Origin of the sequence: Leucothrix arctica, from assembly GCF_003172895.1 — a bacterium.
In the GTDB taxonomy this organism is placed as follows: domain Bacteria; phylum Pseudomonadota; class Gammaproteobacteria; order Thiotrichales; family Thiotrichaceae; genus Leucothrix; species Leucothrix arctica.
Window position 1 is genome coordinate 1 of the sequence record NZ_QGKL01000007.1, and the last position, 49436, is coordinate 49436.

The 49436-nt window shown below is 44.2% G+C and carries 31 protein-coding genes and 1 pseudogene; 19 read left to right on the forward strand and 13 right to left on the reverse strand.

Annotated features, from left to right (window positions below; genetic code table 11):
• Positions 1-184, reverse strand: a 184-nt coding sequence (locus tag DKT75_RS01425) for a hypothetical protein (RefSeq protein ID WP_146201298.1), incomplete at its 3' end; no start/stop codon positions are given.
• A 935-nt stretch (positions 185-1119) separates the two neighbouring features.
• Between DKT75_RS01425 and DKT75_RS01430 the strand changes: the two genes are divergently transcribed.
• From DKT75_RS01430 to DKT75_RS01445, 4 genes are all read left to right on the forward strand, one after another.
• Entirely contained in the window at positions 1120-1452 is a 333-nt protein-coding gene (locus tag DKT75_RS01430) for a hypothetical protein (protein ID WP_109821661.1), read from the forward strand.
• Positions 1453-1503: 51 nt separating this feature from the next.
• Positions 1504-2790 (forward strand): PepSY-associated TM helix domain-containing protein, encoded by a 1287-nt coding sequence (locus tag DKT75_RS01435; RefSeq protein WP_109821662.1) that lies wholly within the window; start codon positions 1504-1506, stop codon positions 2788-2790.
• Between the two features lie 704 nt (positions 2791-3494).
• Entirely contained in the window at positions 3495-4073 is a 579-nt protein-coding gene (locus DKT75_RS01440) for a hypothetical protein (protein ID WP_109821663.1), read from the forward strand.
• Between the two features lie 83 nt (positions 4074-4156).
• Complete coding sequence (locus DKT75_RS01445; protein ID WP_109821664.1) at positions 4157-4984, forward strand: hypothetical protein; 828 nt, start codon at positions 4157-4159, stop codon at positions 4982-4984.
• A 259-nt stretch (positions 4985-5243) separates the two neighbouring features.
• Here DKT75_RS01445 and DKT75_RS01450 read toward each other — a convergent pair whose 3' ends face one another.
• Genes DKT75_RS01450 through DKT75_RS01465 form a run of 4 tightly spaced genes read right to left on the reverse strand, consistent with a single transcriptional unit; the run spans position 5244 to position 10540 of the window.
• A complete protein-coding gene (locus tag DKT75_RS01450) occupies positions 5244-7520 on the reverse strand; it encodes an iron-containing redox enzyme family protein (RefSeq protein WP_109821665.1) in 2277 nt (758 codons plus the stop codon).
• Positions 7521-7529: 9 nt separating this feature from the next.
• Positions 7530-8810: a hypothetical protein gene (locus tag DKT75_RS01455; protein WP_146201299.1), complete on the reverse strand. Its 1281-nt coding sequence runs from the start codon at positions 8808-8810 to the stop codon at positions 7530-7532.
• A gap of 3 nt (positions 8811-8813) precedes the next feature.
• Complete coding sequence (locus tag DKT75_RS01460; RefSeq protein ID WP_109821667.1) at positions 8814-9302, reverse strand: DUF1579 family protein; 489 nt, start codon at positions 9300-9302, stop codon at positions 8814-8816.
• A 26-nt stretch (positions 9303-9328) separates the two neighbouring features.
• Positions 9329-10540: an aromatic ring-hydroxylating oxygenase subunit alpha gene (locus DKT75_RS01465; RefSeq protein ID WP_109821668.1), complete on the reverse strand. Its 1212-nt coding sequence runs from the start codon at positions 10538-10540 to the stop codon at positions 9329-9331.
• A gap of 334 nt (positions 10541-10874) precedes the next feature.
• Between DKT75_RS01465 and gntD the strand changes: the two genes are divergently transcribed.
• From gntD to DKT75_RS01525, 12 genes are read left to right on the forward strand one after another with little or no spacing between them, the layout of a single operon-like run.
• Positions 10875-11921, forward strand: coding sequence for a guanitoxin biosynthesis L-enduracididine beta-hydroxylase GntD (gene gntD, locus DKT75_RS01470; protein WP_109821669.1), 1047 nt, complete (start codon positions 10875-10877; stop codon positions 11919-11921).
• 9 nt (positions 11922-11930) lie between these two features.
• Complete coding sequence (locus DKT75_RS01475) at positions 11931-13766, forward strand: HAL/PAL/TAL family ammonia-lyase (RefSeq protein WP_146201300.1); 1836 nt, start codon at positions 11931-11933, stop codon at positions 13764-13766.
• A gap of 6 nt (positions 13767-13772) precedes the next feature.
• Positions 13773-21155 (forward strand): type I polyketide synthase, encoded by a 7383-nt coding sequence (locus tag DKT75_RS01480; RefSeq protein ID WP_109821670.1) that lies wholly within the window; start codon positions 13773-13775, stop codon positions 21153-21155.
• Between the two features lies 1 nt (position 21156).
• Positions 21157-28884 (forward strand): type I polyketide synthase, encoded by a 7728-nt coding sequence (locus DKT75_RS01485; RefSeq protein ID WP_109821671.1) that lies wholly within the window; start codon positions 21157-21159, stop codon positions 28882-28884.
• Entirely contained in the window at positions 28884-31007 is a 2124-nt protein-coding gene (locus tag DKT75_RS01490; RefSeq protein WP_109821672.1) for a heavy metal translocating P-type ATPase, read from the forward strand. Before DKT75_RS01485 ends, DKT75_RS01490 begins: the two co-directional genes overlap by 1 nt.
• The gene (locus tag DKT75_RS01495; RefSeq protein ID WP_109821673.1) at positions 30970-31812 is read left to right on the forward strand and encodes an SDR family NAD(P)-dependent oxidoreductase; all 843 of its coding nucleotides are present in this window, start codon (positions 30970-30972) and stop codon (positions 31810-31812) included. Before DKT75_RS01490 ends, DKT75_RS01495 begins: the two co-directional genes overlap by 38 nt.
• Positions 31813-31821: 9 nt before the next feature.
• Positions 31822-32697: a class I SAM-dependent methyltransferase gene (locus DKT75_RS01500; protein WP_109821674.1), complete on the forward strand. Its 876-nt coding sequence runs from the start codon at positions 31822-31824 to the stop codon at positions 32695-32697.
• An 18-nt stretch (positions 32698-32715) separates the two neighbouring features.
• The gene (locus DKT75_RS01505) at positions 32716-33948 is read left to right on the forward strand and encodes a hypothetical protein (RefSeq protein ID WP_109821675.1); all 1233 of its coding nucleotides are present in this window, start codon (positions 32716-32718) and stop codon (positions 33946-33948) included.
• A gap of 38 nt (positions 33949-33986) precedes the next feature.
• Positions 33987-35300, forward strand: coding sequence for a mechanosensitive ion channel family protein (locus tag DKT75_RS01510; RefSeq protein WP_109821676.1), 1314 nt, complete (start codon positions 33987-33989; stop codon positions 35298-35300).
• Positions 35297-36319, forward strand: a complete 1023-nt coding sequence (locus DKT75_RS01515; protein WP_109821677.1) for an OmpA family protein — start codon at positions 35297-35299, stop codon at positions 36317-36319. The genes DKT75_RS01510 and DKT75_RS01515 overlap by 4 nt, the downstream gene beginning before the upstream one ends.
• Positions 36320-36321: 2 nt before the next feature.
• A complete protein-coding gene (locus tag DKT75_RS01520; protein ID WP_109821678.1) occupies positions 36322-37251 on the forward strand; it encodes a hypothetical protein in 930 nt (309 codons plus the stop codon).
• Positions 37252-37269: 18 nt separating this feature from the next.
• Positions 37270-38703 (forward strand): cytochrome-c peroxidase, encoded by a 1434-nt coding sequence (locus DKT75_RS01525; protein WP_158278773.1) that lies wholly within the window; start codon positions 37270-37272, stop codon positions 38701-38703.
• A gap of 111 nt (positions 38704-38814) precedes the next feature.
• Here the strand turns inward: DKT75_RS01525 and DKT75_RS01530 are convergent, their stop codons facing one another.
• Positions 38815-39072 (reverse strand): hypothetical protein, encoded by a 258-nt coding sequence (locus tag DKT75_RS01530; protein ID WP_109821680.1) that lies wholly within the window; start codon positions 39070-39072, stop codon positions 38815-38817.
• A gap of 341 nt (positions 39073-39413) precedes the next feature.
• Positions 39414-40109 (reverse strand): TorF family putative porin, encoded by a 696-nt coding sequence (locus DKT75_RS01535; RefSeq protein WP_146201301.1) that lies wholly within the window; start codon positions 40107-40109, stop codon positions 39414-39416.
• Positions 40110-40452: 343 nt separating this feature from the next.
• Between DKT75_RS01535 and DKT75_RS01540 the strand changes: the two genes are divergently transcribed.
• Complete coding sequence (locus DKT75_RS01540; protein WP_158278774.1) at positions 40453-42474, forward strand: leucine-rich repeat domain-containing protein; 2022 nt, start codon at positions 40453-40455, stop codon at positions 42472-42474.
• 103 nt (positions 42475-42577) lie between these two features.
• Here the strand turns inward: DKT75_RS01540 and DKT75_RS01545 are convergent, their stop codons facing one another.
• From DKT75_RS01545 to DKT75_RS01560, 4 genes are all read right to left on the reverse strand, one after another.
• The gene (locus tag DKT75_RS01545; protein ID WP_109821683.1) at positions 42578-42985 is read right to left on the reverse strand and encodes an ACT domain-containing protein; all 408 of its coding nucleotides are present in this window, start codon (positions 42983-42985) and stop codon (positions 42578-42580) included.
• 17 nt (positions 42986-43002) lie between these two features.
• A complete protein-coding gene (locus tag DKT75_RS01550; protein WP_109821684.1) occupies positions 43003-44103 on the reverse strand; it encodes a homoserine dehydrogenase in 1101 nt (366 codons plus the stop codon).
• 11 nt (positions 44104-44114) lie between these two features.
• A complete protein-coding gene (locus DKT75_RS01555; RefSeq protein ID WP_146201302.1) occupies positions 44115-44615 on the reverse strand; it encodes a hypothetical protein in 501 nt (166 codons plus the stop codon).
• A gap of 94 nt (positions 44616-44709) precedes the next feature.
• A complete protein-coding gene (locus tag DKT75_RS01560; RefSeq protein ID WP_109821686.1) occupies positions 44710-47124 on the reverse strand; it encodes a multicopper oxidase family protein in 2415 nt (804 codons plus the stop codon).
• 258 nt (positions 47125-47382) lie between these two features.
• On the opposite strand from DKT75_RS01560, the gene DKT75_RS01565 reads away from it, so the two are divergent.
• A complete protein-coding gene (locus DKT75_RS01565) occupies positions 47383-48150 on the forward strand; it encodes a thioesterase II family protein (RefSeq protein ID WP_109821687.1) in 768 nt (255 codons plus the stop codon).
• Positions 48147-48884, forward strand: a complete 738-nt coding sequence (locus tag DKT75_RS01570; protein ID WP_109821688.1) for a 4'-phosphopantetheinyl transferase family protein — start codon at positions 48147-48149, stop codon at positions 48882-48884. The genes DKT75_RS01565 and DKT75_RS01570 overlap by 4 nt, the downstream gene beginning before the upstream one ends.
• A 53-nt stretch (positions 48885-48937) precedes the next feature.
• On the opposite strand, the pseudogene DKT75_RS22340 reads toward DKT75_RS01570, so the two are convergent.
• Positions 48938-49069: pseudogene (locus DKT75_RS22340) on the reverse strand (IS4 family transposase); the annotation flags it as partial.
• A 21-nt stretch (positions 49070-49090) separates the two neighbouring features.
• Positions 49091-49436, reverse strand: a 346-nt coding sequence (locus tag DKT75_RS01580; RefSeq protein ID WP_158278775.1) for a hypothetical protein, incomplete at its 5' end; no start/stop codon positions are given.

A 49436-nucleotide genomic window follows, 5' to 3' on the forward strand; every position in this document is an offset into this window, starting at 1 on the left:
TGGCAATTGACACACTAATATTAAAGACAAACACACCAGCAATAATCCCTACTGTTGGTATGACACCGGATAACAACGTTTTACGATGGGTTTTCTGAAGTTGTTTGGCTAGATCTAGAACATCAATTAAGTTGATAAGCTTGTCATTCATTAAAACGATTTTTGCAGTATCTGTGGCGATCATTTCACCATTGCTTAAGGATACTGAAATCTCTGCTTGTTTGAGAGCGTTCGTTTATCTCGCTTTCATGAATTAACTAAATTTAATATAAAAAATACGGCTACTTTAGAAAAACTTTCGTTAGTTACGCTTGATAGTATTAAATATTTAATACTAAAACATTACAGTCAGTTATTAACCCAGCGCTCAAATAGACGATAGGCTATCATTGGGCATGGATAAAATTGATACCCGAAAAAAATCGACAGAATTACAGCAGAATAACCGTAATCAAGCAATCCGTTTACATCTAGATGGTCCGAGCAAAGAAGACTCTGCTTACATAAAGTATTCTAATAAATAAAAAACGATACCATTGACATTATACCTTCAAACAAGGTATCCGACTTACCAGTTCAAACTTGAGCCAAATAAAAGTGCAAATTTATACTTTAGGATAAGAGATACGCAAGTTCCATTAACAATGGGAGTAGCATTACAAATGCTAGTCAGCCACACTGAGAATGGTTACATCAACATATTTTTTCCATGGTTTAGTTATTGGCTGATTATTAATAATAGCTCTTTATAATATTTTATATTACTTTAAAATAAAATATTCTGGTTTCCTTTCTCTTTCTATTTTCATTCTATCGTAATTTTGGAAATACTAGCAGCTGATGACAATTTTCAGCAACCCTACAATAAGGGTGTGCCCTAGATATACGCGATATGGAGTCCGTACCTTAAGTACGTCTAATGCAAATGCAAATGGCCTCAGGAGTTGTAATAACAAAAATATACATTATTAAACTATTCATCAATTAGTTTAATACCTTAGACTCAATAAAAGTCACTAAAGTCCATCAAGCATGAGTCTATTCAGACGAGTACGGCGGTACTGCCAGCTCCTCTTTTTAACGCCATTTTTTCTTATTGCATTAATTCCGCAAGGTATAATGCTGTCCCCTAACCCAAGTCATTTGGGTGACTTACTGATGCTTTGTCCAGTAAGCGGCATTCACCAGCAACAGTTTTTGAAAAGCAATCACTTTTCACACCATCAACAAGTGTCTGCTGAGCAAATTACAAACCAACAGTCTGGTGATCACTCACTAGACACAAGCTGTCCTTATTCTGTTTCGAATAGCAGTTTTATATATGTAGCTAACCAGCAAGCAGCTATTCAAAAAATCCGTGTGCAACCTAAGAGATTCACACATTATCGAAGTCAGTATAGGCTTCGTCTACATCCTACAAAGTTGCCTCGTGGCCCTCCATTAGCTATCTAAAACCACAATTAAAACACGATAACTATTTAGATACTTTTAAAAGGATTCAACATGGCTGACACTACCTCGTCTCCGCTTTACCGTTCTGTTTGGAAATGGCATTTTCTTGCAGCACTTTACGTTCTTCCATTCATGCTTATTTTATCTGTTACAGGGGGAATTTATTTATTCAAACCGCAAATAGAAGAGTTCATCTATAGCGACCTTTTAAACGTTGAAATACAGGCCCAAAAAACCACTTTAGAAACCCAACAAGCTGCTGTACTTGCGGCTGCTCCTGGGTCCCGTATTCGTAGTATTACCACTGAAGAAACGGAAGGACGTAGCACTGTATTTGAAATTCAAGATTCAAACCGTACACGTTCTTATGCATGGGTTGACCCCTATAGTGCCGAAGTTATAAGGGTACAAGATCGCGAATCAACGTTGATGTACCAACTAAAGAAAATTCATAGTGAGTTATTGCTTGGAGAAACAGGGGCCAAGTTTGTTGAGATTGCTGCTCACTGGGCAATTGTCATGTTTATTACCGGATTTTTTTTATGGTGGCCACGCGGCAAAGGCGGCATCATGAAAGCTTTTAGGCTACCAAAAGGCACAGGTCGCCCTTGGTGGAAACAAACACACTTGCTAACAGGTATTTTTGCGAGCTTACTAATCATTCCAATGCTCATTAGCGGATTACCTTGGACTGATGTCTGGGGAAGTGGTTACAGTTATGTGCAATCACAGACTGGGCAAAAATCGCCAAGTTTACGTTTCTCGGGTGGTTCAATTAAGTCGACCGCAACAGAGGGCGAAACAATTGCCTATGAAACGGTTTTAATAGCTGCTTCTGAACAAGGCTTGGTAACACCTTACGAATTGCGCCCACCAAAAAATGCTCAAGGTGCTTATTGGATTCGCTCTGCTAGCAAGAACCGCTGGGATCAAACGGAACTGATTATTGACCAATACTCTGGGAAGGTACTAACTAGTGTTAATTTTGAGGACTACCCTGTCATGGCTAAAGCATCTTCTTTGGGCGTGTCATTTCATCAAGGCGAGTTATATGGGTGGTTGAATCTTGCCCAAAATTCATTAGCTGCTTGTCTTGGAGTCATACTCGCTGTATCAGGCTTTGCTGCTTGGTGGACTCGTCGCCCTGTGGGTTCACTGGGTGTACCTGCAGCGCCTCAGCGTAATATAAAACTCGGTACTGGTATAACTGCTCTGATTGTCTTTCTAGCAATCTTTCTGCCACTGATGGGAGTGTCTTTGGTAGTTGCTATGCTGCTAGATTGGTTGATATTCAAGAGGTTAAATTGGTTTCGGTCTAAGGCTGATGTGATCGCTTAACTGTTATCGGTAGTAATCAATCGGCTTTTGGCACTTGCTAACCCTGAGTGCTTGTACTGCTTGGCAAAACAATGCGCGTAGCGCCATCACTCCCCTGTTTTTATACAAGGAAATAGGGGAAATTTCAAAACTGGTTAAGCACCACACTTAACCAGTCTCTCATATCCTAAAAAATCACTCTGCAGTCTGAAAAACTCTTCATCATGTCCACGGCTTTTTCAGCTTTAGAACAGGCTCTAATAAATGCTTTCGGGTCTTTCTTAAGTAACTTTATATACCCGCCTATATAAGGCGCATGCTCCTCATCAATCTCAGCCACCAATTCTTCAAATGCATAATCCTCTTTATGCTGCGGAACAATTGGGTAAACAACCTAAAATTCCCGTGCATCAAGTGTATTTAGATTTATTACCCACCAGAAACAAAGGCTCTATATTCGCCAATATTGAGCTTAAATGGCTAGTATACGGGCTATTATACGACTTAATTAGCCTGGCTTTTTTTGGATATTAAGAAAGTAGTCAAATAATTTATTTTTAGATACAAAAAATAACAAAGTTCAGATTGTTGATGATTTTAGTACTGTGCTATTTTTTCTTATGGTGTTAATTATTGTTAATGCCATTTTTTTAGATGGATGGAATTTATACATATAAATATCTTGTCCAAGTATATTAATGAATTACATTAGGAGTATGTAAGGAATGAATAAGTACATCAGAAAATCGTTATTGCCGGTTCTAGTTATAGGGCTTGGTTTACACACAAGTGTTAATGCAATAGACGTTGAGGGTGGCGTTACTTCACTTCCTGAGGCAGCCTGCACATTGGAAACGCTTAAAGGTAGCTATACTTGGAGTGAGGCAACTCGCACAGATTATTCTGATTTTGGTTTTTCAGAGTTTGATGCGGGTTGGGTATATGCAGTTAGTGTAGGACGAGAGGTTAATGATGGTAATGGCAACATTACTTCAGGTCATATGACCATTAATAATACCTTTGCAGATGATGCTGATATTCCCGTCGAATTTGGTGGAACGGGCGGCGATTCGATTCTCGAAATTGCTTATACAGGAACAGTAACGGTTAACCCTGACTGCACAGGGACTTATAGCATTACCTTATCAACAGGGGGTGATGGCGGCGGTGGTAATATCTATATTGACCCACTGACGGGTAACTTCAAAATGCTGGATATTCATAACATTGGTATTGCTAACTTTTCCCTCGATGGCTCAGGTGCTGGGTTAAGTAGCCCTTTTCCAAACGTTACTTGGCCATAATATAGCTTCTTTTTATTTACAGAAAGTACCACACTCTTCGAGTGTGGACATTCGCTAAATTCATTCAAAAAAAGGAAATATTCATGTTTATCAGGAACCTAATAGGAGTCACATCGGCTTCCATCTTGCTGGTCGCCTGTCATAGTGATGATCATGTAACTGTAACTGAATCTGTTTCAATCGCAAGTGCAGCCTATCAAGGGTCTAAAGTTGCTGCGACTCAGACAAATGCAACGGCAAGCTACTTTTCAAGATCAGCCTTTGCCGCACGTGATTACTCACTGAGTGCTGCAGGTATCTCTGCATACTTACCTGCACTGGATACTTACGGTAGCGAAACTTGTAGCAATGGCGGTAGTGCGAGCCAAGTAAAAAATATCGATGCAACAAGTTTACTTGGTAGTAAAACGATTACCTTCAATAATTGCATGATTGGTGATGTACTCACAGATGGCAATACTATCATTGAAGTCACTGGCTATGATCAAATGCTGAGTATGCCTACGGCACTCAAAACCACTTACAATGGTTTGTCGCAAACGAAAGATGATAAAACAATCATCCTCACTGGTACTGTTGAAGCCACACAAGACCTTGATACGAAGTCTGTAGAGCTTGTATTGGACACTCATATGCTAGCAGGTACAGGGGAAGAGGTGCTTACAGAAATGACGATAGTCGTGATCGGTAATACCGTTAAGCGCTCGGCTTCTAGTCAGTATACAGGTGATGTTTGTATTGATACGGAAGGCTGCGTGAATTTCACGACACAGGTACCTTTTTTGGTTGAGTACAATGGTTATTTGACCGCGGGTGAAATGACGTCAACTGGCGAAAATAGTAACACGGCAAAGATTGTTGTTGATGAAAGCAACTCTGTCGCTATTAACCTAGTTGCCGAAAGCTCATAAAGCGATGCTAATAAACTATTTTTCTCTCGTATTTGAGAAAAATAGTTTATTACAATGGTTATTCAGTGCGATGAAGCTTTCCTGATCCCACTCTTTTGTTCATCCTGAAAGTTAAAATCACAACTAGGGGCTTCGTGTCGATCTCTTAATCGAGTTTAGTATTTGACAGACTGACTAAGGCTTAATTTTTTTCAACATAGGCCACCCCAGCCTGTTGATTACGGAGAAATTCCCTGAGTCTTATTTTAAGGATTAGGTTTTAGCCGTTTTTTAGCTTTGCCGCTTTTCTATTTTTCATCGTCAGACTGATTAAAGGTCCAATGAACTTAAAACCGGCCTTTGTCTCTAGTGTCGTTTCAAACTTTTTAGCGACACGGGTGAAAGCCAGATAAGCCACCCAAATTCGTTCCCATTCACGCTGCATTACATCATGTCCCTGAGTCGTCAGCACCTGATCTAGATACAAATGCACCGTCTCCATTGCAACGGCTGTATGGCCAGACGCAATATTATCGATAGTCAGGTGTAAGGTGAAGAAATAAGAATCGACCTTCCAATAATTGAGTTCATCAATAATGGTCATATAATCCTTACCTAAGCCACTGAGCTCAATCGCCAGATTGACCCCAATTATTTCTGGCAGCATAGCTTTAGGAAACATCGAAATGGACAGTGTCAGCAAAGGTAGGTCAAATGAAAAGTCTAGCAACTCTGGTTGCATCGAAAATTCACGTGATGCCGTTGGCGGCATATGAATCCCTTCACCTTCCAGTAAGCGGCGATATACATTGGGGTGATTCATTGCAGTGTCGGCATTACCCACTTCATCGGAATAAATTCGAAAGAGCCGTGCGGATATATCCGTGTGTGACATACCTGCTTTAGCGATATTCTGTACCCAAGACCCGTCGACCATCGTAAAGGCGGCATATTGTTGGGTAAACCACACCATGATTTCACGTGGTACCGTTGAAGGGGCAACAAAGCGTTGGTAAGCATTCGTTTCCGACTGGTAAATCTGTTGAATGCGCGACTCAAAGGCATCATGACTGTAAACAAAAAAGCGCTGCAGCGGTGGCAGCTTACGCTTATTCATTGCGGTGCGAGCCTCTTTAAAGTACTGCGCGGCTACCTGTTTGGCTGTCGGCATGACATCTGGATACACATCAGCATTGACGAAGTAATAATACAGATCTCGTTTTTTACTCTTCGCATAAGTGGCTAAATCTGGCGAGACTAACGCCGGCATGGGAGGGGGCAAAACGTCTGGCTTATTGAGCGCCACCGGTGGCATACGCGCTTCATTAGCAATAGCGCCGCCCTCTGACAAGCTATGTACCCATTCCTCCATAATATCCATTTCAGCATCGGTGAATATACGAAACATCGGGCCGCCAAAAGCCACACTACGTGTGATCAGTTGACTTTTTTCAGGAGACTTTTGATTAACATACGGAGAGGCAATCAGCGCGTTTAAAAAGCCTTCGGCATCAAAAGGCTCATCAGCAAACCAGTCATTGATATACCGTTTCCCAAAGCGTTTGTTTCGGTGCATATTGCGCGCATGTGGCGCCTTAGCAATCACCATTTCGAGCATTTTCTGGTGAGGTGTTTTCTTTTGAGGGGTATCGAGTCGAAGATGGACGATAGTCCGTAAGTTATTACTTAAACTGTCATGAGTGACTAGGCCGGACCAAATACGCTGCCAATGTGCTTGACGTACCGTATCATCCAATTGAGCAAGGTATTTCATCACAGTGGATTGAATATGTTGCACTTGCTGATCCAATGATTCTGATTCATGGTATTGCTGGATATATCGCGTATCAACACCCTGTGATTTCAATGCGGGTTCTTGCTGGAGTAGCACACTGTGCTGTCCACTCACTAAATGACCTAATGTATAGCCTATTAGCTCAGGTAAATAAACGCGTGGAAATAAAGATAACGCCAACTCAAACACCGGTTTTTGGAAAGCAGTACCTTGAATATCACGATGAGTTGTAAATAAACGCGTATTGATCTCTGGTAGATAGACACGACCACTTCTCAATAAGTCACGGTACAAATTCCCATAGTGATGACGAGTATTCCCATCACCAATTTTCTGTGTGTAGATGCAAAATAAGCTTGCAATGGTTTCGTCATGACAGTTCGCTGCCAATGAAATATTTTGTAACCAAGCACCGTCTAGTAAGGCCGCAGGTGCTTGCTGACACAGGATATACTGTGACTGATCGGGTGTAAGAGTGTGTTGGAGATGAGTATGATTTTGTTCGCTTATCGTCTCCATACGCGCACTAAACGCTTCAGGTGTGTACTCGAAAGATTCTAACCATTGAGGTAATTGTTCAGAAGTATTAATCGATACTGTTGTTTGTGCCAAATAGCCTTCAACGAGGTGTTTTGCCCGAGGCAATACGCTAACGTACTCATCACTATTAATTAAATAATAGAATAATTCTCGCTCTGGTGTTTCCGCGTAACGTTGTAAGTTTATTGCTACCTGTTTACCTAATGATACTTGGATCGACACAAGAGTTACCTATTCCCGAATTGAGCCCGTTAATTGTGGGGCTATCTTAAATAATTGCTTTAAAAATAAAGAGCCTGGTGCTGGAGACCAGCGTTTTATAGAGAGTGCTGAAGGGGATTTTTGTAGGATCTGATCTAGTTTAACTTGCTGGGTACACACTAATTTACGCATGACTGTTTCTAACTCAAAGCAATGCACCCCAATCTCCTTCAGAGACATCACTGAAGCATTATTTTCTTCGGTTGGTAAAACGGCGATTAATGCTTGCTCAGCCCCCTCTTTTTCTACGACCTCAAGAATGGACTGAGTCATCGATACGTATTCATGTAATGCCGCGCTACCCTCTAGAGACAACTCTGGGTCGGCCTGTAGGTAATCAATCACATCTAACGGCACCTCAGGCATTGCTACTAACATCTGCAGGTAATAGCGAAGCCCCTGCCAATGTAATAACACGGACAAATCCAAACGCGCACACATGACACCGTAGTCAAAAGCACGTTCAATATCATCATTCAAATAAGCAAAACCCTGATCTACAGGTATATCGGAAGCAGGGTTAATCAATGCATTCAAAATCTGTCGAATCATATTGGCAGGGGCTGCACATGCTCTCGATTCGGGGGATAACAGTAATCTCTCGTCTTCTAAAAAGACTAAAAATGCTTCTACATCAAGTTCTGCGTCTTCTAATAGAGGATGAGCTTGGCTGACCATGCGGCTTGTTGCTGCATACATGCCACCAATCACTTTGAATCCCGCTGCAGACTGACGCGGGAGGTTACCGTCTGCTGTCGGATCGTCTTTTCTTCTCAGTAAAAAACTGGGAATTGAAACGCATATCGATGAAATAATGAAAAGATCTCTAGCATTCAAGGTCTTTTTCATGCCTAAGTAACGTTGGCTGTACCAGTGTCTGATCGTCGCTGCATCTAGCAACAAGTCATTCCAACAATGCCCCATTTCTTTGAATGCATCTATATTATAGGGGTGGCCTTTACGGCTACCTGGGCCTCGAAACGGAGTCCATTTATCGTCCAGTGGAGAGGCTAACCATTCCGGTAATACATTCGCTTCGCCTAACTGCCGGCCAACTTCATCAAAACCTGCAAATGACCCTGTCCACGTTCCATACTCCCATTCCATATAAGGCGAACGATGGGGTGCTGGCACTACTTTCCTAACCACTTTAGACAATATGCGTTGTACACGATTGTGTGGTATCGGGCTTCCATCCGGAGCCAACTTATGTAGACTCTGGGTGAGTAAACTTTCGATTTTAGACGTCATTAATTACGCCTTTCGAGTATGTATTGCTCGGTAGACGGCTTCCCAGCTTTCTCCACCGTCATAGGATTCATGCATTTCGTCAGTAAAACGGTCTGGAGTATTTTGGGTTGAGGTTAATCGCAAAAATGCTTTATTCCCAGACTCATCCTCCGGTGCAGTACCGGTTGTTTGATTACTAACGACAATGGTGTCTGTTCCGTCATTGAACCCACCTTCCAAAATATCGGTTAAACCATCGTGATCATCGCTGGCGACCATACGGTACACGTTGCGGTATTTGTCATAAGACCACATGATGAAAAAGCGAACCACTTGGTCTCCTAACATCATTTTCACTTCATCTTCTTGTAGAAATGCACCGTCAAATACCGAATCAATGCGTGTTTCGGTGGGCACAGGACTACTGACCCACTCACCTGATTCATTAGGGCGAAAAGCGTCTATATTCCATTCGCCAACCATAAAATGTAATCGTTCAATACCATCTGTCATGCTGAATTCCTGTGTTGCACGTCTATTTAGCTAGTCTGGTCAAGCGCATCAAGCACTCTGTTTGAAAAGGTATAATGCATGTTGTCCCAAAATGGGGCATAAAACTGCTGCTCAAATGCGGGAGAATGTCGCGCTTTTTGCACCGCTTCGGTGATAACTCCATCCTCCATACCCGCACCTTGAAAGTCAGCCTGTAGAGCCTCACGCTCTTCTGCAACATCATGATCAATCGCTGACTCTTCATCATAAAACTGTGCCCTCAATGTTTGAGTTTTTCCCGCACTGATCGGCAGAACAATAATCATGTGGATGAAGCAAGAAAAAGCGGCAATGTGCACATTAGGGAAGAAAGAACCAATGAACCCTTTCTCAGGCGAGCAATTTGGATCTACCCCTAAGTGGTTCAGTGGTAAGTCATCTAACTCATAGGTCTCAGCAAAATCTTCCTCTAGATAAGACAAAGCCATCAAGTCACCGTCAATATGCTCGACGTATGTTTTTTCACCATTATCATTGACACGAGGTATTTGTGAAGACTCGTGATAAACCTCATGAGTGAAGCCTTCATGTAACACATTAAGCGCCCAGTTTTCATAATGTGTTTTCCAATTTGTCGCTAAATGTTCCTGGTCAATCAGCAAAGTGTCATCCGCTGCTAAACCGATACGCATCTCACCTGTTCGGTACCCCGTTAATATCTTTTTCAGCGGGGAGATATGTGCTTCAAAATCATTTTTCTTTCCTGATAAATCAACAAATAAAATACCTAACTCATTACGACTAGTGACCTCGATTAAATCGCCCTTGCGACCTTTTAAGGCGGATAAATCTGGTTGTTTAAAACCATCCCAAAAGGGAATGGAAACTAGCTTCCCTTTTAAATCATATTGCCAGCCATGATAAGGCGTACTGATCTTATCGACCGTTGCGGCTTCAATAACGGCTAAGCAACCATCATAAGGAACAATGTTGTGAAAGACACGCAACTCATTATCGTCTCCACGAACAATCAATAAAGGCATTCCTAAAAATTCAATCGGCAGGACACTACCAAGTTCTGATAGTTGCTGAGTAAAGCAAACCGCAGACCAGTGCTGACTAAAAATACGCTCACGTTCCAAATCAAAAAAAGACTCATCCGTGAAAGCTTTACGTGGCAACGTCATTGCCTCATCAATCGGTGCGCGAATGAGCGATTGTTGTTTGTCACTAATCCAATGTTGCAGCGCTTCAGTCATACACAAACCTTAATTCATTCAAATGAGTCTCTCGCCACTTTCAGTCACAGCGAGTCTTTTGAGAGATTATCAGTCGCGCTTTGAGCCTCAAAGTGCGTTTAACAATTCTTAACATTAACGACCCTTCTGGGCGGCCTCAATGATCGCTAATTAATGGCGTAAAAAAGACCGTTAATAACGCTCTTGAAGTGTTAAGAAATGTAAAGTTTCATTGCTGAGAAAAACACCTTTCCCTAGACTCCTGACACCTACGGTTTGTACCGTTGTGACAGCATGGACCTTATAAATGACACAAAGTCAACGCTCACTCTTTATTTATATATTGGTGTAAAAAATGATTTCTCGGCTTCAATTAACCACCACAGAAATTCAGCTCATCGAACAGCTGTTGGCAAACGTCTCACGACAATTCACTAGCCCTGAAGATCCTGCATTCTTACATGATGCGGTGGTTATCTCTCATGAACTGCCAATTAGGACTCGCCAGTTTTTAAACACATTTCGCTTAAGTGAACCGAGTGATGCAGTCGTGTGCGTTATTTCTGGATACCCTATTAATCACACAAAAATTGGTCCTACACCGCTAGGTCGTGGTGAAAAGTCGGATACCGATCGCACCCTCCAAGAGCAAATGTTATTAGTGCTATTTGCCTCATTACTGGGTGACCCTGTCGCATGGTCAACGCAGCAAGCGGGACATATTATTCATGACATTTCGCCCGTTAAAGGGCAAGAAAATGACCAAACAGGCTCTAGTAGCGAAACAGAACTACTCTTCCACACGGAAGATGCCTTTCACCCTTACCGAGGTGATTACCTTGGCATGATGTGTCTGCGTAATTATAACCAAGCGTCAACCTCAATTGCCTCCAACCGTGCGCTGTCTATGTTGACAAAAGAGCAAGTTAAGAAACTCGTGCAACCGTGTGTTTTTATTAAACCGGATGCGAGCCAGTTTGAAAAACATGATTTCCCTGACATGGCTGGGTTGAGCACTGAGGTGATTTCAGAATTCATTCGTTATTCGGATGAAAAAATCAAAAAAATGGATGATTTTCCTGAAGCAGTCCCAGTGCTATTTGGAGACCCACGTTCACCTTATATTCGTGTTGATTGCCCTATCTACATGGATACATTGGATGACGAAACAGAGGATGCTATCAAAGCGCTCAGTGATGCGTTTAAGCAAGATCAAGAAGATCTCACGATGTCGGCTGGCGAAATTTGCTTTATTGACAATCTTCGCTCAGTCCATGGTCGTAATCCTTTCACCCCCCGCTATGACGGGAATGATCGTTGGTTAAAGCGCGTCAATATCACACGGGACATCCGTAAATCGCGCGACATGCGAATTACAGATACATCACGCATCATATTCTAAGGATTTACCATGTTGGAACACTCGAAAATGCCCCCAGAAACAGCACGTGACACATCAACGATTCAAGTGGGTGGTGGAAAATTATCGATTAGCGATTTAGTTCGTGTTGCCCGTCACCACGCCCCCCTTGGTGAGCTTGCAGAAGAAGCATTAGCGGACGTGAAAGCCAGTGAAGCCTGGGTGGCCAAAACGGTGCAACAAATTAGCGAAGCGAAGCTAAATGATCAACAACCGACAGCCTATTACGGTATTAACACTGGCTTTGGTGCGTTAGCCGGTCGTTCGGCATTAGACAGTGTTTACTTGACCAAAGTACTTGGCCACAATTTGATATCCAGTCACTCCGTTGGGGTAGGCGACTACTTTGATGAAGAAATTGTTCGAGCCACCTTGTTGATTCGAGCTCAATCTCTGGCACAAGGTTATTCTGGTGTTCGCCCGCTGATTATCAACAAGTTAGTAGCGATGCTAAATGCGCGTATTTACCCCGCGGTTCCAGAGCAAGGCTCTTTAGGTGCGAGTGGTGATTTAGCTCCCCTTGCGCACTTACTCCTCGTTATGTGCTCAGTACCGACGCCTTCCGCAGACGATACTGATTTAAACCTAGACTGTACCGATGGAGAGGCTTTCATGCCCTACTCCGAAGTAAACCATCAGCTGAATGACGCGACTACTGAGCCGCCCTATCTGCACATTACGTATTCTGCCTCTGGCCAGCAAACCTTGTGGCAGCGAGTACCCGGTGCGCTAGCAATGGCAGCAGCAGGCGGAAAAGTTGAGCTACAGACCAAAGAGGCATTAGCCTTATGCAATGGAGCAACAGTCTCTGCTGCAATTGCTGCTTTGGTGGTTAAAGATGCAGAAAATTTACTAGCCAATGCTGAATTAGTGACGGCGATGACACTAGAAGGAATGAGAGGCTTTCGTGACCCGTTCTACCCGCATGTTCACGAAGCACGTGGCCATGAAGCTGCCATCCAAACAGCCGCACAGATACTGCGTTATGTTGAAGGCAGTGAAATCGTTGATGAAGGTGATTTACAAACGAACCCAAGTCGAGTGCCGCCACAAGATCCATACTCTGTACGTTGCGCCCCACAAGTGTTTGGCTCGATTAAAGACACACTTGAAATGGCAAAAAAATGGGTTGAGATGGACTTAAATGCTGCAACGGATAATCCACTCATTTTTCTTGATATGGAAAGGGATTATAAAACGATCTCTGGCGGTAACTTCCACGGTGAGCCAATTGCAATGGCAATGGACTATTTAAGTATTGCATTGACTGAACTAGGCAGTATTTCTGATCGTAGAATGTTTAATCTAATTGATTATCACACGGCCAAAACGTATGAAGACCCTGACAAGCAAATCAACCCACAGCATGGCTTGAGTAGTTTCTTGATTGAAGAACCAAAAGCTACAGAAGGCTTAAATGCTGGCTTGATGATGCTGCAAGCAACCTCAGCAGCATTGGTTTCTGACTGCAAGGTACTGGCTCACCCTGACACGGTGGATTCAATTCCTAGTTCAGCCAATCAAGAAGATCATGTCAGCATGAGTTTGAATGCAGCACGCCATGCGCGTGAAATTGTGAAGAACATTGAAAACGTATTGGCATTAGAGTTTTTGTGTGCAACTCAAGCGATTGCTTTACAGGTCAAGAAAGTGGGTAATGAAAATTTAAGTGTCGGTAAAGGTAGTCAAGCTGCATTTGATTGTATTCGAGAAGCAGGTGTTGAGTTTTTAACGCAAGACCGCGTGTTGTACCCCGACATTCGTAAAGCACTGACGCTCGTTCGCAATGGAACGTTGGTTAGCGCTGCTCGTCAGGCGACGGAGTAAGCCCTCATGTTAACTCAAATGTTACAACGTGCGGCTGAAAAAAGTCCGCAACGCGCAGCCATTGTGCAGGGTGATGTACGCATTAGCTACCCAGAACTGGAATCACTGGCTGCTAAGGCAGCCTTTGGATTACGTGATTATGGTGTTCGTCAAGCTGATTGTGTCGCGGTAGTACTTCCTAATTGTCCTGAGTTTATTATCAGTTTCTTCGCCTGTGCACGGTTAAATGCCGTTATGCTGCCGCTGAACCCTCAATACACCAAAGATGAACTAACACGTTTCATTACCGATGCTCAAGCAAAGGTCATCATTACAGACCCGTTGAGAGCGCCCTTATGCCAGTCGATTATCAATAAATCTGGGTCATCTATTCTGTTAGTCGTGACAGGTAATACAACGCCGGATATTGATCCGATTCTCTTTACGAGCTTGACCTCTTACCCTTACTCAGTAACCGCTGAACAGGCTTTTAGTGGTCGAGCGTTATATTTATATACCTCGGGATCGACCAGTGAATACAAGCGCTTATGTTGTACGCAAGAGAACCTTGGTTTCGAAGCGCACAATTTTGTTGAAACCGTTAGGTTAACCGCTGACGATGCTATCTTATGCACCGTGCCGTTGTACCACTCCTACGGTTTTGGAAATGGCCTTTTGGATGCAGTGTATGCCGCGTCAACATTAGTCCTATTAGAACCCGTGATTGAAAATGGCCACATCATTGAGGTGCCATTTATTAGTCGCTCTAAGCGTGTATTGGAGTTAATCAAAACTGAGAACATCCGTTTTTTCCCCGGAGTGCCTTATCAGTTTGCCGCCTTAGCAGAATTACCTACTGATGTGGATGCAGATTTATCGGGGTTGAAGCTGTGTATTTCATCAGGTGATGTGCTTACTGAGACTACCTATCAACAGTTTTTGAGTCGTTTTAATATTGCTGTTCGCTCACTCTATGGTTCAACAGAAGCGGGCTCCATTTGTATTAATACTGACACTACTGAGCAGTTACAATTCGGTTCATTAGGTGCCGCGCTTAATAATGTTGAAATCACCATTAAAGATACGAACGGTAAGGTCTGCCCTACCGATGTTACTGGCGCCATTTGGGTAAAAAGTCCGGTCATCCCCCCCAGCGGTTATGACAATCGACCTGAACTTAGCCTAGCCACGTTTATTAATGGTGCTTATGACACCGGTGATATGGGTAAAAAAGACGCGCGTGGTCACCTGATTATCACTGGTCGTAAACAGACGTTTATTGATGTTGGCGGTTATAAGGTTGATATCGGCGAGTTAGAAGAAGTGTTATGTCAGCACCCTAATATACGGGAAGCCGCAGCCCTTGGCGTTGAAATACCTAACGCCGGTGAGATGATTAAAGCCGCTATTGTGCTTGAGTCACCTTGCGATGAAGCAGATATATTACGTTTTTGCCGTGATCGTTTAGCCGCTTACAAACTACCTCGCATCATCGAGTTTCGCGATGCCTTGCCGCGTAGTCCATTGGGTAAAATACTGAAAAAAGAACTACTATCCATCAGTGACCAAGAAAGTATCGCGTCGCTGGCTGACGAATTAAGTTATTTGGTTTCACCAACGCCTCAACAGCAGCTTGAGTTAGTCATTGATAAATTACAGGAACAAGTTGCGATTACCTTACAACTGGATGTGTCCGCCATTAGTGTGGGGGATTCGTTTCAACAGTTAGGCTTTGATTCTATTCAAGCGGCTGAATTACAAAGCCGTCTAAATCAACTCACCGGTTTAGCGCTTTCGATTACCCTGCTTTGGAATCACCCGACAATTAGTGAATTAGCCAACGTACTGTTAGGCAAAATATTAGCAACCCAAGCGCAAGACTCCGCATCCTCCGAAAGTGAACCATCCGAGCGTATTCAAACCGAACAGACGACCGACTCATACCAATCAAATGAGCCTATTGCCATTATTGGTATGTCGTGTCGTTTGCCGGGCGGGGCCAACTCTCCTGAAGCTTTTTGGACGCTTATGCAAAACGGCGAACATGGTATCGTCGATATTCCTGAAAGCCGTTGGGATAGCAAAAAACACTGTCACGATAACCCTGAAGCCGCCGGAAAAAGCTATTCTCGCTGGGGTGGATTTATTGATAATGTGACGGACTTTGATCCGGCATTTTTCAATATTTCACCACGCGAAGCGCAACATATGGACCCACGCCAACGTTTGTTATTGGAAACGGCTTGGGAGGCGTTGGAAGATGCGTGTGTGCCTACTAGCAGTGTTGCAGGGAGTCAAAGTAGTGTATTCATTGGTCACATGGCCGGTGACTACCATACGCTTATGTCAGAAAACCCTGAAGTCATTGATTCTTATGTCAGTACAGGGGTGCTGGATAGTCTGTTAGCCAATCGCCTTTCCTATGCCTTGGATTTACAAGGCCCTAGTTTATCCGTTGATACTGCCTGCTCCTCAGCATTAAGTGCCTTGTATTTAGCGTGTCAAAGTTTGCGCAACCAAGAGTCCTCTTTATCACTCGTCGGTGGTATTAATTTAATGCTTACACCGGATCTGCATGTGATGGGTGCTAAAGCGGGAATTTTATCACCCACTGGCCGCTGTAGTACGTTTTCTGACGATGCAAATGGCTTCGTTCGCGGTGAAGGCTGCGGCATGCTGGTGCTCAAGCGTTTATCGGATGCAGTGAGCGATAACGACCCTATTCTTGCGGTAGTTCGAGGTGTCGCTATTAATCAGGATGGCCGCACGAATGGTATTGCTGCTCCCAATGGCCACTCTCAGCAGCGCGTTATTCAGAAGGCGCTTAACAATGCCGGTGTTGCCGCATCAGAGATCACCTATATTGAAGCACACGGCACTGGCACCTTAGTCGGTGACCCGATTGAAGTAGAGGCACTCAATGCGGTTTATGGTCAAGCAAGCCCCAGCGGTGACTGTTATCTAGGCGCTGTTAAAACGAATATTGGACACCTAGAAGGTGCCGCAGGGATCGCGAGTGTGATCAAAATGTTGCTAAGCCTAAGCAAGCAACAGATTCCACCCAATATCAACTTTGACCGTATTAATCCCCACATTAATTTGGAGAAAACACGCTTCCAGCTACCATTGAAAGGTCAGCCATGGAATACGCCTCATCGCTCACGCTATGGCGCAGTGAGCTCCTTTGGTATTGGCGGCACCAATGGTCATGTGATTTTTGAGCAAGCCCCCACTCGTGAGACAGACATAAGCAGTCCACGCTCACAGCAACTGATTACCTTGTCAGCGAAAAATAGTCCTGCACTGAGTCAGTTAGCCGCACGGTATCAACAGCACCTTGAAACAAGGCCTGACACCCGACTTGAAGATATTGCGTATAGCAGCAGTATTGGACGCAGTGCTCTATCCCATCGCATCGGACTCACCGCATCATCAAGCGATGACTTACTCGCACAACTTCGATCCTTTACGACGGATAAGCAGGCGATTGTGACAACTGACAATACGCTGGCTTACCTCTTTACAGGGCAAGGGTCTCAATATTCAGGCATGGGTCGTGAGTTGTATGACAGCCTTCCTTTATTTCGCGACACACTGAATCAATGCGATGCGTTATTGAACCAGAAGCTCGATATATCACTGTTAGATATTATGTATTTTGGTGAAGATGATGCTGAGTTAATTCACCAAACGGCATATACCCAACCGGCCTTATTCGCACTTGAGTATGCACTGGCTAAGGTATGGCAATCGTGGGGAGTAACACCAGATTATGTCATGGGGCATAGTGTGGGTGAGTATGTTGCGGCCTGTATCGCAGGTGTCTTTAGCTTAGAAGACGGCTTAAAGCTGATTTCAGCACGCGGCCAATTGATGCAATCCTTGCCTGACACCGGTGGCATGGTGTCGATAGTCGCCACAGAAGCGCAAGTCAAACCACTGATTGAACCCTACACTGACACGGTTTCTATTGCGGCAATTAACGGCCCTTACAGCCTAGTGATTGCGGGTGACAATAACGCATTGCAAGCGATTATATCGGTGCTGGTTGCTCAAAATATTGAGTACACACCACTGAAAGTTTCACACGCTTTTCATTCACCACTGATGGCACCGATGTTGAATGCTTTTCGTGAGGTTGCTGAAAGCATTCACTATACAAAACCGACCATTCCATTCGTTTCAAATGTCACTGGGCAATTAGAAACTGAACTCATTACCACATCAGAATATTGGGTTCAGCATGTAATGGATGAAGTACGTTTTTCTGATGGAATTAACTGCTTGCAAGCTCAAAATTGCCATGTTTTTCTAGAAATTGGTGCACGTCCAACCCTCATTGGCATGGGCCAATTATGCATTAATGGTGAACAACGCTGGCTTGCTAGCTTGAAGCCTAATAAGAGCGACTGGCAGCAGCTCTGTGAAAGTGTTGGCCAGATTTATCAGCAAGGTATTTCTATTGACTGGGAAAAATTTCATCACGGTAATCACGGTCAAAAAGTTCATCTACCGACGTATCCATTCCAACGCCAGCACTTTTGGATTCAAGCCTCTGCCTCAGCATCACGAAACAATAATGCACTAAGCCCTCTCATTCATAAGATGATGCGCTCACCATTATTGAAGGAAACACTCTTTGAGTCGAGTGTGAGTTTGCAAGGCTTACCGTACTTAAAAGATCACCGTGTCTTTGATGAATACGTTGTTCCAGGGGCGACTTACCTTGCCTGTGTCGCGAGTGCCGCAAGCGTAGCGAAACAGCCAGGTTATCAGCTAACCAACGTCATGTTTCCTGCGGCGATGGTGCTAAAAACTGAGCAACAGCGGGTGGTTCAATTACTATTGACGCCGGATGAAAAACAAAGCAAAAAGCAGCAATATGCACTTCAGCTGATTAGCTTAGATGAGATGGATAGCGAGCAAGACTCTCCACTCACGCACATGATCGGACAACTCAACTGGGCTGAACCAGAGATTCACTCTACGGATCAACTTGATGTGATTCAGGCCCGTTGTCAGACAGTTGTTGATCCTGCTCATTTTTATGAAACCTCCCGCGAACAACAGATTGTCTTTGGTCATGACTTCCAGTGGCTCCAGTCACTGTGGCAGCAGGATAATGAAACACTAGCCTTGTTAGTATTGCCCGATTCACTCGCCGATCTAACGGGGTATAGTTTCCACCCTGCTCTAATGGATGCTTGCTTTCAAACGGCGGCTGCCTGTTTGTTAAGCCGCGAAGAAATGGATACCTGGCTTCCTTTCCTCATCAGAGATGTTCGTGTGCATCACGTTGCCACTGGCACACAATGGTGGTGTCAAGCAGTTGAGAAAGCGGATCACCAATGGGATATCCAACTCTTTGATAACGATGGCCGTTTGCTATTGGAATTAATTGGGTATCAAGAGGCAAAAGTACCTAGTGAGGCATTGTTGGGCCGTCATGCGTGGGAAGATCACTTATACCATGTAGCATGGGAGTCTCAATCATTACCCAGCGAGACAACACGCAGGGATAACCGATACCTTGTGTTTGCCGATAAGCATATTGCACCGAAATTGTTAACTGAGTTAACGCGCAACAACGCTGACGTCACGCTAGTCACGCAAGGTGATGACTTTTCTCAAATCACAGACGCACATTATCAAATAAATCCGCAGCAGCCTGAAGACTTAAATCAGTTATTAGCCGCACAAACGGATAGCTTTGACGTTGTTTATTTATGGCCACTGCTTGAATCAACGCCGACGACTGATGACAGTGTCGCTTTCGATTTAAACACGTCCGCTGCTAGGCAATGTGGCCAGTTACTCCGCTTAACTCAGGCGCTTTCTAAGGTTTCTCAGCAATGTGATGGTTTATGGATAGTGAGCGAGCAAGCACAGATCATTCAACACGATCACAGCTGTTTAAACCTCGTGCAATCGACGCTTTGGGGAATGCACACCGTGCTTAATATGGAGTTGGCTTCACTCTCTCCCGTCATGATTGATCTCGACAACACCATGGATCATGGTGATGCGATGACGGCACTACTGGCACAAGAAATATTAGCGCCGGCAGTGACCCCCCTCCCCAATGAAAGAAGACTTGCTTATCGTGATGGCATGCGCTTTGTTGCTCGTCTAAACGAATTAGCTTATCAGGACACGCCGGAAGACCAAACATTTTCCATTGATGAAAATGCAGGGTACTTAATTAGTGGCGGCAGTGGTGGCTTAGGATTACAAGTCGCTCAGCACTTGATCGATCAAGGTGCTAAGAAGCTATGGTTATTAGCACGCAGTCCCGCCAGCCCCACGGTGCAAGTACAACTCGATGCGCTGTGTGCTACGGGCGCTGACGTGCAACTGGTGATGATGGATATTAGCGACCAGCAAGCACTGAATGAACTCGTTCAATCCATTGAAGCCACTACCCCTTTAAAAGGCATTATTCATGCTGCCGGTGTGTTGGATGACGGGGTATTACAGCAACAAACCGAAGCACGTTTCGAGCATGTTATGCAGCCTAAAATTCAAGGGGCATGGAATTTACATCAAGCGAGTCTATCGCTGACGTTAGATTTCTTTGTGATGTTCTCATCACTGGCATCTGTACTCGGAGGTATAGGCCAAGGCAACTATGCAGCGGCGAATGCTTTCTTGGATTCACTTGCCCATTACCGTCAGCAAAGTGGGTTGCCTGCGTTAAGTATTAATTGGGGGGCATGGTCTGACGTCGGCATGGCAGCAAACATGTCAGAAACCGATATTCAGCGCCTTAAAGACAATGGCGAATCCCTGATTGAGCCAACACAAGGATTAGCGATGTTTTCAGCGTTCGTCCAACAACCACACGTCCAAGTGGGCGTTTTTCCGATTCAATGGACTCGTTATTTGAGCACCCACCCACATTTGGGTGCGTTCACCCAACACATTAGCGTAGAGGTTACTGCAATGCCGGATTCTGCCGACACACAGCAAAAAAATTGGCGGGAGTCACTTGTGGAACTGCCACAAAATGAACAATACCGCCTGCTACAGGACAATATTCGCCAGTCACTGGCTAGCATTCTTAGGCTCGACTCTGCTGAGCAAATTGAAGCACGCCAAGGGCTACGTGATCTCGGTTTAGATTCTATTATGTCGGTTGAAGTCAAAGGGTTATTGGAAGTGAAGTTAGACTGCTCACTCCCTGCCACTTTGCTATTTGATTATCCCACACTAGAAACACTTACCGACTACCTTAGCCAGCAGGTATTGGGCTTTAGCAAACAAGACAACACAAGCACGGAAGCTGCCAGTCTCGAATTTGATGACGACCTTGCCAGCCTTCTATCCAATTTAGATCACATTTCAGATGCCGAAATACAACAACAATTAAGCGGCAACAAACAGAAACAGAAACAGGAAGAGATTGTTTAAAATGAGTACTTTATCCAAGCAGATTTCTCAACTATCGCCATTGAAAATTGCCATGGCAGCACAGCAATTAGCCCCTAAAATGTCTATCGTCAATGCTGAGCCGATTGCAATTGTGGGTATGGGGTGTCGTCTACCAGGTGGTGTTGATTCTCCCGAAAAATACTGGGAACTACTCAAAGAAGGCAAAGACGCTGTCTCAGAAATGAATAGTGATCGTTGGGATTTTGATGCTCACTTTGATAAAGACCCAACAACGCCTGGGAAAATGTCAGTCCGTCATGCAGGATTTATTGATAATGTAGATAAATTTGACGCACAATTTTTTGGTATATCACCACGTGAAGCAGCCGTTTTAGACCCACAACAGCGTTTGCTAATGGAAGTGAGCTGGGAAGCAATCGAGAATGCTGGCATTGTGCCGTCCTCGCTGCACAACAGTGCCACGGGTGTGTATATTGGTATCACAACCAGTGAATATGAAAAACTGTGTTTACAATCCAACATCACTGATAACAATCATATCGCTTACATGGGGACGGGGAATGACACCTGTGCCGCCGCAGGTCGTCTATCCTATTCCTTGGGATTAACTGGCCCCAGTTTATCCGTCAACACGGCGTGTTCTTCGTCTTTGGTTGCTATTCACTTAGCGTGTGACAGCTTACGTCAACGAACAAGTAATATGGCACTGGCGGGAGGGGTTAACCTTACGCTGATCCCTGACATTTATACCGTCTTCTCCAAAGCTGGCATGCTGTCCCCTGACGGTCGCTGTAAAAGCTTCGATGCCTCTGCCAATGGTTATGTACGTGGTGAAGGTTGTGGTGTATTGGTACTGAAACGACTGTCCGATGCCGTCGCTGATGGCGACAATATACTGTCCATTATTCGTGGTTCTGCAGTTAATCAAGACGGTCGAAGCAGTGGTTTAACCGTGCCTAATGGCCCGTCTCAGCAAGCAGTTATCCGTCAAGCGTTAGATAACAGTGGTGTACTGGCTTCACAAGTAGGCTATGTCGAAGCACATGGAACAGGTACTTCATTGGGAGACCCAATTGAAGTTGGGGCACTCGGTGAAGTATTCCGTGAAGGAAGAGAAAATCCGCTATTGATTGGTTCGGCAAAAACCAATATTGGACACCTAGAGTCTGGTGCTGGCGTAGCAGGGATGATTAAAACGGTGCTGTCACTACAGCATGCTGAAATCCCCCCCAATCTGCATTTTAAAAACCCAAGCCCGCATATTGCATGGGATGATCTGCCCATTAAGGTCGTCACCGAAAGAACACCTTGGCCAACCGAACGTCGAATTGCTGGCGTCAGTTCTTTTGGTTATAGCGGTACTAATGCTCATTTTATTCTAGAAGCTGCACCTGAAACGGTTGCACCTAAAACCAATGAAAAAGATCGCAGCACACATGTATTAACACTCAGTACTCGAACGGAAGAAGCATTAAGTGATATAGCCTCAAGCTATGCCCACTATATCGCGGCGAATCCAGAGGCTTCTTTAGCGGATATTTGTGCAAGCGCTAATACTCGACGTACCCAATTTGCTTATAGCCTTGCGGTGTCTGCTAGCACAACAGAAACACTCGCTGAACAATTGACCGCTTTTTCAAACGGCGACAATAGCAATGTCGTCACGGGCTCGTCATTAGACAATAAGCAGGCGAAAGCAGCCTTCTTGTTTACCGGGCAAGGTTCACAATACGTGAACATGGGTCGTGAGTTATTTGACACACAACCGACCTTCCGCAACGTTCTTGAACAGTGCGATGCATTACTTAAGCCCTACCTTGAGCATTCACTATTAGATGTGATGTACAGCGACCGTCCGAATTCAGCCCCAGAAGGCTTAATCAACGACACCGCCTATACACAACCTGCCTTGTTTGCTATTGAGTATGCTTTAGCGACACTATGGCAGTCATGGGGTGTAAAGCCTGAGGTTATGTTAGGTCATAGCGTGGGTGAATATGCTGCTGCTTGTCTAGCGGGTGTATTTAGCCTCGAAGATGCATTGAAGCTTATTGCTATGCGCGGCAAGCTAATGCAAGCCCTACCTCGTGATGGTGGCATGATGGCCATTCGTGCAAGTAGTAAGCAGGTCACCCAAGCAATTGCTAACTATACTGACACAGTGTCCATCGCCGCGATTAATGGCTCGAATAGTATTGTGATTTCTGGTGCTCAAACCGCTTTAGACAACATTGCAGACACCTTTAAATCAGAAAATATTAGTACACGTGCGCTAACGGTTTCACATGCTTTCCATTCGCCATTAATGCAGCCTATGCTGGCTGAGTTTGCAGAGCTTGCAAATAGCATTCACTACGCGAAACCGAGCATTAAAATTGTCTCCACTCTTACGGCTGCACTCGTTTCTGAGGAAATGGCCTCAGCAGATTATTGGGTCAAACATGTTAGCGCTGCAGTTAATTTCAAAGGGGGTATTGAAGTACTAGGTGCTCTCAATTGCACAAGCTTCATTGAAATCGGTGCGCAACCTGTTCTATTAGGTATGGCACAACACTGCATCCAGCCTGAAGGTGCTGTGTGGGCACCTAGCCTACGTAACAATAAAGACGACTGGCAACAAATCACAAGTAGTCTTGCTGAAATCAGTGTGAAGGGTATTAATGTTAACTGGCAAGGCTTTGATAAAGACTACGCCCGTAATACGTTAATCCTGCCAAACTATCCATTCCAGCGTCAACGACATTGGATACCACAAAGCGCTCAGGCAGACAGTCGTAGTAGTGATGCTTTGCGGCCAATGGTTGATCGGATGGTGCATTCCTCTTTGATCAAAGAGACTATTTTAGAAACGTCATTTAGTCTTGAAGCATTACCATTCCTCAAAGATCACACGGTATTTGAAGAGTATGTGGTGCCAGGCGCTTCTCATTTATCAGTCATCCTAAGTGGTGCTGATCTTCTGGGAATGCCTTCGTGTCAGTTGGAAGATGTCATTTTCCCTGGTCCTTTGGTTTTACCAGAAGATCAACCTAGATTGGTACAGGCCGTACTGTCACCAGAAGATGACGCTACAATGTCATTTCAGTTGATTAGCACCAGCCCAACTGCACCCGAGCAAGAAGCGCAAACACATGCTACTGGTCGTTTGGCAAATGCTGATAGTGCACATGACACCGTGTCACTAAGCAGTCTACAAAGCCGTTGTCAGGAAGTATTATCACCAGAGTCTCTTTACCAGACTGCAGCCGACCAATTTATTGAATTTGGCCCAAGCTTCCGCTGGATTACTCAATTATCAAAAGGTGATGGCGAAGCACTAGCACAGTTCACTTTACCCGAAAGCATTGGAAGCCTAGACGGTTACCCGATACACCCTGGACTATTAGATGCTTGCTTACAAACCGCAGGTGTAACATTAGACGAAAGTGCTTCAACAGAGACTCTATTACCCTTTACCTTAAAGACACTTAATATTGGGCCAATGCCTACTGACAACAGCTGGTGGTGTCATGTGGTTCAAGTCGGTGCAACGACATGGGATATTCAATTATTCAATGATGAAGGCGAAGTACTGCTCAGTATTGATGGCTTTGAAATGCGTAAAGCTCCTCGTGACGCGATGTTGCAACGCCAATTAGCTGACTGGTTATACGATATTGACTGGCAAGCCAAAGCAACAACACCTGAAACTTTACCGGAGCAAGCGGGTCGTTGGTTAATCTTTGCAGATAGCAATGGACTGGGTGAGCAATTAGCCGCTGAATTACATGAACAAAATCAGGCAACTATTTTGGTCTACTCAGGTAATCATTACAGTACGACCGAGCGACCTGAATCTATTAATGAAACTCAAGTAATCACGATTAATGCCCAAGAGTCTGCCGACTATGAGCGAATGATTGATGAGGCGTTTAAGCAATCAGGTACGGCGTGTTTAGGTAGCATTTATTTGTGGAGTACAGAGAGACATGAGTCGGTTGAAACACTACTTTCTGATGCACAATCAACCACGGTAAGTGCAACCTACGCAGTACAAGCGATCATCCGTAGCCAATTAAACGCACCGCTTTACTTGGTGACTCAAGGCTCACAAGCCGTAAATAACGAAACAGGATACCAACTTGCATCAGCTTCAATCTGGGGCTTCGGTCGCTCCCTAGCAATTGAGCAACCGAGCCTAACGTGTACTTGTATTGATTTAGACCAAGCGGAACAGAACGTAGCGGCGCTACTTACTGAGCTCTCTAGTACTGATCAGGAAGATCAAGTCGCTTGGCGTGCAGGTACTCGATACGTTGCACGTTTGGCTAAACTAACCGACCATACCCAGCAGCTGTTAACAACTCCAGAAGGTCCGTTCCGTGTTCAGCTAGATGATTATGGTTCAGCAGATGAGTTACGCTTAGTACCAATCACTCGACGCGTGCCTGAAGCAGCCGAAGTAGAAATTGAAGTGGCTGCTACTGCACTGAATTTTCGTGATGTATTGAATTCACTGGGCATGTTGAAGGACTACTATGCCGAGGTACTTGGCATTGAACGCGCACAAGATGTACCACTTGGTTTTGAGTGTGCGGGTACTGTGATTGCCGTAGGTCCAGACGTCACTGGCTTAAAAATCGGTGATCAGGTTATTGCCAATACCGAAGGTAGTTTTGCAAGCTATGTTACGGTTGACTCAGCATTGGTTGCACGTAAACCAGCTAATATTCCGTTTGAAGCTGCAGCAGGTATTCCAACGGCATTCCTTACTGCTTACTATGGTCTTAAAGAGCTAGCTCAACTAAAAGCGGGCGATAAAATCCTTATCCAGTCCGCCGCTGGTGGTGTGGGACAGGCCGCAGTGCAACTAGCACAAGCCGCTGGCGCAGAAATTTATGCCACAGCGAGTCCTGCGAAATGGAATGCACTAAAAGCTCAAGGCATTAAGCATGTCATGAACTCACGAACACTCGACTTTGCCGATGAGGTTTTACGCCTCACGGATAATCAAGGAGTGGACGTTGTACTCAATAGCCTGAATGGCGATTTCATCAATAAGAGCTTTGATGTCTTGAGAAAAGGCGGCCGCTTTGTTGAAATTGGTAAAATCGGTGTGTGGAGCCAAGAGGAAGCAACAGCTTATCGCTCAGATGCAACTTACCTTCCTTTCGACTTAGGTGAAGTCACGGGTAAAGACCTTGGTCTGATGACACGCATGTTAAGCGAGTTGGTCACACAGTTCGAAAGCGGTATCTTGCATGCTCTGCCACAAACCACATTCCCGATTGAACAAGTCGCCAATGCGTACCGTTACATGCAGCAAACTAAGCATATCGGTAAAGTGATACTGACTTATAACGCTGAACCAGCACCTGCTATTAAACCAGATGCGAACTACATCGTTACCGGTGGTTTAGGTGGATTAGGCTTACAAGTCGCCCAACAGTTAGCCGATCAAGGTGCTCGTCACCTGACGTTAAGCTCACGTAGCGGTGCTAACAGTGATGCAGCCAAGCAACTGCTGGCTGACTTGGACGATCAAGGTGTGAATGTGTCTGTGGTTAAAGCAGATGCTTCAAATGCCGCAGATGTGGCCACACTACTAGCAACAGCACAGAAAGCAGCTCCAGTACGCGGTATTATTCATGCGGCTGGTGTGATTGATGATGCCTCAATCCTTAAGCAAACGGACGCGAGTATTGCCAAAGTAATGGGACCGAAAGTTCAAGGTGCACTGAATTTGCATACGCAAAGTCAGGCATTGCAACTTGATCACTTTATCTGTTTCTCCTCTATTGCATCCTTGATGGGGTCACCTGGGCAAACTAACTACGCTGCAGCCAATGCAGTCATTGATAGCCTAATGCAACAGCGTCAAGCACTTGGCTTACCTGGCATGAGTATCAACTGGGGACCGTGGGATGAAACAGGCATGGCGGCTGATATGTCGTTTGATGGCGAAGGTCTAGAAAAGATAAAACCTGATCTTGGTCTACAAACGCTTAACAACCTTATGCAGTTACCGTTGCACCAAAGTCCAGCTCAAGTGGGTGTATTCCCGATGAACTGGGCTATGTTCATGCAGCAGTTTCCAGAAGATCAACAACCACCGTTCGTTAGCTTAATGGCTAGACAATCGATGCAAGGCTCAGCGGTCAAATCTAAAGCAAAGAGCGGAACCTCCGACATTCTCGTGCAACTGAAGAGCAGCAGTGGTGATGAGCAAAAAACAATGCTTATCAACTACATTAGTGAGCAACTATTACAGGTCCTAGGTCTTGACAGTGATCAAAGCTTACCCGCTAATCAGCCGTGGAATGAACTGGGCCTAGACTCACTCATGACGGTCGAGCTAAAAAACCGATTAGATCGTAGTTTGCGCGTCTCAGTACCGATTGAAACGATCATGCAAGAAGCAACCACGTTGCTGATTGCCGATATGATTATTGATAGCCTCGCGAATGTCAGTCTAGATACAGCAGAGAATGAAGCAACAAACGAAGGAATCAGTGCGGCACAAAAGCACATGGATGCCCTTAATAGCGATGTTGAAATGTTGGCGTTGATTCCTCAGACCTATACGAATGTGGAAGAGCAGCGTGACCGTCAAGTACTCATCAACGGTCAATGGCGTAGTGATTTTGCCTCATGCAACTACTTGGGTATGGATCTTCACCAAGACGTCATTGATTCTATTCCTGCCGCTTTGGATAAATGGGGTGTTCACCCTAGTTGGACACGTGCGGTTGCCTCTCCGGGTCTTTATCCAGAGCTGGAACAGGAACTTGCGGATTTGGTCGGTGCGCCGAAAACGCTAATATTCCCGTCAATTCACCTGCTACATATGGGAGTGTTACCGTTACTTGCTGGTTTTGGTGGTGTTATTTTAAAAGATAACTCAGCTCATCACTCAATCTATGAAGCATGTTTACGTTGTCAGGCTGATGGGATTGAATGGACTGAGTTCGCACATAATGATTTGGATGCGCTGGAAGAGAAGCTAAAACGCTATCGCCCAGATCAAAATAAAATTATCGCAATTGATGGTGTTTACTCAATGTCAGGCGAGTTCCCACCTCTACCTGAGATGTCAGCATTAGCCAAAAAATACAATGCAATCATATACCTTGATGATGCTCACGGAATTGGTGTCATTGGTGAAAACCCTACCGAAGAGATGCCTTACGGCTATGGCGGTGGTGGTGTTGTGAAGTATTACGGTATGGATTACGAAGCAGACCGCATTGTTTATGTGGGTGGCCTATCAAAGTCGTTTTCTTCATACGGTTCTTTTGTAACCTGTTTTGATCAAGCCATGAAGTCACGCTTGAGTCTGGCAGGGCCATTCGTTTTCTCTGGTCCTTCTCCCGTTGCCAGCTTAGCAAGTGCTCTGGCAGGGCTGAAAGTCAACCGCAAAGAAGGTGACCAGATGCGTGAGCGAGTCTACCAACTCACACGCAAGCTAGTGAGTGCAGCAAAAGACATGGGCTACGAAGTTGATAATGAGCACAACTTCCCTATTGTGGGAGTGGTTATTGGGAACGTAGACGAAGTGACTGAAGCATGTGACATGATGTGGGAACACAATATCCTAATTACGCCAGCTATTTATCCAGCGGTTGCTATGCATCGTAACCTTGTTCGTTTTTCGATCACCGCCTCAAATACTGAAGCAGAAATAGACCAAGCCATTACTGCACTGCAAGCGGTACGGAAAATGGTTCTAGCTAAACGAGATACTGCCCAACTTGAGGTCCAAGGCTAATGATTATCAGTGGCGCAGTCGTTGCTGCGAGTGGTGTGTACCTAGGGGCCAAGGCTTTTGGCTTGCTCCCTTCTCAACACAGAGCAAGAAAAAAAGGTAAATCTTTAGTCATTGCACCTAAAGCTGAAGAAAAATCTTTAAGTGTGGTGGAAGGGGACGAAGAGCATGATGAGGAAGTTAAAGCGCTGAATCATTATTTAACCGTCTCTTCGGGAGTATTAGCAGTGTCACTGGGAACATTAGTCGTGTTTCCAGCAGCGCACATTATTGCTATCCCTCCATTACTGTACACATTGGTACCAATGTTTATGGATGCCTATGACGGTTTGAAAGAGAAAAAGCTCAAACCGTCTCTTGTGGACAGTATTGCTGTCTGTGGTGCGCTAACGCTAGGTCTTGTTAATAACTTAAACCCATTCTTCTTTATGGCGGGTGCAGCAGGTGTATTCTTATACTTTCTGTCCGCAAAATTAGTACTGAAAACAAAAGATCAATCCATAAAGAACCTCTCCAATTTATTTGGCGAGCAAAGCCGTTTTGCCTGGGTATTACAAGATGGAGTTGAAATTGAGGTCCCTTTTGATGAAGTAAAAGTTGGCGATATTGTCATCGTTAGTGCTGGTGAAATGATTCCAGTAGATGGCTCTATTGCCAGTGGTATTGGCTCTGTTGACCAGCGTATGCTAACGGGTGAATCTCAACCCGTTGAAAAAGGTGTCGGTGAATCTGTTTTTGCTGCCACCACATTGCTCTCTGGTCACTTGCAAATAACAGTGGAGAAAGCAGGTGCAGATGCAGTTGCTGCGCAAATTGGTGAGATTTGGAGTCGGACTGCCGATTATAAAACCGGTATCGAGACTAAAGGCGAGCAGCTTTCCAATAAGTCAGTGATTCCAACACTCGGTGCGAGTTCGTTAGCTTTAGTAACACTCGGCCCAATTGGCGCAACCGCCATTCTATTATCTAACTTTTCTGATGCCATTCAACTTTCAGCACCATTAAGTACACTGAATTTCCTCCATCTAGCAGCGAAAAGTGGAATCTTAATTAAAGATGGTCGTGCACTCGAAGGTTTGAGGGACGTCGATACGGTTGTCTTTGATAAGACGGGTACGCTGACATTAGATGAGCCCCATGTAGGCGCTATTCACCTGTCAGCGAACTGGAGTGAAGACGAACTACTTAGCTTTGCTGCCGCAACTGAAGTGAAGCAAAGTCACCCTGTTGCTAAAGCAATCGTCAAAGCTGCTAAACAACGTAACCTTGAACTACAGCCATTAAACGAAGCCAGCTATGAAGTTGGTTATGGTATCAAGGCCCAAGTTGATAACCGTTGGGTACGCGTCGGTAGTAACCGCTTTATGACGAGTGAAGGCATTGAAATACCTGAGCATATTCAGCAACAACTGACCGAAGGCCATACTCTAGGCTATACCTTAATTATGGTCGCCATTGATGATGAGTTGGGTGGAGCCATTACACTACAGCCAACTATTCGTCCTGAAGCCAAGGCCATGATCGAAGGCTTAAAAGCACGTGATTTGTCCCTTTGCATTATTTCAGGCGACCATGAATTACCTACAAAAGCATTAGCAAATGAATTAGGTATTGAGCAATATTTCGCAGAAACCCTCCCAGAAGACAAAGCGACGCTGATTGCACAACTACAAGATGAAGGCCGTAAGGTTTGCTTTATTGGTGATGGGATCAACGACACGATTGCATTAAAGCAAGCTAATGTGTCAATTTCACTCAGTGGTGCTGCAAGTGCCGCAACCGATACTGCACAAATCATTATGATGGATGGCAGCTTAAACTACCTCAATCATGTGTTTGACTTATCCAATGAATACGACAACAACCTACGTAATAGCTATCATTCGGTGTTAGGTGGAAGTCTGCTTTGTGTCGGTGGTGTGTTCTTTTTCCACTTTGGTATTTTTAGTGCGCTGAGTTTGCAGGCACTTACCCTAATGAGCAGCGTTGGTAATGCTTTCTTGCCTCTTCTGAAAGGCGCTGATGCAAAGCCAACACTTACGCCAGTCGAGCACATGACTGACGCTGAATTCGAATCAGGAGGTGAACATGTCGTATCTACAAGCAAGACACGGAATATTACCTAAAAAACCTCGACACAACTCGTGGCAAGGCAAGTGCGTCATCATTACAGGGGCTTCTAGTGGCATTGGCGAGGCGCTTGGTGCAACGCTGGTGGCTAGAGGGGCAAAGGTCGGTTTGATTGCTAGACGGCAAAAAAATCTAGAAAGTTTGTCCGCGCGTCTCAGTGATGGCACGAGTCAAGTTGCTTTCGCTGTAGCAGATGTAACCCACACTAAGGCCTTAGCTTCAGCAGTTCAAGTCTTAGAGGAATCACTTGGGCCTTGCGATATTTTAATCGCCAATGCCGGTATTTATCATAAAACCGACATTCTTAATTTTGATGCGGCAAGAGAAAATGCCGTGATTGCGACCAATACTCAAGGAGTCATCAACAGCATTGCAGCCGTTCTCCCCGGCATGGTCTCCCGACAACAAGGCCATATTGTTGCCGTCTCTAGTATTGCCGCGATGATTGGCCTCCCTGCTGCTGCGTCTTATTCCGCTAGCAAAGCCGCATTAGTCACTCTATTTCAAAGCTTACGTATTGACCTTCACCCTCACGGAGTGAAAGCAACCATTGCAGCACCTGGATTTGTCGATACCCCCTTAATCACTGATGAAGAGCGAGAAACACTCAAAGATCTGATCAGTGCAGAACAAGCAGCAGACCGTATTTGCAACGCTATTGAGCGTAACTGCTCAGTGGACTGGTTCCCTTGGCAAACGTGGTTGGTCTGTCGTTTATTAAGCTTTTTACCCAGCGGACTGTACCGTCGTGCTGTCGCCAATATTCCTGATATGGAAGAACCCTCCCCCCCCAACAGATAGAGAAAAAATATGCAGGATTACACAACATGTGACCTTTGTTCGTCACCTGAAACCCTATCAGCAAAAACGTTACAAGGACGTATTGCATCAAGTGAAAGAGCCTTCGAAGATGAAAGCTTCACCGTCTGGCAATGCGACAATTGCAGATGCATTCATTCCAAAGAAGGCGTTGATCTAGCGCATTATTATAGCATTTATGGTTTGCATGAAAATAACGAACCCGATGACATTACACGCTACTTCTTTGGCCGCAAGCTGAAATGGTTAGAAAAAGCAGGCATGCGTAAAGACCATAAGGTGCTGGATTATGGTTGTGGAGGTGGGCATTTCCTTCGCTACCTTCAAGAGCATGGTTATAAAAAAGCAGTTGGATATGACCCTTTTACTGAACAATACGCCGATGAGTCTGTACTAGAGCAACGTTATGAAGCAGTGATGTCATCAGATGTGATTGAGCATGATATTGACGTCATCAAGCACATGGAAACCTTAATGGGGTTAACCTCAGATATTGGCTTTGTTTACATTGAAACACCGGATGCGTTAGCAATTGACCTAAATAAAATAGATGAGCACAGACAGATTCTTCAACAGCCTTTTCATCGTCACATCATGCCACATACGTGGTTGGTCAAGCGCGCTGAAGAACGCAATTGGGAAGTCGCAAAAATCGCCCACCATCCTTTCTTTCATTGCCGCATTCCATTTTTGAATGTACCTGCAATGGATCATTATTGGGACAACTATGGTGGTCTTAGCACGCTGCATGAAAAATATCAGTGGTCTGCATTACTATCACCAAAATATTGGTTCTTAGGGCTGTTTGGATCGTTCATTTACGGCAAAGACGAAGTGCAATTAATCCTACGAGCTAAGCCTCAATAAACCGGTATGGAGTGTATTATGACTCGGGAAATTGCATTGGATAAACAAGCACTGTTTCGCTGGTTATTAAAACGGGATGTTCATGAGTACCTTGATACGGATGGTCGTCCTATTGGTGAAGGCCGGTCGGATGTGTATGCTTCGGTAGAGACAACGTTCAAGTCTTGTCCCTACCCTGGCAGCCGACATAATCATGAGTACCCCATGAATGCCAGCGCGCTCAACAGTATTAGTAAAGAGTGGCAAAAAGTACTGTTACTACTGGGCGAGTTAAGTCAGCAGTATCAAGCGTATCAAAAGACATCCGTTGATAGTTTTTATGACCTAGCGTTAGTCTCTGGTGCAGGAGTATTTCTATCTGACTATATGGCGTTACGCCACGCCCAACCGTTAGCAACACGTGACTTTCCCGTGTTGCTAACGGGGTTGTATAAAGTGTGCTTAGGGTTTCAGCAGGCCACGTTCTTAGCGATGATGAATGACCAATTTAAAGACTCCGTAAGTGAGCAACAACTACCTGACTCCAAGGGTTTTTATGAACATTTAGAAACTCATGGGCTATTAATTGGAGAAGATGAGGTATGTGGTGGCTCATCCGTTATGATACGTCGTGCATTTGACGCTATGTGTGGCAAAGATCTAAAGCCTGGAGCCATGGAAAAACTCCCTCAACTTGCTGAAATGGAAGTGGATTGGGATGCATATAATAGCTTTACCTCCAATGCCTCTAACTTATGGCGTAAAGCGATCTTATACGTCATTCAAATGCGTGGTTTTGTTTTTGAGATCAGCGACGGAAGTATTCCCGAAGCCCTTAAGACAACAATCAATGCCCATCTCAAGGCACACTTGAATGACATCATAAAAGAGCAGGAAGGATTGGCGGTTGAAATCGCGACGATGACCATCGAAGAAAGCGATCGACCTCTCTCTGACTGGGTGGGGGCTCAGTCGCATTTTCTGAAAGAAATTGATTATTCGCCTGCGCAAACGGTGATCAATAGTGAACTGGCCACGCGTGTCATTAACGAGTTAGCGCAAAAGATCGACTTTTCTTTACACCGAGATTCTGTGGTACACGCCATCGAATGGCAGGTGAGTCACTACCAGCAATTTGAGACGGCGGTGCTTAAAGACTTTAACCAACACTTAGAAGCAATGCAAAAAGCGCTTGGGGTGGCGTTTTCTGACACTACGCTAGCGGCTAAAGACCTTTCGATGATTTATGGAAAAACAATAAGTAACTGGTAACAACAATAATTTTTTTAAGATTGATGAGGGCTTTTTAAGTGTTAGAAAAAGTGAGCGAGGTTTTTAATTCCATACAGAACTCAGTATGGCCGTACTTAGAAAAGGCTTGGGGAGTCTTTGGTGATTATGCATATTTAAAAGTAGCATTTGTCGCCACATTAGGCTATCTAGTTGCACGTTTATTTGCAAAATATATCCCCAACTTTCTCAGTCGCATACTTAGTAATACACGTATACCGCTCAGTAAAGACATTGCGGACTTACTGCGCTTCCCCTTATTCAATCTCATCTTTTTAAGTGGCTTATTGCTTGCACTAAAAGCATCCGGCATGAATTCTGCGGTGATGGTCGCCATGACCTCTATTCTGACATCGTTAATGATTGTCGTCGTCGGGGTGTTTGCCTATAAACTCATCAAAATTTTATTCATTCACTCAGCAAAAAATAATAATGACAAAGGTGTTATTCAGGTAAAAACACTGCCGCTTTTTAACAATGCGGCGTTTGTTTTTGTTTTGATTGGTGCAACTCATCAAATTTTTGCCGTTTGGAACGTGGATATGACCGCGCTGTTAGCCTCTGCCGGTATTGCTGGCATGGCGGTGGGGATGGCGGCTCAGGGTACCATTGCCGATATCATTGCCGGTATTTTGATACTGACCGATGAGCCCTTTGCGGTCGGTGATGTTATCCAGCTTGACAGTGGTGATGCTCAAATAAAGGGTGTTGTGACACGAATCGGGATACGCAGTACACGCATTCTCAATGAGTTAAATGTTGAAGTAGTCATACCAAATGGGTTACTGGGTAATTCAAGAGTACTTAATGAGTCTTCCTCTATTGAAAAAGGAGGCGTCGTAGTGGTGAATATCACGATTGCTTCTGGTGTTGACGCAGACCGCATGCGCACTCTACTGATGGATGTTGCCAATCAGTTCCCTGACGCGGATCACACCAAAGAAAAGGAAGTTCACATGCTTGATTTTGACTGGCGTTGTGTGAGGTTTGAACTGGTTGTGTGGTCGGCAGAAAGTGACTGGGAAGGACATGTAGCGGCAGGCTTACGCGAAGCTGTTTATAAGCGTCTATGCCATGAAAAAATACCGTTTTCTCTCCCTGAAATCGGTGAAATGGCAATTACTGAAATGGCGAACAGCCGCCAGGAAGTGGCGATTACACAGATGGCCGATAGCCGCCAGGAGGTTCGTATTACCGAGACGCCTGAGAGCACTAGTCACGTCTACATCAAAGAAGCACCTAACTTATTTGGCTTAGGGCCGATAAAGCAACATTCAGACAAGCCACTCAGTCAACGTGCAACTGAACGCAAACCAGAGGGGTCAGTTAAATGAGTAGCCGTTTGATTTATGGGTACCTTATTGGCGCCTTATTGTTAGCACTTTTATACTTTTTGGCCATTCCTTTTTATGAAAAAAAAATCCCGACATCATTAGTAAAAGATGTTCAAAAACAACTAGATACAAAGGGACATATCTGGGCTAAAGCCTCAGCCAGCGGACGTGATATTACACTGAATGGTAAAGCACCAACACCCCGTGACTTTGAGGATGCACTGACTTTAACAAAGGGTGTATCGGGCGTGCGTTCCGTTGAGAATAACCTCATCCATACCCTTGTTAGACCTTACTATCTAACGGCCGAATGGGAAGACAAGCAGCTGACGATTAAAGGTTATTTACCTGACGAGGAGAGTCTCTCTAGAATCACTAAAGTGTTTGAATCTCAATATCCGAAGGGCCGAGTTAACCACCAACTCGCTGTGGCTAAGGGAGCTCCTGAAGGCTGGGCAGATTTGACCTTAACGGCACTAGAGAATACATCACCAATAGACTTGGTGAGCCTTGATCTAATCGGCCAACATATCGATCTATCGGCTAAATCCACTCACAGTGCTGATATTAACCGTTTAATGAGTGCCTTACGTCCCTTTGAAAAGAAAGGTTTCACACTGAAGTCTAATCTCGTTGCCACCGATCAGACCACTCAACGCTGTCAAACACGTTTCAATAAATTACTCCTCCACACCCAAATTTCTTTTAACACAGGGAAAGCCACTATTAATAAGGAAAGTATCCCACTCTTACGGAAACTGGGAGAAATAGGTCTGTTATGTTCCGAAGTAAGCATTACGATTGCTGGATACACTGACAACAAAGGGCGTCCAAAGAAAAACTTATCGTTGAGTCAAGACCGTGCCGATACCATCGCAAGGTGGTTAAGTAATGCCGGTATGGATGAAAAACTACTGAATCCGGTTGGCTATGGCGCTAGCGATCCCATTGCCGATAACTCAACAGAAAAAGGGCGTGCCAAAAATCGTCGTATTGAATTTATTGTTCAGGAAAAATAACTATGTCTGATCTTGCCATCGAACTATTGCTAATCCTATTGTTAGCCACCTTTATTGGTTGGTTTCTAGGGCGCTTTTTATCTAAAAACAAAGAACATGAAGAACGTAGTCACAATAGACAACTTAGCCAACAAATCCTGCTATTGGAAACGGAGCAAAAAAACTTACAACAAACGCTGATCGAGTGTCACGAAAAGCTCAATGAAACAAGCAAAGTCGAAGCGGGACTCAAGCAAAGCTGCAGCAGTTTTGAAACACGCTTAGACTCCCTTCAAGAGGAACGTAAAAGGCTCATTCATGAACATCAGGCCTTGGAAATCAGTCATGCGCGACTGGAAAGTATCAGCAATGAGTTTGAGCAGAACAAACGGCAAATGCAGTCGATGAAGTCGCTTAATACGGAGCAAGAGAACGAAATTGTATCTACCCAGTCGGCGTTAAACAGAACAAGTAAAACGCTGAGTAGTGCGCAAACCCAAGTGTCACAACAGAGACAACAACTCGATGTGATGCAACAAGAAAATAGCAAGCAAGCAGCCTATATTTTCGAATTAGAAAAAGATCGTCAGGCACTACAGTCCTTGACGATCGATCACGATGTGTCACTGTCAAAAAACACGATACTCGAAGAAGACAAAGTACGTTTTCATGAACGCTACGCAGAGCTTAAGAAAGAGCAAATCGATTTACGCCAACAGTGCGACACGCTGCGTACTGAAAGCATGCAGTTTAACAGCCGATTCAGCACGTTGATGGAAGAAAAAGAAGATATCAGCCATGAGGCTGAGCGTTTAACCATTGAGAAGAATGACTACCTTGGTCGTCTAAGAGCAATTTCAGGAGTCATTGATGTGGTCGGTACTGAAAAGTTAGTGGATGACAGCATGCCATCACAAGAGTTCATCCCCCGCCAAACCACTATTATTCGATAATTAACAATGCCTCTCACTATGATCAACAAAGTATCTGCGATAGCAACATTATCCTTACTTATAACACCGATGTCCTTTTCTCAAACATTAGATGAAGCACTCCACGACATCATTCAGAATAATACGTTAACTGGCAACCCCATTAAGCAACAACAACTGAGCGATATTGACAGCACCAAGGCACAGTTGGGGATGAAGCTTTTCTATTCACGTGCACTGAGTGGAAATCTCGACACTGCCTGCGCCAGTTGTCATCACCCAATGCTGGGAGGTGGGGATAATTTGTCACTGCCGGTTGGCGTCAAGAGTGAAAAGCCATCTGTACTCGGCCTTGGCCGCCAACGTAAAGAGGGTTTGCCACCTGATATTGCCAGAAATGCACCAACAACGTTTAACATAGCCCTATGGCAGAAGGTTATGTTTCATGATGGACGCATAGAAAGCATCGGTCCAAGCCAGTTCACCACACCCGATTTCCATTACCCACAACGTGACCCTAAAGCCGGTGAAAACTTAGTTCAGGCACAAGCACGTTTTCCTGTTACGTCTGATCGGGAAATGCTAGGAGAAAGCTTTGCCTTTCGTCGATCCACTCAAGCAAGACGGGCATCAATTGCTGCCCGGTTAGCAGGAAAATCCCCGACACTCAGCGCGTTACCGAAAACAGTGACTCATTATTGGCTCACCGCTTTTCGAACAACATTCAGTGCACCGGAAGCAACGGCATCACAATTAATAACGGAACAATCCATTAGTGAGTTACTCGCAGAGTACCAACGCTCACAGCTATTTATCGATACGCCTTGGCGTCAATATATCAACGGCAATACACTGGCAATCAGTGAAGAGGCAAAAGTGGGTGCCTTACTGTTCTATCAAGGCAGAGAAAAAGGTGGCTACGCCTGTGCTAACTGTCACAGCGGGGATTTTTTTAGTAATGAGAAATTTTACAATATACTTATTCCGCCCATTGGCCCAGGAAAAGCCGGCAAAAATGGTGTTGCGGTACAGGGCCAAGACTTTGGACGACGTTTAGTCACTCGCCTGCCTCAAGATAATTATAAATTTCGCGTACCTAGTCTGCTTAACACAGAAGTCACTGGGCCTTGGGGACATAACGGTGCTTATACATCGTTACCCGGCATCGTCAAGCATATGATTGCACCCAAACAAATGCTTCAACAATACAACCCCAACCAATTAAAGCAGAAGAATATTCCAGTCGACAATTTGAAAACACGTGTTGATCTACTGATGAAGAGTAATCCTAATTCCTTTGTTAAAGACAAGGACTACCGGACTGAGGATGTTGAAGCACTCGTCACATTCTTGAAAACCTTGACCGACCCTTGTGTCAAGAGTAGAGCGTGTCTATCCCCTTGGATACCCAACAACGAAAGCCTCACACCTCTACAGTTACAAGGAACTGACTTAGATGGAAATAAACATTAATCACACGGTTAAGTCGTTAGGTACTTAGCAATCGCAAAATACTAAACCTACACCCTGAGAATTTTACATCAGCTTGCTATGGAAAAACTACTCGAATACGTCATTAAAGGGTTATTTTACTAAAAAAATCCTAACAATCCTAATTTCTTTACCCCCTGAATGCCACATCGCAGGAACAACAGATACTATTGACCAGCCTTGTTTAACCAATTTGTAAATATCGAGTTGTAAGTCTTCTTTTTCGCCTGTACATTGGACTGTGCTGCTATAGCCTTCTTGCTGACAGATTAATAGTTCTTTTGAATAAGCTTGGCTGGAAATAGAGATTAGTGCGGCAGATAGAATAATAAGTGACATTAGTTTCTTCATTTTGGGAATCCTTTCGTTTACTTAAAGATAAGTCCAGAATCACTTTTTGGTGCCTCTGACGGGTGCGATCAAGATAGTTCTTTGTTGTGATAGACCCGGTATTATGTTGTTCCACTGGGGAGTTGTGGCAGGCATGGGCGTTACATTGGCCACACTATTTGCGGGAATTGGTAATTCACTGAGGCCGCTATTACAGAAAAGGTCACTAAGGGAAAATGCCATCGCATTACCAAATAAACAACCACTAATCAGTCACCGAACATCTGATCACTCAACAAAAAAGTGATGAAAAAAAGTCGTTCCCTCTGTAATACAAGGAACGACTTCAAGAAAAACCGACTTTAAAAACCGAAATGCTTAGTCCATGTAACACTCACACGTGGATCACCTAAGCCAAAATCTTCAATATCATTATCATCCAAAGCAAACTTAAATCCATCTTTACTGATAGACGCTTGATAATGGGTATAGCTCGCATTACTTTGAGAGTCGACATAACCGGCTGCAAAACCATATCCGATACCTCGCGCAGTCTTACCGTTATAGCTCAACAGATAATAAGCGTCGTGCTCATTGTCATCGGAGCCATCGTTATCCTTTTTATCGAGGGTATAGTCGATTTCAAAGTCAAATCCTTTGTAGCCTATCACACCATACACTTCGGAATAGTCTGTACCACTTAGGTCATCGTCAGCAGCAGGAAATGCATAGTACATATACCCCATGTCATAGCGAATACCATTGGCTGTTTCACCCGTATAACCACCGTATACGTCGACTTCATAAGTCTGTTCAGTATATTCAGCAGGAGGTAGATGAACATTGGCACCAAGAACACCGACGTAAAAACCACTCGCAAAATTCTTACGTAAATTACCTGTCACACTAGGGCCATCATCAGAGACGGTCACTCCACGCCCCATTTTATTACTGGATACTTCTATTGTGGCATATGCCTGAGCCATTGCCTGTGTAGTAAATACTGCTGAACTAATTAGTACACCAGCGGTAATCATCTTTTTATATGTGTTGTTCATCGCTTTCAAAAAGCCTCCGATAATGAAATTACAATCCCTACAATTTTAATGAAAGCGCATTTGGCAAGACACCAAAGTTAACAAAAATTTACACAAAACAAGATTCATACCCACACCTTAAGAAGTATCTAACACGGCTCCAAGTGTTAAGAAGTGTTAAGAAAACATTACTCTTTAACGAGAATTCAATAATCTGATTTATACATACATAACTTGGATAAACACTATGCTTCTTCCCATAATGACCTTTGGCAAAAGGTTTTTTTTGCTTCTTGTTTGCTACAGCGTGCTCTCAGTTAGTCACGCAAAAAATGAAAGCGATCACGATTCTACGACAGATAAAATGATTGAACGAATCACTAGCCTCAATGGCAGCGTGGTGGTTAAACATGAAGGAGAACATGGCTTAGGTCGTCAAATTTTGGAGGTTCATTTACCGGAGCTCAGAATCAGTGATGAGCAACTGAAAAAAATCAGTACGATTCAAAGTATAGAGTCGATTGAAATGACGGGGGACTTATTCACTATTGGCCCTATGCCAGATGATGTGTTGGAGTGGCTACAAACTCAAACAGAATTAACCACGATTAAAGTGAATGGCTTCCCGGTTACAGACAAAGGCGTCGAAAGCTTAACCAACTTGCCCAACCTTAAATCTCTGGAGCTTCACGGCACCCGAGTAACCGACAAAAGTCTGGCAACGCTAAAAACAATGCCTCAGCTTGAAGCGCTTGGTTTCGGTCAAAGCCGTATTCAACGAGTGTATCGCCATTACTTCCGTGGAAATAAAATTACGGATGCGGGCCTAGAGCAACTCAAAGGTTTGCCTAACTTGAGTCGCTTATCACTCTACACTACTGACATTACTGACAAAGGCATGGAGTCGCTGAAAAATTTCAAGCAATTACGTGAGTTGGAGCTTGGACATACACAAATCACCGATAAAGGCCTTGCCGTACTGGAAGCAATGCCACATTTGCAGTTATTGGGTCTGGATGGCACGTTGATCAGTGATGCAGGACTAGCCGTAGTTAAAGGGATGACTCAACTGCGTGAGCTAAGCCTTAACTACACGGCTGTGACAGATGCAGCAACGGCTCACTTTAAAGACTTAACGGCTTTACATCGCCTCAGCTTACAACGTACGCAAATCAGTGATGCAGGTCTCGACACACTATCAGGCCTAACCAACTTAAAAGAGTTAGATTTAGGCTTTACTGCCATTACAGATAAAGGCTTAACGACGCTTAGCAACAAAATATTCCTCAAGCACCTTTTTCTTGACGGTACGCAAATTAGTGATGCAGGCCTAGCATCGTTAGCAACGTTGACCCGTCTAAGTGATTTGGACCTTAAATACACAGGGATTACCAGTGTAGGCCTAGAATCGCTTAACACTCTCACGGCACTACAGAAACTGACACTCGCCAATACTGCAGTTGATGACAAAGGGCTTGCGTTTTTAGCAGGCTTCCCTCAACTATGGGAATTAGACTTATCTGGTACCGCGATTAGTGATAAAGGGCTTGTTCACTTGAGCACCCTACCCGTACTTGGACTCAATCTTGATGGGACGAAGATCACAGATGCCGGCATGACCAGTATCGGTAAGCTGCACAACTTGCTTGAACTCACCATGGAAAGCACAGGCATTACCAGCAAAGGTTTTGAGTCATTAAAAGGCTTAACCTCATTGCGTATTCTGAAGTTTGCTGAAACAGCTGTGACTGATGAGGCCGCTAGCATTATTCAAACAATGAAGGGCTTGAATATTCTAGGTGCAAGTAATGTGACTGGCATTACGGATAAAAGTATTGAGCTTCTCCAGCACCTGCCAAAGATTCATACTATGGAGCTTCGCGGGACGTCTATCACGGATAACGCCGTTGCTATGATGAGTAAGTTTGATCGCATGCACTGCTATGACCTAGCGGGAAGTGCCGTCACTGCTGAAGGACTTAAAAGTCTTAAAAACTATAGTAATGTTCACTCTCTCGCGCTGGATGCTGGTCAAGCAACCTCCGAAGGTTTGGCTGCGGTGAAAGAAGGACTCGCACTCTTCCAAGAGCTTTATTTCTATGGGCCACAGATTGATGATGCCTTCATTAAAGCCAATAAGTCAGTCCTTAATGGATTGCAAGAGATGAACTTGTTTGGAACTGGTCTCACGGATGCTGGATTGAAAGACCTTGCTGAAATCACAAGCCTGACGACCATTCGCATTGCTCAAGAAGGTCTAAGTCCAGAAGCACTAGACGCCTTCCGTAAGTCCATGCCAAATGTAACGGTTGCAGCAGTCGGAGAAGCAGGTTGGAGCTTCATTAAACCATGGGGTGGCGCAACAGGCAGCAGTACAATGCCTTAACCCAAAGTAGAGTAGATTAGTCTAAAAAAAAACCCGCTGAGTGTGAAAACACAGCGGGTTTTTTTATATAAAAGACACCAGCGCTAAATTGATAACGCGTTCATCATTCGGTATTAATAATATGGTGACCTAGTGCTTCCAACACCTCTATTGCTTTACCCAGCTTATTTACAATCAAATAATCCGTATTATAAGTCGCTTCGGCAAAAACACTAATGCCCGCGTCAGAAAGTGGCTTCACGATCGAGACCATCACACCAGGTTCATCTAGCGCAAAGGGACCTTCTAACTTCAAGCAACGCCAATCGCGGTCGATCAAAATCGTCTCATGAGCACCTTCAGGAATGCACTGTTGCGGGCAAATAAGCGATAGCTCTTCCAATGTTTGTGTCACTGCAAAAAAACTGGCTTTTCTAGGCATTCCCCATTGCGGAATATCCGCGTCAGCGGTTAGTTGGCAAACGGCAAAGTAATCCGGCAAGACGCTTAAATTTCTGGTTATATTCGTCATAATTATTCAGACTCTAGTCAGTGAATGGATTGGCTACGAATAATGTCTAACATATCTCGCAACATAGCAGCGGCGGCTGGCTCAGGGCCTGGCTCAGAACTGGCAGCCGATAACCTATCCACATCACGTGAATAATAGACCACTCCCATTTCATCAGGTGTTAGACGTGATAATGGGTGATCTAATGGTAAAGGCGTTGGTCGTACTGATAATTGATATGCACCGTCAACCAATACCGCTGTGGCTACAGGAACCATTCGTAAACCATTATTCGAGGCTTCTTGAAGGTCCTTCAAGGTTAGGTCACGAATACCTTGTCTATCCACATCGCTTAACTGTGTGGACTGACCCAGCACTGAATTAGCAGCAATGACTAATTTAGCTGCTGCATCCCAGCCATCCACATCTAACGATGGATCCGTTTCAGCAATGCCACGCCGTTGAGCATCTGCTAACGCACTATCATAACTTTGACCATCTTCCATCGCGCGAATAATGTATTGTGTCGTCCCATTAAACACGGCTTCCAAGCGAGTAATTTGGCAACCTGCTAAATCCCGCCAGCCTAAATTAATCGCAGGCAATGACCCAGCTACACAGGCGCTAAAACGTAATTTTGGCCGGATCTCAGTATGAATAGCTTCCGCTAAGTCGCCGAAGTTTTTACCCCAGCCTTTACCCATATCACTGATTTCTGCCAACTCATTAAACGCCACAGCCGCCGGCCCTTTATTCGCTAGAACAACATGAACACTCGCATTGAGCGCTGCTCGTATGTTACTCAGACTAGGCTCGGCATCTTTCAAATTAACAGGTGTCGCTTCCAATAGAAAATCGGGTTTAGCTAATGCTAATAGCTCACTCGCTTGCATACCTGGGCGGCCGATATCGGGCAATGTAGACACCTTGCTTTTAGCCGATAAAGTGTTTAGTAGTAACCCTAGATCTAAACCTTCATCATTAATGGCCCCACCACCCAACTCAGCCACACCCGTCAGCTTAAATTTCACTCCATAACGAGTCTGTAAGCTTTCAGATTCCTGATGCAATATTGATAACAGTGATCCGCCAACATTCCCAAGACCAGCCAAAGCAATGCGATAAACAGTAGGTTCCATAGTGTCTATTCCTAGTTATTTTTAGATAATTTCTTACGAGTGTGAACCGCTCTGAAGATAGGGTTCCATGTGTGACCCTTATCATAAGATTCCGATAGAATGTCAGTAAAGCTGTCTTCGCTGGTTTTACTGGAGGACAATTGAGAGAATGACGCTTCTCCTTCAGCTTCAACCATGGAAGTACCTGCTCTCACATCATCAATGACGACCGTATCAGTACCTTCAATAAAGTTACCCTCAAGCACTGACATCAGACCGCTTTGATCATCACAGGATATCATTCGATATACCTGACGATATTGATCATAAGACCAAGAAAAAAAAAGGCTCACAACCATATCACCGTAAGCAATTTTCATCGTTTCGCGGTGGGCAGTGCCTTCAAAGATAGGATAAATAGCAGTCTCTTTGGGAATGGGGGTTGCAGCCCACTGACCATTATCCCCCATGATATGGGCTTCAACATCCCACTCACCTTGCATAAATTGGAGCCGACTCATTCCTTTTTGCATAGTTTTCTCTAATAAATGACTAGAATTCATCAAAGGTCACTACCATAGATAAGGGTATCTATGGTAGTGACCTACTTTGAACAACCGAGGCTAATTAGTGACTATGAGTACTATCAGTCGTACTCCCCACCAACACCTCATGTGTTGTGTCGTTTACCGCTAAGTTTACATAAGGGTTAGTTGGTCCCGTCAACTCAGTAGCCATGACAGTAAAGGACTTATTCTCCAATGCATCTTTATCGATAGTGCAGACCAAGATACCGCTATCCTCAGCTAGCGTGTCGACAGTAATACCATCCGTCGTCCACACGCCATTACTTTCATCCCATGAATACAAAGCAACGGTGCTCGTGTCATAGTCATTACCCCGCGTAAGCGCCTGAGCATAGTGCACGGTTACTCTAGCGACACCCTTATCGGTTAACGGCTCTGATGATTCCAAGTAAAACGAACGTTCAAGTACCGCCATACCTACGTCAACAAGCTCAACGGGCTGTAGCTCAAATTGATACTCAACCGTTGCATCTGCACTTAAACTACCCGCAGCAAACTCGATGCGCAAACGGCTTTCAGCGTCTACATCATTCGACGTTTGTGCATTACAATTAACGGAGCCACCCACAGAAGCCACAATGCTGCTAGTAACAGGAGAACCATCGACCACTTCACACAGATGCATCATGCCTTCATCTTCATGTGCAATGACGTGGCAATGCATTGGGAATATTCCGGTGAACTTCTCAAAACGATGTCGAATCACAGCTTTACCACCATGAGGTACATCAATAGTATCTGCCCAATAATTCGGATAATGGATATCAAACGTTGGATCGCCATTGTCATCCAAAACATGATCGCCATTCTCATCTCTGATCGGCTCATGAACTTCTTTTAAGTGGAACCAATTAACATGAATATGGAACGGGTGATTGATTTGGTTGAACTGCAGAGGGCCGGTATGGACATTAGTAATTGTCCACTCTTCAGTATCGCCCAATAGCATTGTTTCATTAATACGAGCGGCATTAAACGGAGTGCTGTTGATGGTGAATTTTCTGTTATCAATCAGAGCGACATCACCCTCAACTCCAGAAAAGTTAGCACTCACCTGGCCTTCAACCTTAAACTCTATGGTGCGGTTCCTAGATACATGTTCAATCGGTGGCAACCTATCTGAAGGGGGATTCAATGACGTAGGTAATGGCATATCATTCACATCACCAGCAATATTCACTTCTAAGATGACGAGTTCAGTCGCACCAACAGAAGGGGTAGTAAATGCAGGTAACCAGAATAAGATTTCGGTAAAGTCATCATTAAAAATTGGGAATTCATTAACATTCGTTCCATTACCATCAGCACCAAATTGGTCATAAAGCATTTTCAGTTGGTAAGTGCCAGGCTCAGTTGGCGCCTTAATCAGCAAGTCTAAACGATTACCTGGGCCCGTTATTAGCTCTTCATGCTCACTAATTTCATCAGCAGTAATACCATCCCACGCAGCAACACGAAGCGGAATATGATCTTCATTGGTTGGATCATTTGCATTGACCAACTTAAATCGGTACGTCTGCAAATGACATAGCATGCCTAAACGCCACCGTTGAAGTTCACCGGGAACCATATCAATCTGTGGCGGAGTCGCCGTCCCTGAAATCGCCAATCCGTTAGCATCCCGTTCGACACCTTCATCAACGGCTTTACCGTTTAAGGTATACTGCATATAAGCTTCTTGGGCGAATAAGCTGTATATCGGGTTACGCTCATAAGCTTCAGGCTTAGTAAAGTCAATAGGCCGAGTGAGATCAACACCGGGAGTACCTTCATTAGGAACCGTTCCATAATTACTTGCATTAATCCCAACAATAAGCTCATGAAACGCTAACTCAACATCACGTGCAGCGGCAATTTCAGGGATCTCATTAAGGTCATCCTTTCCGCCTTCAATGATTAAGAAACCACACATTCCACTGGCCATCTGGTGCAACGCAGAACCGTGCTTATGTGGGTGATACCAGAAGGTTCCTGATGGGTGATCCTCAGGAATAGTGATTTCATGTTCGATTGTCTCACCGGGATGCACCACATGAAGCACGTTATCTTCAATACCTCTCGGAGAAACATTTAAACCATGCGTATGCAAATTTGCGTTATTGAAGCCATGAGGAATATTGATATCCGCAGGATGAAAATGATCCTCTGCTGACGCTTCAAGATTATTCACAAAGGTGATTTTCATCGTATCACCCGGCTTAGCGACCAGTGTTTCCGGAGGAAAATTACCATTAAACGTACGGTAATCTAAGGGAATACCTTGAACCATTCCTGCTACTGAGTTTCTCTCAACACTCATATAATACGGTGCATTTTCATTCACATAGACACGATTCATTTCCGGAATATTATTAGCATTCTCTGTCGCATGAACTCCGTTGTCATCATGGCACCCTATCAAGGAAACCGTTGGTACCGTTGCCCCTGTGAACTTTAAAAAATCACGTCTTTTCATTTAGTGAACCCTGTCATGTTTCCTCAAAAAAATGAGGATGATATAGTGAAAAATAGCAATTAGAGTAATAAAGGGAGGTGCCTCGCAGCAATGAAAATTAACATTTCTTAACATTTACCAACGACCTATCATTGCTCTATATATCGTGGGTAAATCGCAGAATTTTGTTAAGAAATGTTTATTAACATATATTTATTAGCTTTATGAAATTAGGCTATTAATCAATTTACCCCCCCTTCATAAAATAGTATTTAATCAATGTCTGAAGCTAAAATCTCTTCGCCATGGTTCACTAACTATGGTCTCCCCATTAATAAGAGTGTCCGTATTTTTGCGTTCCCATTTTCTGGGGCAGGCCCCGTGGTTTACCAACGTTGGGCTAAGCAACTAGAACAACAAGGTATTGAGCTTTTAGGTGTACAACTGCCAGGAAGAGAAAGCCGCTACAAAGAAAAATTAATAATTGATTTAAAAGATCTTATTCAAGAACTCGCGACTGAGATACAGCTATTACCAGACAAAGAGTGCGTATTTTTTGGTCACAGTTTAGGCGCCCTAATCGCTTTCGAATTATGTCGTGAATTACGCCGAAGAGGAGCACCTACACCTAAGCATCTCGTTCTTTCAGCATTTCGCTCACCGTCCATGCCCAACCCCAATGCTGAGCTTCACAATCTAGATGACAAAACGTTGATACAACGCATGAGGGAATATGGAGGAACACCTGAAGCAATCCTATCAAACCCCGAGTTTATGGCTATTTTCATACCTGTTTTACGTGCTGATTTCAAATTATTTGAAACTTACCAGTACACACAAGAGCCCCCTTTAAACTGCCCAATTACTATGCTATGTGGTCAAGATGATCGTATCGTTAAACCAGAGTACATAGTGGGCTGGAAGGATCAAAGTACACTACCTGTTAAGACCATTTTATTCTCTGGAGGGCACTTTTTTCTGGAGCCTCACAAACAGGATGTGCTCCGTTTACTAAAAGACATATGTCAGCAGCATAATCTACGATGAAGAGTACGGCAGCTATTCATTGGGCCTACTCAGACTCAATTCAGCCATACAATACCGCTATTCTTAGCCGCAAGGAGCAAATACAAGCGAATGCTTTTCGGTTTGATGAACACCGCGAGCTTTATTTAGCCGCTCATTATTTTCTTCGCAAGGTGCTTAGCTATTATGTCCCTTCCCCCTTGTCAGCATGGCGCTATGATTACAACTATTTTGGTAAGCCCTTTATTAGCAACGCTCTTTCCCAAAAAATTTTTTTCAACCTCTCCCACACGCAAGGCATGATTGTATGCGCAGTCAGTCACACGCACGATATTGGCATTGATGTTGAACTAAAAAGACCTATTAACAACTTCAAAGAAATGAGTCATTCTTGTTTCCATAGCATAGAAAGAAATGAAGTACTTAGGGGTATAACACACGCGGAAAAAGAAGATCTATTTTTCGTCTACTGGACATTAAAAGAGGCGGCTATCAAAGCTTGGGGGGAAGGTTTAAGTACTTCTCTTCAAAGTTTTTACCTATATAGAAAAGTATTGAACCAGTGGGGAGTAACCTTTGTTACTCCACAAACAAAGAAAGCATCTAACTTACAACTTAACTCGCTTACAGTTGACAATGATTATCAACTTGCAATCGCCATTCAAGTATCATCAACATACTGCTCTAGCCAACCTTTAATGTTTACAATAACTGATTCAAACTCTTCCGACAGTTCTTGCTGGAACACATTATAATTAGCCTCATTTAACGCACCTTCTTATACACAACTCATTCATCTGCCCATTCACTACTGGCCACTGCAGTCCAGCACTCGTGAGTAGCCGATCAAGATACCTTTAGCGCCGGGCTCACCATCGCCCTTTCGCCCCAGAAAACCACCCAGTATCGCCAGATTCCTGACCACCTGATTGAGCGTGGGTATCCCGTTCGGCTAAACATATTATCTATATTTTTCCTTAAGTTTCTTGATAGCCTTTTTATTACGCCTTTTTTCTGTAAATAATGGTGATACAGCGTAACCTAAACTAAGACCAACACCTGACATGTAACCAACAATGGCAATTGACACACTAATATTAAAGACAAACACACCACCAATAATTCCTACTGTTGGTATGACACCGGATAACAACGTTTTACGGTGGGTTTTCTGAAGTTGTTTAGCTAAATCTAGCACGTCAATTAAGTTGATAAGCTTGTCATTCATTAAAACGATTTTTGCAGTATCTGTGGCGATCATTTCACCATTGCTTAAGGATACTGAAATCTCTGCTTGTTTGAGAGCG

Excerpts from the sequence above, each read along its gene's own strand:
- DKT75_RS01430 (WP_109821661.1), top strand. The coding sequence starts at position 1,120 with ATGCTGTCCCCTAACCCAAGTCATTTGGGTGACTTACTGATGCTTTGT.
- DKT75_RS01435 (WP_109821662.1), top strand. The coding sequence starts at position 1,504 with ATGGCTGACACTACCTCGTCTCCGCTTTACCGTTCTGTTTGGAAATGG.
- DKT75_RS01440 (WP_109821663.1), top strand. The coding sequence starts at position 3,495 with ATGAATAAGTACATCAGAAAATCGTTATTGCCGGTTCTAGTTATAGGG.
- DKT75_RS01445 (WP_109821664.1), top strand. The coding sequence starts at position 4,157 with ATGTTTATCAGGAACCTAATAGGAGTCACATCGGCTTCCATCTTGCTG.
- DKT75_RS01455 (WP_146201299.1), bottom strand. The coding sequence starts at position 8,810 with ATGACGTCTAAAATCGAAAGTTTACTCACCCAGAGTCTACATAAGTTG.
- DKT75_RS01460 (WP_109821667.1), bottom strand. The coding sequence starts at position 9,302 with ATGACAGATGGTATTGAACGATTACATTTTATGGTTGGCGAATGGAAT.
- DKT75_RS01465 (WP_109821668.1), bottom strand. The coding sequence starts at position 10,540 with ATGACTGAAGCGCTGCAACATTGGATTAGTGACAAACAACAATCGCTC.
- gntD (WP_109821669.1), top strand. The coding sequence starts at position 10,875 with ATGATTTCTCGGCTTCAATTAACCACCACAGAAATTCAGCTCATCGAA.
- DKT75_RS01475 (WP_146201300.1), top strand. The coding sequence starts at position 11,931 with ATGTTGGAACACTCGAAAATGCCCCCAGAAACAGCACGTGACACATCA.
- DKT75_RS01480 (WP_109821670.1), top strand. The coding sequence starts at position 13,773 with ATGTTAACTCAAATGTTACAACGTGCGGCTGAAAAAAGTCCGCAACGC.
- DKT75_RS01485 (WP_109821671.1), top strand. The coding sequence starts at position 21,157 with ATGAGTACTTTATCCAAGCAGATTTCTCAACTATCGCCATTGAAAATT.
- DKT75_RS01490 (WP_109821672.1), top strand. The coding sequence starts at position 28,884 with ATGATTATCAGTGGCGCAGTCGTTGCTGCGAGTGGTGTGTACCTAGGG.
- DKT75_RS01495 (WP_109821673.1), top strand. The coding sequence starts at position 30,970 with ATGTCGTATCTACAAGCAAGACACGGAATATTACCTAAAAAACCTCGA.
- DKT75_RS01500 (WP_109821674.1), top strand. The coding sequence starts at position 31,822 with ATGCAGGATTACACAACATGTGACCTTTGTTCGTCACCTGAAACCCTA.
- DKT75_RS01505 (WP_109821675.1), top strand. The coding sequence starts at position 32,716 with ATGACTCGGGAAATTGCATTGGATAAACAAGCACTGTTTCGCTGGTTA.
- DKT75_RS01515 (WP_109821677.1), top strand. The coding sequence starts at position 35,297 with ATGAGTAGCCGTTTGATTTATGGGTACCTTATTGGCGCCTTATTGTTA.
- DKT75_RS01520 (WP_109821678.1), top strand. The coding sequence starts at position 36,322 with ATGTCTGATCTTGCCATCGAACTATTGCTAATCCTATTGTTAGCCACC.
- DKT75_RS01525 (WP_158278773.1), top strand. The coding sequence starts at position 37,270 with ATGATCAACAAAGTATCTGCGATAGCAACATTATCCTTACTTATAACA.
- DKT75_RS01530 (WP_109821680.1), bottom strand. The coding sequence starts at position 39,072 with ATGAAGAAACTAATGTCACTTATTATTCTATCTGCCGCACTAATCTCT.
- DKT75_RS01535 (WP_146201301.1), bottom strand. The coding sequence starts at position 40,109 with ATGAACAACACATATAAAAAGATGATTACCGCTGGTGTACTAATTAGT.
- DKT75_RS01540 (WP_158278774.1), top strand. The coding sequence starts at position 40,453 with ATGATTGAACGAATCACTAGCCTCAATGGCAGCGTGGTGGTTAAACAT.
- DKT75_RS01545 (WP_109821683.1), bottom strand. The coding sequence starts at position 42,985 with ATGACGAATATAACCAGAAATTTAAGCGTCTTGCCGGATTACTTTGCC.
- DKT75_RS01550 (WP_109821684.1), bottom strand. The coding sequence starts at position 44,103 with ATGGAACCTACTGTTTATCGCATTGCTTTGGCTGGTCTTGGGAATGTT.
- DKT75_RS01555 (WP_146201302.1), bottom strand. The coding sequence starts at position 44,615 with ATGCAAAAAGGAATGAGTCGGCTCCAATTTATGCAAGGTGAGTGGGAT.
- DKT75_RS01560 (WP_109821686.1), bottom strand. The coding sequence starts at position 47,124 with ATGAAAAGACGTGATTTTTTAAAGTTCACAGGGGCAACGGTACCAACG.
- DKT75_RS01565 (WP_109821687.1), top strand. The coding sequence starts at position 47,383 with ATGTCTGAAGCTAAAATCTCTTCGCCATGGTTCACTAACTATGGTCTC.
- DKT75_RS01570 (WP_109821688.1), top strand. The coding sequence starts at position 48,147 with ATGAAGAGTACGGCAGCTATTCATTGGGCCTACTCAGACTCAATTCAG.